This window comes from Planktotalea frisia, assembly GCF_001890925.1.
Lineage (GTDB): Bacteria > Pseudomonadota > Alphaproteobacteria > Rhodobacterales > Rhodobacteraceae > Planktotalea > Planktotalea frisia.
The window spans coordinates 1-47,196 of record NZ_MLCB01000101.1; the positions used below are offsets into that span (position 1 = coordinate 1).

Below are 47,196 nucleotides of genomic sequence, written 5' to 3' on the forward strand. Positions count from 1 at the left end.
TCAGACAATTTCCGCGTCATAACCCATGAAAAAATTCGGGTTTTGGGGTAGCAGCGGTATATTGAAAAATGATTTACTAAAAAACGCTTTGATACATCGGCAGGATTAAGCTGCCAGCACTCTGAAACACGGCACTTTGTACCTCGCTGCTATACTCCGACCTTCGGCCCAACACAATACAGCGGTTCACCAACTTGCTCGGCCTCATAGAGCTCTGTGCTTTGCGCATCGCCCATAAATGTTGCGCGCAGGCCCGTCGCAGTACGCTCAAACTCCCAGCATTGCGGGTCTGGGCGATCTTCATAGACAAAGCAAATTGCAGGCCCGTCGGCGTACCACTCACCGGACTTGCATTGACCATCCAAGAACGACCATTCCACACGGCGCCCCGGCATATACCGCTCTGCGCCATAGATTTCCCCATCCTCACTGAAATACAGTGTTTTGCCGGTTGTGTAGGCTTCAAACGCATCCGCTGACAAAGGGGCTGCATGGCTGGCCGAGCCGCCAAGCGCGAGCGCACAAAAAACAAGGGCACGTAACATAGGCATTTCTCCGAATGAGTAATGCCACCCTGCGAGCAAACGGGTGAGGTTTCAATCCACTTGCTCTTTCAAATTGCGCCAATCGTCTTTAGGTGAAGGGGACTAGCGGAGTTCTGCCCATGGCCTTTTTCAAAAAGCTCAAAGAAAAGTTGTTCAAATCGTCCTCTAAGATTGAGGAAGGGTTAGACGCGATTGTAAAAGATGGCGGCGAAGAAGAAACGACTGATGCGGTTGAAACTGCGCAAGAAGATGTGGTGATTGAAGTGCCACTTGAGAGTGTTCCAGAGCCAGAGCCAGAGCCAGAGCCAGAGCCAGAGCCAGAGCCAGAGCCAGCGGCGGTCATGCCGACGCCTGAGGTTGAGCCGGTTGTGGTGGAAGAAACGCCAGTAGCTGCTAAACAGGCTGCAACGCCAGAATCCAAAATCGAAGATATCCCAACCGAGCGCGCTCAAGACATCGCAGAAGCTCCTGCATCTGAGCCAAAAAAACCGGGACTGCTCGGTCGCCTTATGGTCCGTACGGCGCAAAAAACAGTTACGCGACGCGTGCTTGACGACGACATGCTGGAACAACTCGAGGAGTTGCTGATCAGCTCAGACATGGGCGTTGAAACAGCGCTCAGGGTCGCCGCAAACATGGCGGAAGGGCGTATGGGGCGCAAACTTTCTACCGATGAAATCAAGACCCTGCTCGCAGCAGAAATCGCGCGCATCATGGAGCCCGTTGCCAAACCGCTTCCGATTTATTCCAAAAAACCTCAAGTCGTTTTGGTTGTTGGTGTGAATGGTTCCGGAAAAACCACAACCATCGGCAAACTTGCCAGCCAGTTCAAAGGCGCGGGCAAGTCAGTGGTGATTGCCGCGGGCGATACATTCCGCGCGGCCGCGGTCGAGCAGCTCCAAGTTTGGGGGCAACGCGCAGGCGTGCCTGTTCTCACTGCACCCGAAGGCTCTGATCCTGCAAGCCTTGCCTTTGATGCCATGACACAGGCCGAAGCCGATGGCGCGGATCTGTTGATGATCGATACCGCAGGACGTTTGCAAAACCGTGCAGATTTGATGGAGGAACTCTCCAAGATCGTGCGGGTGATCCGTAAGAAAGATCCAAGTGCACCGCACAATACGCTCCTCGTACTTGATGCTACGACAGGTCAAAACGCGCTCAACCAAGTGGAAACCTTCCAAAAACTCGCAGATGTTTCCGGTCTTGTGATGACCAAGCTTGACGGCACAGCCAAAGGCGGGGTGCTGGTAGCACTTGCGGATAAATTCGGCCTTCCGATTCATGCTATTGGCGTGGGCGAACAAATCGACGATCTTGATGCGTTTGATCCCGAAGACTTTGCCAACGCCCTTACGGGCCGCACTCTTTGAGCTTCATCTTTCCAGATAAACTTCGGGGGGGACGCGCAAAGCGTGTCGGGGGCTGGCCCCCATCACGCTCTCCATGAGTATCTCGGACTGGCTTATTTCCCTCGAAGGCACGCCACAAGGGCATGACGTCGCCTTGATTCTTGCCATCATGGCTGCCTTTCTGCATGCCGTCTTTGGTGCTTTGCAAAAAGGGCGTCACGATCCATGGCTGTCTCGCGGTGCGATTGATGCAAGTTACGGTCTTATGGCGATGCCTTTTGCACTTTTTGTTGTCCCGTGGCCTGAGCCGCATATGTGGCCGATCTTCGCAGGTGCCTTTCTCATCCACCTTGGCTACAAACTGCTCCAAGCGTTTGCTTATACCAAAGGGGCCTATACGGTTGTCTACCCTGTGGTGCGCGGCACGGGGCCTTTGTTTACGGTGTTCGGTGCTTACCTCATTTTTGGTGAGACGTTTACCCTTGGCCAATGGTTCGGGGTTCTAGTTCTGCTCAGCGGCATCTTTGGCCTCGCGTTTTATAACTACATGTACCTCGTTCAAGATCGCGCAACGCTGATGCCTGCCCTTTGGCTCGCCTTTGCGACGGGCCTTTTCGTGGCGCTCTACACGACCTATGACGCATACGGCATTCGCGCGACGCAGGATCCATTTACGTTTCTCGCATGGTTCTTCTTTATCGATGGCATCGCAATCCCGCCGATTGCGTATATGCACTACAAACGGATGTCCAATCCTCCAGCCTTGCCGCCGCTCGCGCTACGCGGCATTGTCGGCGCTTTCATCGCATTTGCGTCATTTGGCTCGATTATGCTGGCAACGCGCCTTGACAAGGTGGGCGAAGCGGCCATTTTGCGTGAAACATCGACGGTCTTTGCGGCGCTCATCGGTTGGCTGGTTTTGAAAGAAACTGTTGGCCCAAGACGGATCGCTTTGATGTCATTGATTGCGCTCGGAGCTGTGATCGTGGAATTTGCAGGTTAAACGCCGAAAGGGGCCAGAATGGCACAGGAAAAAGACGTCAACCCAATCTTGAAGCAGGTTTTGGAGCTTGGCCCGACGCTGGTGTTTTTCCTGATGTACCTGCGCATGCGCGACAACAGTTATACTATTTTGGGCACGGAGTATTCCGGCTTCATCATGGCGACGGTCGCCTTTGTGCCCGTCTTGCTGATCGCGATGGGGATCCTTTGGTATCTCACGGGCAAGCTCAGCCGGATGCAGATTTTTACTGCGTTCATGGTGATTTTCTTCGGTGGTCTTACGGCCTATTTCAACGATGAGCGCTTCTTCAAGATGAAAACGACGCTGGTTTACGGCTTTTTCGCTGTGATACTGAGCATCGGCTTGGTGCTGGGTAAAAGCTATCTGGCGTTTGTGCTCTCTGACGCTTTGCCTATGGCGCAAGAAGGGTGGATGATCCTGACACGCCGTCTCACGATGATGTTCGCAGCCCTTGCGGTTGGTAATGAAATCATCTGGCGCACAATGTCCACGGATGCGTGGGTCAAGATCGAAACCTTCGGCTTCCCGATTCTTTTGTTCGGCTTTCTCTGGGCGCAATTCGCAGCCTTGCAGAAATACATGGACCTTGAGGACTAAGCGCGTTGACGCCACGTGGGCGCGCGCCTAAAAAGAGGCGTGGCGATTTGATACCGGATTGTGGGCCACGTTAAATATGCCGCTAAAAGGTCAATGCTCGGGACCCCCGTTTGCTTGACCGCATCGGGGTTTTTTCGTGGGGCACTGCCCCGCGCTAGGAGAGCGATATGAGCCAAGACTGGAACACGCGCACGAAATTGGTACACAGCGGAACCAAACGCAGCCAATGGAACGAAGTCAGTGAAGCGATATTCCTGACCCAAGGGTTCGTCTACGACACAGCCGAGCAAGCCGAAGCGCGATTTATCAAAGCTGAGCCGGACGAATATATCTACGCGCGCTATGGCAATCCAACAGTTGCGATGTTCGAAGAACGCATGGCCGCGATCGAAGGCTGCGAAGCCGGTTTTGCGACGGCCTCTGGCATGGCGGCTGTGAATGGGGCTTTAATGGCTTTTCTCAGTGCGGGCGATCACGTGGTCGGTTCGCGTGCTTTGTTTGGCTCGTGTCTCTATATCCTAGATGAAATCCTGCCGCGCTTGGGCGTTGAAGTGTCTTTGGTCGATGGGCGCGATTTAGGGGCTTGGAAAAACGCGATTCGCGAAGACACGAAATTGGTGTTCTTCGAAACGATTTCAAATCCCGCGCTTGAAGTTGTTGATATTAAATCGGTGAGTGCGATGGCCCATGCTGTCGGCGCCATTGTTGTCGCGGACAATGTTTTCGCAACACCCGTTTTTTCCAAAGCGGTTGAGCAGGGCGTTGATATTGTTGTGTATTCCGCGACCAAACATATCGACGGGCAAGGCCGCGCACTCGGTGGTATTATCCTTGGCCCGCAATATTTGATCCGAGGCAAAGTGGAAGCCTATATGAAACACACCGGCGGTGCGATGAGCCCGTTCACGGCGTGGATCATGCTCAAAGGTTTAGAGACCATGGATCTGCGCGTGCGCGCGCAAAGCGCGACGGCGGCGAAAATGGCAGAGGTGCTTGCGGGACATGAAAGGCTGGAACGCTTGATTTATCCGGGTCATTCAAGCCATCCGCAAAATGCCTTGGTGATGGAGCAGATGGGCAATGGCGGCACGATGCTGGCATTCGACGTGAAAGGTGGCAAAGAGGCTGCATTTCGCGTGCTAAATGCGCTGAAAATAGCAGTGATTTCAAACAATCTTGGCGATGCAAAAACTATTGCAACGCCGCCCGCTGCGACGACACATCAGCGTTTGCCGCAAGATCAAAAAGAGATGTTGGGTATTACGCCGGGGCTCGTGCGTTTGAGCCTTGGGATCGAAGACCCTGATGATTTGATTGCTGATGTTCTTCAGGCTCTGGATCACGCTTGACCCAGAGCGGGTTGCGATTTTTCTAGAAAAATCGGGCGCTTTGCATCATCCAGTGCGCCCGTAAAAGCCAAGTTGTTCCTCTTGGGTAAAGCGCGCGCCCGGGTTTTCGTAATACGTGAACACAGTGACAACACGTGGTCGCGGCCCTTGGGCAGGTGTCACGCAATGAGGTGTGTTCACACCGCGAAACACGTTAAGCGTACCCGCTTCTGCATCAAGCGATTGCACGGTGTCATCCTGCCCTAGAACCAGCTTTTCGACACCTTCGTAGTTTGGATCATCTGCGCTGCGTAAATCGGTGCGATACTGAAATGTGCTGCCCTTTTCGGGCGCTTGCAAAAGCAAGGTCGTCGTGAACTCAGAGCGATCAAAATGCCAGTTCAGACCTTGCCCCTCGAAATAAGCCATCACGTTCAAACGCGCCAAAGGATCGTCCATTGCATATAGCGCAGGGCGTTCCATCACTTGCGCAAGGAAATCGACAAAGGGCTGCCATTCATAGAGCTGCGTGACTGCGGTCGGCGCGACTTGATCGCCACAAAGCGTCAGGTTTGAAGTGGAAAACTCGTGATAAAGCGCCGAGTCGTCCGGCACATCTGGAATGCTCTTCTTGAAATAGATGTTGTGGTTGCGCTCATGACGAAAGGCTTCCGATTCAAATTTAGGAAGCGCGTAGTTTAACGTCTCGCGGATCGGCTCCTTGCGCATGAACCCGACAAGATTGAACATCCCGTTTTGCGCCAGTTCATCGCGGCAACGTTTGACCAGCACCGCGTATTCAGGCGTATCGGGCTGATCGAGCGGGTATGTTTCCAGATCAAGTATCGTCTTCATTACAGCTCTTTCCAAAAAGATTACTCGCCATGTTTAACAGTCTGTTTTTTCTTGGGAAGTCACTTTTGAGCACTTTTGCATCGCCTTTGCCCGCTGTTGTGTCTGAAAAAGCATGGAAACTTGCGATTACAATCCTTAATAGTGGGCGCACAGATTGCTTTCGGGGGAGGCGGGAATGAATATTCAGACGCCAGTCGCAGATGAAATTGCCACGCGTGAAGAAGCACAAGCTGCGCTTGTGGCTCTGATGAGCTGGGCACGCGGCGCGAGCACGCAGGAATTGAATGCAATTGATCCCAAATTGCGCGCGCTTATCGGTAGCAACGAATACCCCGATCTGATCAACGACTACCCCGAGAATTTCGTCGTTGATCCCGCTTACAAAGCGACCTTGCCGGATTTACAAAACGGACCAAGTTCGCTCATCCGTGGTTCGCAGCAACTTATCCAGCACGTAGGTATTTCAAATTTCCCCCTGCCGATCCGATTTCACACCAAACATGGCAATGATCTGACGCTTGAGACGTCCGTCACAGGGACCGTCAGCCTTGATGCGGATAAGAAGGGCATCAACATGTCCCGCATCATGCGCACGTTTTATCGTCGCGCTGAAGAAACATTTAGCTTTGATGTGATCGAAGCGGCGCTTGATGATTACAAGTCCGATTTAGAGAGCTTTGATGCGCGCCTACAGATGCGCTTTTCGTTCCCCGTGAAGATCGAAAGCCTGCGCTCTGGGCTGTCGGGCTATCAATACTATGATATTTCAATGGAGCTGGCTGAACAGAACGGCGTGCGGCAGAAGTTCATGCATGTGGATTATGTGTATTCATCAACGTGCCCTTGCTCTCTGGAACTCAGCGAACACGCGCGGCGAACCCGTGGACAGTTGGCGACGCCGCATTCGCAGCGCTCTGTCGCGCGGATTTCGGTGGAACTGATCGGAAAATCCATTCTTTGGTTCGAAGACTTGATTGATCATTGCCGCAAGGCTGTACCCACAGAGACGCAAGTCATGGTCAAACGCGAGGACGAGCAAGCCTTTGCAGAGCTTAACGCTGCCAACCCGATTTTTGTTGAAGACGCGGCGCGGCTGTTTTGCGAACAACTGCTCAAAGACGAGCGGATCGGAGATTTCCGCGTGGTCGCATCCCATCAAGAAAGCCTGCACAGTCACGACGCTGTGAGCATTTTGACCGAAGGCCCAAGCTTTGCGGCGACCAGCATTGATCCCAAATTGTTCAGCACACTTTTTCACGTGGGTTAACGTCAGGGCAGCAATGCGACCAGTGCAATGCTGCAATGCAGAATGAGCAAAGTTGTTGCCCTACCAATGACTTAGAGCGTGGCCTATATAATCCTCAACAGCAATTCAGCTAATGAGGTTTCACATGGCAGCTCTCGATTTTGGCGCAACAAGCGCATCTACATCTTCTTCCGCATCTTTCTTGAAGCGCGTTGGCGCTGGCATCTGGGACGTGCTTGTCCAAATGGGTCACGCTCGTGCGCGCACGGCTGAGATGCAGTACTACATGGACATGAGCGATGCCGAGTTGGCTGAAAAAGGCCTGCGTCGTGAAGACATCGTACGTCACGTTTTCCGCGGCATGCTCATTTAACGCACCCACATCACACAAAAGCAATCTGCGCCGCGAATGAGCGCGCGGATGCTTGACAGGGCAGGGGTGCTGAGACAAGCCTGCGAGCTATGTTGGACCTGCGCCCAGTTGGATATGTGATCGGCCTTTTGGTCATGATGCTTGGTATGGCGATGCTGTTACCTTTGCTCGTGGACTTGGCCGAAGCGCGTGGGCATTGGCCCGCATTTTTACAAAGCGCACTGATCACATCGCTTGTCGGTGGTTTGGTCGCCTTGGCTTGCTCCAACGGGGTTAAAGAGGGCCTCAGCATTCAGCAGACCTTTTTGCTGACCACTGGCGTCTGGCTTGCGCTGCCTTTGTTTGGCGCATTGCCCTTTATGTTTGGCGAGACAGAGCTGCGTTTTGTCGATGCGTTTTTTGAGGCAATGTCGGGCCTGACAACAACCGGCTCTACCGTGATCTCTGGCCTAGACGATCTGCCCAAAGGACTGCTGCTGTGGCGCGGCCTGATGCAATGGATCGGCGGCGTAGGTATCATTGTTGTGGCGATGGTATTTCTGCCTGAGTTGCGTGTAGGCGGTATGCAGATTTTCCGCGCGGAAGGCTTTGATACCATGGGTAAAATCCTGCCGCGCGCGACTGCGATTGCCTCGCAAATTTCTTATATCTATGTCGGAATTACGCTGGCTTGCGCGATGTCTTACATGCTGCTTGGCATGAATGCGTTCGATGCGAGCGTGCATTCGATGACCACAGTCGCCACAGGTGGTTTTGCAAATTACGACGCATCTTTCGGAGTTTTTTCCGGTCCGATAGAATATGCGGCATCTTTCTTCATGGTGCTCGCAGCCCTACCTTTTGTGCGCTACGTGCAGCTTTTGAACGGCAACCAGTTTGCGGTTTGGCGTGATGCGCAAGTGCGCGGGTTTTTGATGACAATTGCTGTGTTGGTTGTCATCTGTGCTGCTGTGCTTGCGCTGGCTCAGGACCGTGCGTTCGAACCTGCGTTTCGCCGCGCCCTATTCAACATTATCTCCATCGTTTCGGGCACGGGTTACGCGAGCGCGGATTACATGCTTTGGGGCTCTTTCCTCGTATCGCTCTTCTTCTTTGCGGGCCTTATCGGTGGGTGCGCTGGATCGACGGCGTGCTCTGTGAAAATTTTTCGCTACCAGTTGTTGTTCGCGTCGATCAAAACGCAGATTAAACGCATCCATTCTCCGAACGGCATCTTTTCGCCCCGCTATGAGGGCCGCGCAGTGGGTGAGGACGTTCTAAGCTCTGTGATGTCTTTCTTTGTTTTCTTCGTGGTCACTTTGGGCGTGCTGGCTGTGGCGTTGAGCCTGACAGGGCTTGATATGATCACAGCGCTTTCCGGCGCGTCCGCGGCTTTGGCGAACATCGGTCCGGGCCTGGGGCCAGAAATTGGCCCTGCTGGCAACTATGGCGGATTGAATGACCCTGCAAAATGGCTGCTCGCGATTGGTATGTTGATTGGCCGTCTCGAACTATTGGCGGTTTACGCCATTCTTACCGTCGGATTTTGGAGAGGCTGATATGACACAGCGCCCCCTTGGAGCACAGATTTCGCACATGCTGAAAGCACGTGGGGTCGACACCATTTTCGGAATTCCCGGCGTGCATAATGTCGAGATGTATCGCGGCATCGAAGAGGCGGGGATCACCCATGTGCTTGCGCGTCACGAACAAGGTGCGGGTTTTATGGCTGACGGCTATGCGCGCGCGACGGGTAAGCCGGGGGTCGCTTATGTGATCACGGGGCCGGGCCTGTGCAACACGATGACGCCGCTGGGGCAGGCTTATTCCGACAGTGTGCCGGTATTGGCGATTTCGTCGTGCTTGGATGAAACATCGGCAAAGCGTGGGCAGCTGCATCAAATGTTGGATCAAGAAGCGGCTGCAGCGACCGTCTGTGAATGGTCTTATGAGGCACGTTCAGCAAGTGCAGCCTATCAGTTGATTGATCGCGCATTCACTGAATTTGCCAGCGCGCGCCCCCGACCGAAACATATCCAAGTTCCGATCGCTTTGGCGGGTGAAATGGCGAAGGGTGCGGCAGCCGCCTTGCCGAAATCTGCAAAGCCGCAAGTCTCTCAGGCATTGCTCTATGAAGCGGTTGCAATGATCTTGCGCGCTGAAAAGCCGATCTTTGTATTTGGTGGTGGTGCCGTTGCTGGCGCGGACGTTGTTGGCGACCTTTTGCGTATGACCGGAGCGGCGAGTTTTACGACCTATGCAGGGCGCGGGATCGTACCATCTGAGGCACCATTGCACTTTGGTAGCACGCTTGCGCGCGCGGATACGGCTGATGTGTTTGCGCAGTCTGATTTGGTTGTTGTTGTTGCAAGTGAGCTCTCTGAGGTCGATCTGTGGCGCGATGATCTAGGGCATGATTGCCCGATGATCCGCGTTGATCTTGATGCGTCAATCTTGGCGCAAGGGCGTGCGGATGATCTATTGCTTCTTGGTGATGCTGAAAGCTTCTTGCGCGCGATGGCGATTGCGATACCTGCGCGTGTTGATGATCGCGACCCTTGTTGGGATGCGGGTTATGTTACGCAGTGCAAAGTACGTTGGCGCGCGGAAACAGATGCGGAGCGTCCGGGGATTGTGCCCATTTGCGATGCTTTGCGCGCTGCCCTGCCGAGCGATGCTCTGATCTATTCCGACATGACGCAATTTGCTTATGTGGCCAAAGAAATTTGGGACATGGATGCGCCGTCGCTTTGGCATCATCCATACGGGTTTGGCACGCTTGGATATGCTTTGCCCGCTGCGATTGGTGGCAAGATCGGGGCAGGGGATAAACCTGTTGTTGCGATCGCGGGGGACTACGGTTTTCAGTATACGCTGCAAGAACTCGGCGTCGCGGTTGAGTTGGAACTCAGCTTGCCGATTATCTTGTGGGACAATGGCAAGTTAAAAGAGATCGAGGATTCCATGGTGCGCAGTCAAATCGCACCCAATGCAGTCGTTGCGCGCAATCCTGACTTTTGTAAATTGGCTGAGGCCTACGGCGGCGTGAGTGCGCGTCCCCAATCGCTAGAAGCCTTGGCGCTGGACGTGAAAAAAGCGCTGGCCCATCGAGGACCAACGCTTATTCATCTCACACCGGATATTTTGGCAGGTTAGCCTATTCCCAGCAGCTGACCAATACGGTCATATCTGCTGCGAGTTTCGCGAGGTCTTCATTATCAAGAGCTGCGCTTTGCGTGGCTGTGTTAGCGGTGATCCCTGCACCCGAGAGGATCTTTGCAATCACATCGCTCGTGATCGAAAAGCCCACGCCAGCAGGCAAGGTGCGCCCCTTCATGTCCTTGGGGGCGAGCATGCCAATGATGCCGCCCGCGCTATCTAGAACGGGGCCACCAACGTCGCCAGACATCGCTTCCATTTCGAGGCGGTTTAGCGTCGCTTCGCCGCCTAGCCCTTTGAGATCAGCAAGTGTGCCATAGGTCAGCGTCGGCGCGTTCAAAGCGCCCTCAAACGGATAACCTGCGACCGCCACGTCCGTTTTCAAACGCGGTGCGCCACTGCGCAAGGCGGCGATGCCTTGAGGTGCGAGTGCTTCGTCAGGGCGTAGCAGAGCAAGGCCGCTGGCATCATCTGTAGCCACGACCTTCGCATCATAATCTCCGTCAATCGTGATACGGCTACAAGATTGCACAGCCTCAAGGCTGGTGACAGCTGCGCCGTTAGAGGCGACAAAAAAACCGCTGCGCGACAGTTTAGGTGTGCGAATTTTCAGACCGGACACGAGGTCAATTGCTTGCAACTCGTCCATGCCAGCAGTGGGGTCCAGCACCGCGTCAAGTCGTGTGAAATTGATCTGCATTTCGCCGAGCAAACGGGTGCGGCGTTCTTCGTCGTTTCTGGGCCAAATCAGCATAAAGCCTTTGACATGATCGTCCTCAAGGCTCGCTTCTGTGTGCGAAATGAACGTTTCATTCTCGCCCACAAGTGTGAAGCTACGCTTTTTGCGCTCACGCGGGCCATCTAGGGGCACGATCTCGAGCGTTTGCAAAATATCATAGAGGCCAAAGAGCGTGTTTTCATCACCCGCTTGGCTGATCAGGATGACTTTGGCACCCTCAACAAAACCCTTGCCCTCATAATGCGAAAAGGGTGATTCATAGCGATCAAACTCGACTGCGCCTATGGGCATAGCAATTTCGATTCCTGCTTCGCGATCCTCAACAAGGCGCAGATCAAGACCGTCCAGAACGGCGTTGTATTGTTTGAAAAGCTCAACGCGCTGAAGTGTCGTTAAAATGCCCGTTGCCTCAAAACCATTGGCGTCCTGCCATGCTGACATAGAATTACGTGTCCCCCGACCGAAGGATCCATCAATCGCGGCATCATAAAAGCCAGCCCAACGCAGTGCGATCTGGAGGTTCTTTTTCGCGTCACGGCTCAAAGCGTTCTCGCTCGCGCGTGCCTCGCGGGGTGTTTCGTCCGCTTCTTCCGGCTCAGGCTGTGGTTCTGGTGCGGGAGCAGGCGGCGCTTCAGCGACGACTGTGTCATTCTGCTCGGCAGGCAGGGCAGGCGCGAGCGGGGTTACATTCAGCAGATTTGCGCCCACGGGCCAGAACTGCTGACGAAAAGCTGCGGAGAAGGCGATGAAGCTATCGCGCGGAATGCGCCCTTCGCGGCGATATCCACGCAGCACAGTTTCTGCATCCTCGGCAGTGTAGGGCCCAAGCGCGACGGCATACCAACCGCCGCCGAGCGAAAAGCCGTTCACGTCAGGTAGATTGCCCGCATAGTCACGCGCACGGGCTTCAGCAGCGTTCAAGCTAGGTTGCGCTTCGATCTGAACCCAAGCGGCGTCTTGCGCGTATGCGGGGCGCAGCGCTGCAAAGAGGATTACGAAAATGGTCAGGAAAATGCGTTTCATGTAAAAAGCCTCGTAATCGAACTGCTGAATTTGGATGTAACTTAGCTGGATGTGTAATCCTGCATAGGGCGCAGATTGAGATCGGTTTTCGGCAATTTTTAGGCAATAGTCCACCTGATTTGGTAAGATTTACGTGAATTGATGAGTGGCATCAGTAAGAGGGTTGATTGATTGACCCTCATGGGCGCAACGGCTAATCAGACGCAACGGCGCGCGTGGCGTGCGAACAATCAGGTGGCGACTGTCATGACTTCGGAAAAACCTAAATCATTTCAAGAGATTATCTTGCGTTTGCAAGCCTATTGGGCTGCGCAGGGCTGTGCTGTGATGCAGCCCTATGACATGGAGGTGGGCGCAGGTACGTTTCACCCTGCGACAACTTTGCGCTCGCTTGGCTCCAAACCGTGGGCCGCCGCCTATGTGCAGCCCTCGCGTCGCCCAACGGATGGGCGCTATGGCGAGAACCCGAACCGCCTTCAGCACTACTATCAGTATCAAGTGGTGATCAAACCAAGCCCACCGGATCTCCAAGCGCTTTATCTTGGCTCACTTGAGGCGATTGGCGTGGATATGGAGATGCACGACATCCGTTTTGTCGAGGATGACTGGGAAAGCCCGACGCTTGGCGCGTGGGGTCTTGGCTGGGAAGTTTGGTGTGATGGTATGGAAGTCAGCCAATTTACCTACTTCCAACAAGTGGGTGGACATGATTGCGCCCCTGTTGCGGGCGAGTTGACTTACGGTCTTGAGCGTCTCGCGATGTATATTCTGGACTGTGATCACGTGATGGATATGCCCTACAATGACCCACAATCGCCCATTGCCCTAAGCTACGGTGATGTGTTCAAGCAAACCGAAGAAGAATACGCGCGCTGGAACTTCGATGTGGCCAACACCGAAGTGTTGCTGCGCCATTTTGAGGAAGCGGAAGCTGAATGCGCGCATATTCTTGCGCAAGAGCACGATGATCCCAAGACCGGAAAGCGCATCATCATGGCGCATCCTGCGTATGATCAATGCATCAAGGCGAGCCATATTTTCAACCTGCTCGACGCGCGCGGCGTGATTTCTGTGACTGAGCGTCAGGCTTATATCGGGCGCGTGCGCACCTTGGCCAAGGCCTGTGCCGATGCCTTTGTGCAGACGCGCGCGGGCGGACATGTCCAATGAGGTTAGGTCAGTTTTTAGCGGGGTTCACTGTGTTATCAGCAATCATAGCCGGCGGCGCGATGTATTACTTGCAAGTTTACGCGTTCTACGAAGAGATCTCCGCGAGCGGCGAGAATGATGTACAACTCGTGAGCCTCGTCTCAGGTGAACCAGAACCAATCCTGTTTGATCAATTCGAAGCAATCGACGCCTATACGTCACCCATCCGCTACCGCGCCTGCTTTACCACCGTAATGAGCCACTCGTTGCTCAGCGAAACCTACGTGGCTTTTGAAAATGCCGAGCCGCGCAACGCACCAGGTTGGTTCGAATGCTTCGATGCGGAAGCCATTGGCGCTGAGTTAGAGGCGGGAACGGCTCTTACATTCTTGGCGCAAAAGAACATCGCCTATGGCGTGGACCGCGTTGTCGCGATTACCGAAGACGGTCGCGGATACGTCTGGCACGAGCTCAACGATTGCGGCGCGAAAGCCTATGACGGCTCGCCCACCGGGGAAGCTTGCCCGCCCCGTGACGAATTTACCGGTGAAATGCTGGAAGGAAAGAACTGATGCCTGATCTGCTGATCGAATTGTTTTCCGAAGAAATCCCAGCACGCATGCAGGGCAAAGCGGCGGATGATCTTAAAAAGCTGATAACAGATGGCATGGTTGAGGCGGGTTTGACCTATGCTTCTGCTGCTGCGTTCTCGACCCCGCGCCGTTTGGCATTGACCATCGAGGGCGTGCTGAACGAAAGCCCGACCGTGCGGGAAGAACGCAAAGGGCCAAAAGTTGGCGCGCCTGACAAAGCGATTGAGGGGTTCTTGCGCGGCGCAGGTCTGACTCGCGATCAGTTAGAGGAACGCGACACGCCCAAAGGCGCGGTCTATTTCGCGAGCATCGAAAAGCAGGGTCGCCCCGCGGCTGAGATTATCGCAGAGGTATTGGAACACACGATCCGAACCTTCCCATGGCCTAAATCCATGCGTTGGGGCAGTGGTTCTTTGCGTTGGGTCCGCCCGCTGCATTCAATCATTTGCCTCTTGAGTGATGAGGCGGGTAGCGAAGTTGTGCCGCTTGATGTGGACGGGATTGTCTCTGGCAAGACCACGCACGGCCATCGTTTCATGGACCCTAAGCAGATCACTGTGAACGGTTTTGAGGACTACGAAGCGCAGCTTAAACGCGCGTTTGTTGTGCTGAATGCAGGTGAGCGCGCCGATGCGATCTGGGAAGACGCCAAGAACCAAGCCTTCGCCAATGGCCTTGAAGTGGTTGAAGACGCTGGCCTTTTGCGCGAGGTCGCGGGTCTTGTGGAATGGCCTGTCGTGCTGATGGGCGAGATTGCTGAGGACTTCCTTGGCCTGCCACCCGAGGTCTTGCAAACCTCTATGAAAGAACATCAAAAGTTTTTCTCTGTGAAGAATCCTAAAACGGGCCGGATCGAGCGGTTTATCACCGTGGCGAACCGCGAAACGGCGGACAATGGCGCGACGATCTTGGCAGGAAACCAAAAGGTTCTGTTCGCGCGTCTGTCGGATGCGAAGTTCTTCTGGGAAAATGATTTGCGCACGGCCAAAAACGATATGTCGTCATGGACCGAAGCGCTCTCGAATGTGACGTTCCACAACAAGCTTGGCACGCAAGCAGAGCGGATCGAACGGATCGCCGCTTTGGCGCGCGAGTTGGCTCCTGTGGTTGGCACGGATGCGGACGAGGCAGAGCGTGCTGCGCGTTTGGCAAAGGCGGATTTGTCGTCCGAGATGGTTTACGAATTCCCTGAATTACAGGGCTTGATGGGGCGTTACTACGCAGAAGCTGCGGGTGAAATGCCTGCTGTCGCTGCGGCTGCTGAGGAACACTACGCGCCTTTGGGTCCATCGGACGCTGTGCCAACTGCGCCTGTGTCTGTGGCGGTTTCTTTGGCGGATAAGATTGATACGCTGACAGGGTTTTGGGCGATTGATGAAAAGCCTACGGGGTCCAAGGATCCGTTTGCGCTGCGCCGTGCGGCTTTGGGCGTTATTCGTTTAGTTTTGGAAAATGACAAAACGCTTGTTTTGATGGCTGTATTCGCCTTTGCGAACGAAAAAGCAGACGCTGCGAACTTGCTATCCTTCTTCCACGACCGCCTCAAAGTTTACCTGCGCGAGCAAGGTGTGCGGCACGATGTAATTGATGCGTGTATTGCGATGGACGGCAATGACGATCTTGGGCTGTTGGTAAAGCGCGCGGTCGCACTCGAAGCGTTTATGAAGACAGACGATGGTGAAAATCTGTTGCAGGGTTTCAAACGCGCAAACAACATCTTGAGCAAAGAAGAAGAGAAGGACGGCGTTGAGTACTCTTACGGTGGCGATGTGAAATTCGCGCAAACCGAAGAAGAAAAGGCGCTGTTTGCAGCCTTGGAACGCGAGACACCTGTCATCGAGGCTGCTTTGAGTGCGGAAGATTTTGCGAGCGCGATGAGTGGTATGGCAGGATTGCGTGCGCCGATTGATGCGTTTTTTGAAGCGGTTCAGGTCAATAGTGACAATCAGACTGTGCGGCGCAATCGTTTGAACCTGCTCAGTGACATTCGCAAATTAGTGGGGTCAGTTGCTGATCTAACGCGCGTCGAGGGATAGCCTTATGTGCCGCAGCACGTAAGGCCACAGACTTCGCGCAAGTCAGCGTGCCTTGCGCGTTGAAAATTGACCTCTATGCTGCGCGCAAGCTTAGAGGATGCCGCAGTGCAGAATAACCCACACACGACCTTGATCACCGCCACAGCGCCTGTGTCGCCCGACACCCATGGCGGGCGCACGAAATGTTTGCAACGTTTGGTGCGACTTGATTTGCCTGTGCCACGCACGGTGGGTTTGTCATTTGATGCGGTTCACCGGATCGCGCGCGGCGAAATGCCGGATATGGCGCTGCTTTTGTCGCCGTTTGAGCAAGGTGAATTGCTCTGTGTGCGCCCGTCTTCTGGTGATCCTGATTGGGGCGGCCCGAGCGCGATTTTGAACATTGGAATGAACAATGCGCGTTTTGATGATTTCGCGCAGCGATTGGGCAACGAGACGGCGGCGTCCCTTTATGCACGATTTGTTCATTCTTATTCTCTAAGGGTGGCGCGTCTGGATCCAGATGTGTTCGATGAGATTGGTGTAGAGGGGGAAGCATCGCTGAACGCGGCGTTGCGTGCCTATGAAGAGGAAACTGATGAGCCGTTTCCGCAAGATCCGGCCGTGCAATTGGCCGAGGTTTTGCGCTCTATGGCGCGTGCTTGGGATGGCACGTCCGCGCGTTTGTTGCGTCAGGGAAAGGGCGCGCCTGCGGATGCCGGTCTTGGCTTGGTTGTGCAATCTATGGCGCTCGGATTTGGCGAGGGCGAATGTGGCTCTGGTGTTTTGCAACTGATTGACCGTGAAACAGGACTTGAACAGCTCACGGGGCGTTACCTGAGCCAAAGCCAAGGGCGTGATGCGCTAGAGGGCGGCTCTAAAGCGCTGTTTTTGGAACGCGATGCAAGAGGACCATCACTCGAAGAGCTTGCGCCAGACGCGTTTCGCAGCTTGATCGAGATTGCGCAGTTGATGCGGCTTAAGCTTCGCGAAGAAATGCAGGTCGAATTCGTGATCGAGAATGGGCGCGTGCATATTCTGGATGGTGTGCGTGTGTCGCGAACAAGCCGTGCTGCCGTGCGCAGTGTTGTGCGTTTGGCTGAAGACAAGATTATTACGCGGCAAGAGGCTCTTTTGCGCGTGCCACCCTCAGCGCTGAATGAATTGTTGCATAGGCAGGTGGATCGCAGCGTTTCGAATGATTTGATTGGCCGTGGTGTAGCCGCGAGCCCAGGTGCCGCGACAGGTAAAGTAGTGTTTACAGCGGCCGACGCCCAAGCGGCAGCGGCGCGCGGCGAATCCTGTGTCTTGGTGCGCCGCGAAACCTCGCCCGAAGACATTCGCGGCATGCACGCGGCAAAAGCGGTGCTCACCGAACGCGGCGGTATGACGTCCCACGCGGCGGTGATTGGGCGCGGTATCGGCCTGCCGTGTGTGGTTGGTGCTACGGAAATGCGGTTTCAAATGCGCAAAAAGCTATTGACCGTTTCGGATGGGCGAACCTTCAAAGAGGGGGATGTGATCACCGTTGATGGCACGCATGGTGAAGTGCTTTCGGGTTCTGTGCCGATGCTGGAAGCGACGTTGGATGATGCCTTTCAAACTCTGCTCAGTTGGGCTGATGACGAGCGTGATATTGGGATTCGCGCTAACGCAGATACGCCCGCAGATGCGCAAACTGCAAAGATGTTTCTCGCGCAGGGAATTGGGCTTTGCCGCACCGAGCATATGTTCTTCGAAGATGACCGGTTGACCGTCATGCGCGAGATGATTTTCGCCGAAAGCAGCGAAGATCGCAGCGCCGCGCTAAAGCGCTTGCTTCCTGTGCAACGTGCCGACTTTACAGAGCTTTTTCGCACTATGGCGGGTCTGCCAGTCTGTTTGCGCCTTCTGGATCCGCCCTTGCATGAATTTTTGCCCTCTGATCATGCGGGGCACCGCGCGCTGGCCGAAGCGCTGGATATTCCACTCTCCGATGTGACGCGGCGCGTAGAAGCCCTGAGTGAATACAATCCAATGCTGGGTATGCGCGGTGTGCGTTTGGGCATAAAGGTGCCCGAAATTTACGACATGCAGGTGCGTGCGATTTTTGAAGCCGCGATCAGTGTGACGACCCCTGAAATGCCGATCGTTCCAGAGATTATGATCCCGCTTGTGTCTGCAAAGCGCGAAGTTGAGTTGGTCAAGATGCGAGTTGATATCGTCGCGGCTGCAGTGCGCGCAGAAACCGGTGTGGATTTCGACTACAAACTTGGTGTTATGGTCGAAACCCCACGTGCTGCGTTGCGTGCAGAAGACATTGCAGAAAGCACGTCGTTCTTGAGTTTTGGAACCAACGATTTGACCCAAATGACCTATGGTTTGTCGCGCGATGATGCGGGTCGCTTTATGTCGGAATATGTGGCGCAGGGGGTCTTTGCGGAGGATCCGTTTCACACACTTGATGTTGATGGCGTGGGCGAATTGCTCATTTTAGGGGCCAAACGCGGCCGCATGGCGCGTCCTGGTTTAACGCTGTCGATGTGCGGCGAGCATGGCGGCAACCCCGAATCAATCGCGTTTTGTCGCGCAGCAGGTTTTGACTATGTTTCCTGCTCACCCTTTCGCGTGCCTGTTGCAAGATTGGCAGCCGCGCAATTGGCAATCCTCGACAAGCTAGGGTAGCACATAAGAAACGCGCCACAACATGTTGAAGTATTTGGCTGGGTCAGTGGTCCCGACAGGTCGTGAAAAACCTCTGGTTTTTGCGTAGGGTGGATTTTAACGATTTAGATGCTATCTAGCTGCGAACTGAAATAACGCTTGAGAGCTCGATGCGACGCATTTTTTTGTCCCTAATACTGTCCTTGATGGCTTTGCCCGTCTCTGCGGAGGCGGTTTCGCGTGAGTTATCCGCGATGATCGAGCGCGATGAGACCGCTATAAAGCGTTTGTCCAAGGCGCGGGTAGATGCACTTTTTCGTCGCGTGAGTACGGGTAGCGTAGGCTCTATCCAATACACGCGCAGTTTTCTCGATGCGTTGCCTGCGGCGCAGGGCGGAAAACACTTGAATTGTTTGTCAGAGGCGCTCTATTTCGAAGCGCGGGGCGAGACGATCAAAGGTCAATTTGCTGTTGCGGAAGTGATAATGAACCGCGTCGCGAGTTCGCGCTATCCTGACAGTGTGTGTGGCGTGATCAATCAGGGAACGGGTCGGAAATTCGCGTGTCAGTTCACCTATACATGCGATGGACGTGCTGAGGTAATCACCGAGAAGTCCAATTATGCACGCTTGCGCAAGATCGCAAAGCTCTCGATGTCTGATCTGCCAAAGACACTGACCAAAGGCGCGACGCATTACCATACGACCGCGGTAAAGCCGAAATGGAGCCGCGTTTTCCCGCGTACTGCAAAAATTGGGGTACATCTCTTCTACCGCGAACCACGCGCGTGAGCCGCAATTAATCGCTGAGCGACGCAGAAAGTATGACATGGCAGACGAAGTAAAACATGCTTTCGAGCATCCGCTCGAACGCTCTTTGGCGTCTGCGCAAGACCCCGCGTTGGATCGCATTTCACTGCGTGACCACATAGTCGCCGTCGAGATTGGAGCGTTCCAAGCAGAACGCGATATGACCCAGCGCATTAGCTTTAACGTCGTTGTCGAAGTACGTCACGCCGCCAAGGATTTGGGCGACGATGTTGACTTGATCCTCTCATACGACCGCGTGACCGAAGCGATAGACATCGAACTTGCCGCTGAACGTTTGAACCTGCTCGAAACTTTGGCCGAACGCGTCGCGGATCGCATTTTGAAAGAGCCGCAAGCCGAGCGTGTGTTTGTCCGGATCGAAAAACTAGATCGCGGGGGCGGTGCACTCGGTGTCGAAATTGTACGCGCTATGTCTGACGTCTCATCCGCGGCGTCTGCGAGTGACGCCGCTTTGAATGCACGGGTCGTTTTTTTGAGCGAAGCGGCGATGTCTTCACGAAATGTTTCGAATTGGATAGATCAGCTAACGAAAACGCAGGTGCCTTTGGTGCTTGTCGTTCCACCTGCGCGATCTGATTTGAGCGCGCGAACACGCCTTGCAAAGGCACAGGTAACGCTGCTTGCAATGGAGCAAAACGCGTGGATTTTCGCGGCGACAGAGCCGCGTTGCGCGGTCGTTGAAACCCGCACAGAGCTCGATTGGGCCTGTAAAAACAAGCAAATTAGCGTTTGGGCACCGCAGAAATTTGTGATGGACGCAGTCGAAAGTCCTTTGCACTTGGTGGACGATCCGGTCGCCCTTGCTGATTGGTTCTGCTCGCAAATCGGGGCGCTCGAGTTGGTCGTTGTGGGCGAAGAGTTGCCGACGTCGCCCATGTCCCTCTGCCGCGCCGTCGCGGTTGAGAGCGAAGCAATATAAACTGATCACGTACAGTTTAGAATGATAAGCCAATATAATGACTGACTATTTCAGACCACTTGCGCAGCTGTCTGCCGTGCGCCCAGAAGGGGCGATGACGCTTGCAGGAACGCAAAGTTGGTTTACGCACGTCGAACATTTTGTGCGCGGTCGGTCGTCTGCGATCCTTCCTGCGCATGATACTCCGCAAGAGTGGCGTGATGCTGTTCGCGCGCCGCGCGCCTCGATTGCTGGGCTGGATATGTCAAAGCCGGTCATCATGGGCATTCTGAATGTGACACCCGACAGCTTTTCCGATGGTGGCCGGCACAATTCACCAAAGCTGGCGTTAAGCCTCGCACAACAGATGGTCAAAGATGGCGCGCATTTGCTCGACATTGGTGGCGAAAGCACGCGTCCGGGGGCTGTCGAAGTGCCTTTTGAAGCAGAAATCGCGCGCACGGTTCCAGTGATCGAAGCGATCCGCACCACTATCGAGACACCCATTTCAATCGATACGCGCAAGGCGCGCGTGGCTCATGCCGCATTGGAAGCGGGTGCAAATATTGTAAATGACGTCTCTGGCTTCAAGTTTGACCCTGATCTCGCGCCCTTGTGTGCTACGACCTCTGCACCCGTGTGTTTAATGCACGCGCAGGGGCTGCCTGAAACGATGCAAAAAGCACCCCATTACGAGGATGTGCTTCTCGACGTATATGATTTCTTGGCCGAACAAATCGCGCTTGCGGTAAGCTATGGCGTGCGCCGTGGTCAGATCATTGTTGACCCCGGTCTTGGATTTGGCAAAACGCAGGCGCACAACCTTGCGCTGATCAAAGGTCTGTCACTGTTTCACGGTCTTGGATGCCCTGTTTTATTAGGGGCTTCGCGAAAAGGGTTTATCCGTGATATAGGGCAAGCACCAAACGCTGAAGAACGCGCGCCCGGCTCAATCGCAGTCGCATTGGCAGCAGTGGTGCAAGGCGTGCAGGTTTTACGAGTTCACGATGTTTCGCAGACACGACAAGCGCTCGCCTTATTTCAGGCGGCGACAATAGGAGTTGATTTATGACACGTAAATTATTTGGAACAGACGGCGTGCGTGGCACAGCCAACACATATCCAATGACCGCTGAAATGGCGCTGCGTATTGGCGCGGCGGCAGGCATTTATTTCCGACGCAATCAAGCAAATGTACACCGCGTGGTGATCGGCAAAGACACGCGCCGCTCCGGCTATATGCTGGAAAGTGCGCTGACCGCTGGTTTGACATCAACGGGGATGACGGTCTTTTTGATGGGCCCGATCCCGACACCCGCCGTGGGAATGTTGACACCATCCATGCGCGCAGATGTGGGGATTATGATCTCGGCGAGCCATAACCCCCATGAAGATAATGGTATCAAGTTCTTTGGCCCTGATGGTTTCAAGCTCTCGGACGAGGCGGAGATGGAGATCGAAGCACTCGTTGAATCGGGCGTCGATCTGGTTGAGCCGATGAAGATTGGCCGTACGCGCCACATCTATGATGGTCGCTCGCGCTACAATGAACGTGTGAAGGCGGCGTTCCCCAATGAGTTGTCGCTCGATGGTATGAAGGTTGTGATCGATTGCGCCAACGGTGCCGCGTACCGCGCGGCCCCCGAAGTTCTTTGGGAACTCGGCGCAGAGGTTATTCCAGTGGGCGTTGCGCCAAACGGTTATAATATCAATGAAAATTGCGGCTCTACCAAACCGATGACGGCGTCTGAAGCGGTGATCGCCCATGGCGCTGACGTGGGTATTTGTCTTGATGGCGATGCGGATCGTTGCTTGATCTTGGATGAGACAGGCAAGGTCGCTGATGGTGATCAATTCATGGGCCTTATTGCTGGCCGTTGGGCCGAAGAAGGGCGCTTGAACAAGAACACATTGGTCGCAACGGTTATGTCCAACCTTGGGCTTGAGCGCCATTTGGAAAGCAAAGGTCTCAAGCTTGCGCGCACAGGTGTCGGTGATCGCTATGTCGTTGAAGAGATGCGTAAAAACGGTTTCAACTTAGGCGGTGAACAGTCTGGGCATATCGTTATGACGGATTATGCGACGACAGGTGATGGTCTTATGGCTGGGCTTCAGTTCTTGGGCGAATTGGCGCGGACTGGGCGCAAAGCGTCTGAACTCACCAATGTGTTCGATCCCGTGCCACAGATGCTGAAAAACGTACGCTATACCAACGGACAAGTGCCGCTCGAAGATGGAAAAGTGCTGTCTGTTATCGGTGGTGCAGAGCAAGAATTGATTGGCAAAGGGCGATTGCTTATCCGGAAATCCGGTACAGAGCCGCTGATCCGCGTGATGGCGGAATGCGAGGATCCTGATTTGCTGAACGATGTTGTGGATCGCATCGTCGATGAGGTGGCGCGCGCAACGGCTGCTTAACCTTTGCGCAAAGCTGCCAAGATGGCGCGGCTTTGCGTGATAAAAATTCCCACAAGAATAAGGGCCAGCGCAGTGTATAACTGCGCTGGCAGATCTTCCCGCAGCAAGATCACACCGAATATGACAGACCAGACTGGCACCATATAGCTCGTGATGTTCATGAACAGTGACCCGGCGGTGGTGATCACACGGACACGGATCAGAGCACCGATCGCCGTAGGAAAAAGAGCTGCATAAAGAACTGCAAGACTTGCAGACATCGGGAAGTTGTCGGGCCAACCTTCGGTGAGCAAAGCCAAAGGAACGACTAAGATCGCCGCCACCGTCAAAGTCCCCGAGGCAAGCGCAATGGGCGGCATTTTGGGTGCGCGACGTGTCAGGATTGACCCGATTGCATAGCCGCAGGCACTACCGATGCAAGCTATCCGGCCCCAAAAAACCAAATCACTATCACTACTTTCAAACGCCCCCGGTCCAACGAGCATCGAAATGCCGATGAAGCCAATAATCATACCGATGACGCGACGCGGTCCGATGCCTTCTTCTGGCGAAAAGATGTAGACCAGTGGAAGCACAATCAACGGAACCGTAGTCATCGCGACCCCGGCAAAAGCGCTGGGTACGTGCTGTTGACCCCAAGTGAGCAAGAGCATGGGCATCGCAAATGCAATTGCGCCGATCGCGATGACAAACGGCCAGCCACGAGATTTATGAATAGTTGTAATGGGTTGACCCATAAGAAAGCCGAGGGCATTCAGAATGATTGCGCCAAGCGCAAGGCGTGCACCTGCGACAGTCTGTGGGCCAAACCCTTCAAGTGATAAGCTCATCGCCATAAAGGCGGATCCCCAAATTATCCCGAGAAAGATGATCAGGAGCCAGTTAATAAAGCCGGGATTGTCGGGGGTGGGGGCATTGCTCATGCGCAAAAGAAATGACCCCAGCCGAGGCCGGGGTCAATCTAAGAATTGTATCGAATTTAGAAGCGCTTAGTTCTTCGCTTTGTCGACCATCTTGCCTGCGGAAATCCAAGGCATCATGTCGCGCAGTTTGCCGCCAACGACTTCAATCTGGTGCTCGTCGTTTGCACGGCGCGAAGATTTGATTGTTGGCTGGCCAACAGCATTCTCAAGCATGAAATCACGCACGAACTTGCCGGATTGGATGTCTGAAAGAACCGCTTTCATGCGCGCCTTTGTCTCGTCGTATGGCAAAATGCGTGGACCGGAGACGTACTGACCGTACTCAGCTGTGTTAGAGATGGAGTAATCCATGTTGGCGATGCCGCCTTCATAGATCAGGTCCACGATCAGCTTTGTTTCGTGCAAGCACTCGAAATATGCCATTTCAGGCTCGTAACCCGCTTCAACAAGCGTCTCGAAACCCATGCGGATCAATTCAACGATACCGCCGCAAAGAACGGCCTGCTCACCAAAGAGGTCTGTTTCGCACTCTTCACGGAAATCGGTCTCGATAATGCCGGAACGACCGCCACCGATTGCGGAGCAATAGGACAGACCGATTTCAAGCGCTTTGCCGGATGCGTTCTTGTCGACCGCAACCAAGCAAGGCACGCCGCCGCCTTTGGTATATTCGCCGCGCACCGTGTGGCCCGGACCCTTTGGCGCCATCATGATGACGTCGATGCCTTCTTTCGGCTCGATCAGGCCGAAGTGTACGTTCAGGCCGTGTGCAAATGCGATTGCAGCGCCTTCACGGATATTGTCGTGCACGTATTTCTTGTATGTTTCTGCCTGAAGCTCGTCGGGCATTGTGAACATGATCACGTCCGCCCAAGCCGCTGCCGCTGCGATTTCCATAACTTTCAGGCCTTCGCCTTCAGCCTTTGCTTTGGAAGGGGAGCCGTCGCGCAGAGCCACAACAACGTTCTTTGCGCCAGAGTCGCGCAGGTTCAACGCGTGCGCGTGACCTTGCGAGCCGTAGCCGAGAATAGCTACTTTGGCTTCTTTAATGAGGTTAACGTCGCAATCACGATCATAATAAACGCGCATGGGTGTAGTCCTTTGAGTTGGGAATCAAGTATTGGCGCTAATCTACGCTGAATGTGGCGTTGAACTTTCCGAAAAGCATAGGTAAGCACCAATAATCGAATTTTTCATTCACCAATTCAACAAATATGAGATATTTCATGCTTGATGATGTCGATCGACGCATATTGCGACAAATGCAGGCTGCGCCCGAGTTGGCAAATGCAGAGCTCGCCGCGCGCTGTGATCTCACCAGCGCGACCTGCTATCGTCGGATCGAGAAAATGCAGGCGAGTGGTGTTTTGGGTGGTCAGCAAGCTGTCATTGACTGGCAAGCGCTTGGGTACGCGGTTGAAGTGAGTTTGCGCATTACTCTCGATAAAACGCAAACCCGTGCATTTGATGACTTCATAGAAGCTGCACGCGAGGTACGACACGTCATCGAAATCCAAACGTTCTTAGGCCGCGTAGATGTGCGCCTTTCCGTAATCGCACGCGATATGAGCCATTATCAGCAGATCTACCGCGAACAAATCCTAAGCCTGCCGCATATCGCAGACATTGAAGCGTTGATGCATGTGGCGCGCATCAAGCAGAGCGAAGGCTTACCCCTGTGATCGAACCCGTGATTGATCTCGATGACATTGACCGCAAGATTTTGCGTGCTTTGGCGGAGGACGCCACGCTTGGGGCGGGGGCTCTGGGGCGCCGTTTTGATATGTCGCAACCCGCGATGTGGCGACGGGTGAAACGTTTGCAAGATGCGGGTGCATTTCGGGCAAGGCGGTTGGTTTTGGACCATGAAAAGCTGGGCTTTGGGGTTACCGTTTTCCTCGGGGTGAAGCTTGCGACCAAAGGTCGTGTCAGCCTTGAGGATTTCGAGCGCGCCGTCAGTGCCATTCCCGAAGTGCAAACGATTGAGCATGTGCTTGGCATGTATGACTACCGTTTGCGCGTTGTGGCGCGTGATATCCCCGATTTTGAACGTGTTCTGCGTCGCCGTATTATGACATTGCCCGGTGCTGGGGATGTGGAAGCGAATGTATTATTGAGCGAAGAACGCAGGCCTGGCCCGCTGGGGTAGGGCTGTATGCAAAGGTAGACTTTGCCAATTGCGCGCAGAGACGTTAGCAAAGCCGTAACAGTTTCGGAGATAGAATATGCCTGCATTGCTCGACACAATTGATCCCAACGGCCTTGAAGAATTCTCGGTCGTGTTCACAGACCGCTCGCTCAATTCCATGAGCGGTGCGTTTCAAGGCGTGATGAATGACATCTCGTCCATGTTGAAAGACGTCTACAAGGCCGACGCTGTTGCGTTGATCCCAGGTGGCGGATCTTACGGCATGGAGGCGGTTGCGCGTCAATTCGCTCGCGGTACGGATGTACTGGTCGTACGCAACGGGTGGTTTTCATATCGTTGGAGCCAGATCATTGAAACTGGCGGATTAACCCAGAGCTGCACAGTGATGAAAGCGCGCCAGACTGGCAATGACACACGCGCACCCTTCGCGCCGGCACCGATAGACGAGGTCGTCGCGACGATCCGTTCTGAAAAGCCAGCGATTGTATTCGCGCCACACGTTGAAACATCCGCGGGTGTGATCCTGCCGGATGAGTATGTCACGGCTTTGGCCGCCGCTGCGCATGAAGTGGGCGCGTTGATGGTGCTCGATTGTATCGCATCGGGGTGTGCCTGGATCGACATGAAGGCGACGGGGGTGGACGTGTTGATTTCCGCACCGCAAAAGGGATGGTCAGCATCACCGTCTGCGGGACTTGTGATGATGTCTGCGCGTGCAGTGGCGCGTTTGGATGAAACAACATCCGACAGTTTCGCGATTGATCTCAAGAAATGGTATCAGATCATGCAGGCCTATGAGAACGGTGGTCATGCGTATCATGCGACCATGCCAACCGATGCGCTGCGTGCGTTCCGCGATACGATGTTGGAAACCAAAGAGTACGGTTTTGACAAATTGCAGGCCGCGCAATGGCAGCTTGGCAACGAGGTTCGTGCGTATCTCAAGGGCAAAGGAATAACATCTGTTGCCGCAGATGGCTTCGGTGCGCCAGGCGTTGTCGTCAGCTACACGGATGATCCCGCAATTCAAAACGGCAGTAAGTTTTCTGCGCTTGGAATGCAGATCGCGGCGGGTGTTCCGCTGCAATGCGATGAGCCGGATGATTTTCGTACGTTCCGTTTAGGGCTGTTTGGTTTGGACAAGCTTTATGATGTGGATGGGACGATGACGCGTTTGACCAAAGTGTTAGATCAGGTTTTGTGAAGGTGATCGTAGGGTGCGTGAAACCATGCACCTTACTTACCCATTTGCACCAAGACCCATCTGCATGATTGATTTTCGCAAAGGCGCGAAGCTGTAGAGTGCATTTAACCCTGCTGCGCGGGCATCGCGCAGAGGGGCGGCGCTGAGCATAGAGGTCTGATTAAGCAAAGTTATTCCAGCTTCACGTAGGCGAATATCGTTGAACCGCGCTTTGTGAAACGCATCCAACATCGCGGCATCGCCCAGACCTTCAGGGCGCGCGATGGCCAAGTCTCGCAAGGCGCGAATGTCGCTGAGCGACATGTTCAAACCCTGAGCACCGATAGGGGGCAGTACATGCGCTGCCTCAGCAATAAGGGCCAAACGCTCACTGCTGAGACGGTCAGCATGTTGACTGATAATCGGCCAAATCGTGCGCTGGGAGGCCAGTTTGAGCAACCCCAAAACCCCACAAGAACGCGTGTTCATTGCTACTTCAAACGAATCCTCGCTCATTTCGTAGAGCGCTTTTGCTTTTGGCCCTTCCTCCATCCAGACAATTGCTGAACTTGGACGGCCCTCATGATCAGGCAGCGGCACCAGTGTGAAAGGACCACCCGTTCGATGTATTTCGGTTGATACGTTTTCATGAGGCGTCTCGTGTGTAACCGCAAAAGCGAGTGCTTTCTGACCAAAACGCGTGGTGCTTACGTTAATGCCAGCCGCCTCCCGCATGGGGGATCCACGTCCGTCGGCAGCGATCACCAGGCGCGCTGAAACGCGTGTACTATCGCTGAGACCAACGCGTGCTTCGGCGGTGCGGGTGAACAATGTGCGTGCGCCAACGCCTGTCTTATAGGTCACATTGGGTAAGGTTTCTAAATGCGCAGCCATTTCTCGGCGCAGCAACCAATTGGGCAGATTCCACCCAAACGGATGGTCAGAGATATCTGCGGCGTCAAATTCTTTCGACATACGCGCTTCGGGTTCAGGACCGCCTGCGTCGATAATGCGCATAATTTGCAAAGGCTGCGCATGCGGAGCAAGGCGGGTCCAAAGTCCAACCTCTTCAAGCAACGCGCGCGCGGGCTGCAAAAACGCAGTGCTGCGCAGATCTGCGCCTTGGGCATCACGGACGGTGATAGGTTTTGCCGGATCAACACAAATCACATTAAACCCTGCTTGAGCAAAGGCCGCTGTTGCTGTTAGCCCCGCGATTCCGCCACCTGAAACGAGTATATCGTGATCCATAAGCACCCTCTTTCGTTACTCATACAGATAGGGGATCAAAACAAATCTGCCATAGGCAAAACGCCGCAAGTTACGTTTGAACGCTTCGCAAAAACGCAGATAGGTCGTCTGTATGATGCTCGATATGTGGTTGGGGCAGTGGTTCTGGCGCGACATGTACGGTGCGCATGCCTAAGGAATGGGGCACCGATAGATTGCGTGGATCATCCTCAAACATCGCGGCAGTTTTGGGTGTCACACCACCGAGCGCAAAAACTTTGTCGAAGGCCGTAGCGTCTGGTTTGGGGTGAAAATCTGCATGCTCGACACCGTATACGGCATCAAATAGCCCCGACAGCCCGCGCGCTTCGAGCACATTTTGCGCGTAGGGTTCACAGCCGTTTGTGTAAACGATCTTACGGCCTGGCAATGTGCTAATAGCGTGGCGCAAATCGGGATCTGGTGAAAGTACCGTAAAATCAATGTCATGTACGTCAGTCAGATAAGGTGCCGGATCAACGTTGTGTTCGCGCATGAGCCCCGCCAATGTGGTGCCGTGCGTGCGCCAATAATGGCCCCTCAAATAGTCAGCCCGCTCTTGATCGACCCCAAGCGCGTCCATCACATAAGCGGTCATGCGCACTTCGATTTGATCGAAAAGCGTCATGTGCGGGGGATAGAGCGTGTGATCGAGGTCGAACACCCAAGTGTCCACGTGAGAGAAATGTGCTTTGATCATGGGTGTGATGCTAGTGGGAATAGTCAAGCGTCACAACAGGTTGATCAAAAATGCTGCTGCGCATAGGATTTATTCAAACCAGAACAAGGAAGTGACAATGAGCCAGACACGGGCAGGGCAGACAGATGCTTACGCGCTGATCCTTCAAGCGATTGATGTGGGTGTGTTCAAGCCCGGCGATCGCTTGGTCGAAAGTGATCTTGCGGATCGTTTCGGTGTGTCACGCACCCCCATTCGCGAAGCGCTGCAACGGCTTGAAACGCAAAACCTGCTCACGCGCGATGGGCGCAGTCTGATCGTCGCGTCGCTGAGCCACAATGAAATGGCAGAACTCTATGCAGTGCGTTCCGAACTTGAAGGGCTCGCCGCGCGTTTGGCGGCCCAACATGCAAGCGCGGAAGAGGTGCTCGTGCTGCGCGAAATGGTCCAAGAGGATCGCAAATTGACCGATGATCCGTCGGCTTTGTCGCGCGCAAACAGACGCTTTCACAAGCAAATCCACCTTGCCTCTCATAACCGTTTTCTTGTGCGCCAGCTTGATCTTGTGCACCGATCAATGGCCTTGATGGCGACGACATCGTTGGCAGCAGAGGGGCGCGGTGAAGTCGCGATGGAAGAGCACAATGCGATTGTTGAAGCGATCGCTGCGGGGGATCAAGACGCTGCGCAACAAGCGTTGCGTGATCATATTTCAGTGGCGTTCGTAACGCGGCTCAAGCTTGATTCACTCTCATCCGATGGGGCTTGAGCCAGATCATGTTCGCTATGACCATGGGCAGTTTTTTCCCAATAAAACGGACGCGTTAAAAGTTCCCACATGCCTTTGTAAATCGCGAGCGTCCCGAGCCCCATGTAGAGCGTCATCAGCAGTGTCCACGGCATCAGATGTCGGTGTAGCTTGCGCGTGACCGCGATCATGTAGGTGACCAAGCTTGTGAGCCACATGAATATGAAAGCGATGATGATCGTACTTAACAGATGCGCCGGTATGGCAGCCTCGAGCCACTCGCGTGCGGTGAAATAGAGCAGCATATGTGACCAAATCAGCGGCGCGAGCATGTACTGGCTGATTGAGGATAAGAAAAACGCCTGAAAGCCAAAGAACTTCCAAGGCCCAAGCTCAAACAACAGCCTTAAGGGGCGGCGCATATGGGTGAAGTAAGTGATCAAATACCCTTTGAGCCAACGCGAGCGTTGTTTGATCCACGGCCAAGCTTTGTTGTTGGCTTCCTCCAGCGTGACAGAAGAAATCAGCCGCGTGCGATATCCTGCGCGCGCTAGACGAATGCCAAGATCCGCGTCTTCGGTGACATTATGCGCGTCCCAACCATGCAATTTTTCAAGGATATTTCGGCGAAAGAACACGCTGGTGCCACCAAGCGGGATCGCAAACCCGAGCTTGGAGATGCCTGGAAGGATCAAGCGAAACCACGTTGCATATTCAATCGCGAAAAAGCGCGCGAGCGCGTTGGAGCGTGCGTTATAGAAATCGAGGATCGCTTGCAAACAGGCGGTTTGTTCTGGTTCAGCAGCAAAGCGTGCAACAACTTCATTGAGCTGTTCCGGGTGCGGCGCGTCTTCGGCGTCATAAATGCCAACAATGTCGCCTATGCAAAACGGCAGCGCATAATTCATCGTGCGGGGTTTTGTCGTGATATTCCCGGGCGGGACAATCAACGTGCGCATCCAATTTGGTAGATCTGCGTTCTCCAAATTCGTGCGAGTCGCAAAGTCATCAGCTTCAATGACCAAAATCACATCCAGCAATGACTTGGGATAATTCAACAACCCAATGCGTTGCAAAAGGGCATCCAGGATTTCACTTTCGTCATGCAAAGGAATCAAAATGCTTATGCACGGGAGCTTTTTAGGAAGGGAGAGGCGTTTTTGATCGGTTATCTTTCGTGTGAACATTTCTACGGCGACTGCACTGCTTTTCAGCGCCATTCCCAAACAAACCATAGCAACCGAAAATCCAAAAAACGCCTGATACAACCCAACCAATGTGACCCACTTCAAAAGGACGGCTGTTAGAAAAAGCGGAATAGTAATTGCCAAAATGGTCTTAAGCTGTGCAGGTAGCGCGCGGCAGCTCAAAGCATCTGGCACAAGCGTTTCTGCTCGAATGGCTAGAAGGTGATCGCCACTCGCGCGAATAGTTTTGTTTATGTCTTGTGGACTTGCGATGGCACCGGAAATGGGATGCAGCTGGGACGGCATTTCTTGGATTGCGATTGCCAGCTGTTCTGGACTGCTTGCGGCAAGGACCGTGCCGTTTTTGTCTTTCATCCATGGTACGCAGTGGAGGCGCAAGCATTCTTGAGGCGGCAAAAAAAGCTGAAGATCAAGATCAGGGCTTGAGGTTTGCAACGTCAAGAAGGGCAAGTTGTGTTGCAGCGCTAGGGTTTCAAATAGTTCATATTCGCTGATCAAGTCTTGTGCGATCAGTAGATGGCCCAGCTGAGCATCGCTGATTCTTTGATGCCCAAGTGAGACTAAAACGTCAGACGTCTTAATAAAACCACGTTCAACAAGCATCTTTCCCAAAGGTCGCCGCTTCAACCGAGGCTGTATGGGCTCAATTGGTTTGAGCGCGCGAATCTGGACACTGCTCATATCTATCCCTTGAGTTGTGATAGACACGAAATGGCATTGCTATGGTTAAGAGACCGTTAATATGAGGAATTTAATAGTATTTAGCCTGCTTTGCGTTCATCCATAAACTGAGCAAAACGCTCAAATAGATAATAGCTGTCTTGCGGGCCCGGGCTCGCTTCTGGGTGATGTTGCACGGAATAAACTGGGCGACCCTCCAAGCGAATGCCACAGTTAGAGCCATCGAAAAGCGAGACATGGCTTTCGATAACGCCCTCGGGCAAAGTCTGGCTATCAACCGCAAAACCGTGGTTCATCGAGGTGATCTCAACCTTGCCAGTGTCTTGATCTTTCACCGGATGGTTCGCACCGTGATGGCCGTGGCTCATCTTGATGGTTTTCGCACCCACGGCGAGCGCGAGCATCTGGTGACCAAGGCAAATGCCGAAAACAGGTAAATTCTCTTTCGCCAGAACCCCTTGAATCATCGCAACAGCATATTCGCCCGTCGCGGCCGGATCGCCCGGACCGTTGGACAAAAAGACGCCATCAGGATTATGGGCAAGGACCTCTTCAGCCGTTGCGCTGGCGGGCAGCACGACAACATCGCAGCCCGCTGATGCAAGGCAGCGCAGGATGTTGCGCTTGGCGCCAAAGTCGATGGCAACAACTTTGTGCTTAGGCGCATCTTGTGTCGTGTAGCCGTCGGGCCAAGCCCACCGCATTTCATTCCAACGATAGCTCTGAGCACATGTGACTTCTTTCGCCAGATCAAGGCCCTCGAGACCAGCGAATGCACGGGCCTGCGCGACCAAGTCATCTGTATCAAAGTTGCCGTCCGGATCGTGGCAAAGTGCTGCATGCGGTGCACCTTGCTGACGGATTGTTCGGGTCAAGCGGCGCGTGTCGATCCCGCCAATCGCGATACGCCCACGCGCGGCAAGCCAATCGCCCAGCTCTTGGGTGTTGCGCCAGCTTGACGCTTCTGTCGGATCCCATTTGACCACCATGCCCGCCGCGACAGGATCGGCGGTCTCATCGTCTTCGGGGTTGGTGCCGGTATTGCCGATATGCGGGAAGGTGAAGGTCACGATTTGCCCAGCATAGGAAGGGTCGGTCATGATTTCTTGGTAGCCGGTCATCGCAGTGTTGAAGCAAAGTTCGGCCACCGTCGTGCCCGTTGCGCCGAAACCGCGACCGTAAAAAATGGTCCCATCGGCAAGAGCGATGCAAGCGGTAGGCGTCTTTAATGTGAGTGCAGGCGTGGGCATGTGGCAATTCCCCGTAGTCTGAATGCGCGCGTTTCCGAATGGAAGGCAGCAGATAAATCTGCGCGAAACTATGGGCAGGGCCGCGTGAGGTCAAGGGAAACAGTAAAAAGAAAAGTATTTAAAAATAGATGGTTAGCTAAAAAACGCTCTATTGCGCTGAACGTAGGCATTGGTTAGTGTCCAAGGCTCGATTTAGCCAGGGGATGGGTTTGGAGCGCACTATGCGAGATAAAATCAATGCGGCACTAAAGCAGGCAATGCGTGACAAAGCGGCCATCCGGCTCTCTACGTTACGACTTGTGAATGCAGCGATCAAAGATCGCGATATCGCAGCGCGGTCTAACGGCGGTGACGAGGGGGCGAGCGACGCTGAAGTGCTTGCGATCCTTGGCAAAATGTCCAAGCAACGTATGGAAAGTGCGCGCGCTTATGAAGAGGGCGGACGCCTTGATCTGGCAGAACGTGAGCGCGAAGAAATCGGCGTGATCGAAGAGTTCCTTCCGCGACAACTAAACGAAGATGAAGTCGCCAATGCAGTGACTGCTGCGATCAAAGCAAGTGGCGCAGAATCAATCCGCGACATGGGCAAGGTCATGGGGATTCTTAAAGAGCAATATACAGGGCAAATGGATTTCGGTGCTGTTGGCCCTGTCGTTAAAGACAAGCTTTGCGCGAATTAAGCGCTTAGGTGGCGATCTAATCCGAGATCCGCCCATATGCGGCGGGTCTTACGCGTATCTTCAATTTTTGCGCGGTTGGTTTTGACGATCTCTGGGTCGACATACCCGCGCGGATGGTCAATGTGCAACAAAGGTGCGCTGTAGCGCAAGAATTGTCCTTGGACCCCAGCGTTCAGTAAACGCGATCCTAGCTCTTTGTCCTCACCACCATACCGCATGCTTTCGTCAAAGCCGTTCACTTTGATCAATTGCGCGCGCGATGTGGACGCGTTGCCGCCTGACCATGTGATCCGCACGGGCGAAATTTTATCTAGGAATTTTGCCAAGGGTCTTGGTGCGCTGCCCGCTTTCAAGCGATCGCTCAGACCTTTGATATTGCCGTTTCGACTAAGCCATTGAGGATCGAACACGCGTTTGGATGTGATGTCTTCTTCGTTTAGCCGTTCTGACGTCTCAGCGTTCAATCGAACCACGGAGCCTGTACTAAAACTGTTAGGTCGCGCGAGTTCGATATGACGTGCGATAAATCCGGCACTCGCCAAGCAATCACCATCGATGAAGATCAGCAGGTCAGCGGCAGAGCTGGCAATCGCTTTGTTCAGAATTTCATTTTTGCCAAATCCGGTGTCGGGATGCCAAACATGTCGCAACGGCAACCGAGGCTGATGTTTCTCTAAGACGGCTTTGGTTTCGGGGCCAGATCCATCATCCGCGACTGCGATGCGATCAGGCAGACGCGTTTGAGCCTGCAAAGCGCAAAGCACAAGGTTCAACGCCCTCGGGCTGTTGTAAGTCGTAATGATAAGTTCTGTTTTCATTGAGGTCTAATGACGTCTCTATCTAGCCGCGCGGGCAGAGGAAAAAGCGGAAGTGAGCTCTGCGAAAAGCTGTTGGCGTTCCTCTTCGCTCAAAAACGCACCGATTTCAACTTCTCGTCCGTTGCCTTTGAGCGTGACATAGTTGGGAACGGGACCGTCTTTTTGATGAAGCTCTACAGTGACCCAGTAAGTGTTGCTGTCCCAATGCTGATCTTTTGCGCGCGGGTTTGTGCGATGAAGGACGGTTTGATCGGAACCAATGGTCAAGGTTTCAAGCGTGCTGCGATCTTGGTGGGAGCGGTGCAAAGCAAACCAAATGCCGCCAACCGCGATCAACAAGAAGGGAAGCAGTGCCCAAAGGAGTGCGGTGCCCAGCAATCCGAAAAGCGGAATTGTAATGAGCGTAAACGTTGCTAGCACAAAGGCGGCCATACCCCGCGGAGGGAGCGACTGGTGAGGCCAAAGTTCTAGCGTTTGCTCAGAAGCGTTTTGTGGTGAGGACCACGAGTAGGGCATAAAGATCGTCCATAAAGCTTGGTCTTTACCCAGAGATAGCAGGCAGTTCCAAAAAAGAAAGCCCCGGTGCGAAACACCGGGGCTTGTCAATTTTTGAGCAAAACGCTTGCCCTAGTGAGCTGGCGTTTTGTCCCAGTCTTCCTGCTTTGGAAGCTGCTCAAACGTGTGCTCAGGGGGTGGGCACGGAAGTGTCCACTCTAGCGTGTCTGCATACTCGTTCCATGGGTTGTTCTGTGTGACGCGTGCGCCCCAGCGGATTGCGTAGGACATAACGCCAAAGAAGAAGATGAACGATGCGAACGATAGGAACGCGCCCCATGAGGAGACATAGTTCCAATACGCAAACGCCTCTGGATAGTCGATGTAGCGACGTGGCATGCCCTGACGACCCAAGAAGTGCTGTGGGAAGAAGGTTACGTTCGCGCCGATAAACATCGCCCAGAAGTGCAACTTGCCCGCCCATTCAGGGTACATACGGCCTGTCATCTTCGGGAAGTAGAAGTAGATACCCGCGAAGATCGCAAAGACCGCGCCCAAGCTCATCACATAGTGGAAGTGCGCAACGACATAGTATGTGTCGTGATATGCACGGTCCACAGCCGCTTGGGACAGCACGATTCCTGTAACGCCACCAACGGTGAAGAGGAACAAGAAGCCAAAGGCCCAAAGCATAGGTGTTTTGAACTCGATCGAGCCGCCCCACATTGTGGCGATCCAACTAAAGACCTTCACACCAGTTGGAACCGCAATGACCATTGTCGCCAGCATGAAGTAGGACTGCTGTGTCAAGGACATACCAACCGTGTACATGTGGTGCGCCCAAACGACGAACCCAAGTGCACCAATCGCGATGATCGCCCAAACCATTGGCAAGTAACCAAACACAGGCTTGCGAGAGAACGTCGCAATCACGTGACTGATAATACCGAAGCCGGGCAGGATGATGATGTAGACTTCAGGGTGACCGAAGAACCACAAAATGTGCTGATACAAGATCGGATCACCACCGCCGGCTGGGTCAAAGAAGGTCGTTCCAAAGTTACGATCTGTCAAAAGCATCGTGATCGCGCCAGCCAAAACAGGCAAGGCCAAAAGGATCAACCAAGCGGTCACAAAGATCGACCAAGAGAACAAAGGCACTTTGAAGAGTGTCATTCCCGGTGCGCGCATGTTCAAGAAAGTGGTAATCATGTTGATCGCACCAAGGATCGAGCTGGCACCAGAGACGTGAACCGCAAAGATTGCGAGATCCATCGACATACCGCCTTCGTTCACGGAAAGCGGTGGATACAGAACCCAACCTACGCCTGAACCAAGCTGGTCATTGCCACCCGGCGCAAGAACGGAACAAACCGCCAAAACCGTACCAGCAACATACATCCAATAGGACAGGTTGTTGAGACGCGGGAACGCCATGTCAGGCGCGCCAAGTTGCAAAGGCATGAAGTAGTTACCAAAGCCGCCAAAGAGCGCGGGAATCACTACGAAGAACATCATCAAGATGCCGTGACCCGTGATAAGCACGTTCCAGAGGTGACCGTTTGGGGTACATTCACTTGCAGCGTCTGCAAACATACGTGCGCCCTCAAGGCACATGTATTGAACGCCAGGCTCCATGAGCTCAAGGCGCATGTAGACAGTGAAAGCTACGGAAATAAAGCCAACAAGCGCTGACGTTATGAGGTATAAAATACCGATATCTTTGTGGTTCGTAGACATGAACCAGCGGGTGAAGAAACCGCGCTGATCTTCGTGTTCATGGCCTTGAATGGCTGCGTCTGCCATGCGTGCCTCCTGCTGATGTGTAAATTAAGCGCGTAAAAGTCCCTTCAAGCGCTTGGTATTCCCGTCTGGTTTTAGTTCGCTTCAGCCTCGCATTCAATGTCTGAGTGCACGTTTGACAAACAATATTGTCGCACGTGTTTGTCGCAATTGGCCGTCAAAGTCGCCATTGGCGTACCAATACGCATTCAGAAACACGCAAATAACGAATTTCTGGTTAAGATTCGCAGCTTAGGCAAAATATTTTGCGAATCTCGCAAAGCTTAAGCTTCAAAGGTCCGCTTAAAGTTGCGTTGCAACGCAACATCCAAATCATCCATGCTGACGGGCAGGCCAAGATCGACCAAACTGGTGACGCCGTGATCGGATATGCCGCAAGGCACGATGCCTGTGAAATGCTCCAAATCAGGCTCAACATTGATGGAAATGCCATGAAAGCTGACCCATTTGCGCAAACGGATCCCAATGGCCGCAATCTTGTCTTCAGCAACTGCACCATTCGCTTGCAGTGGCTTGTCAGGCCGTTGCACCCAGACCCCCACACGTCCACAGCGGATTTCGCCAACAACATTGAACTCCGCCAAGGTCGCAATCACCCAAGCCTCTAGTTGTTGCACAAATGCGCGGACATCACGGCCGCGTTTCGCCACATCGAGCATCACATAAGCCACGCGTTGACCGGGGCCGTGGTACGTATACTGCCCGCCGCGTTTGGAGGTGTGTACGAGAAACCGGTCAGGATCGGTCAAATCGCGCGGGTCAGCTGAAGTGCCAGCAGTATAGAGCGGGGGATGTTCCAGCAGCCAGATCATCTCCTCTGCGGTGCCGCCTGCAATATCAGCTGCGCGCGCTTCCATAAGCGCGACCGCGTCTTCGTATGCGACTAAACTGTTCGATATTTTCCACTCTACCATGTGGGCCAATTACTATGAGCAGGCAATGCGCACCACCCTTAAAGCGGGAGGATACCCGCCTCTTTCAAGTCTTTGATGCGACTGCGGCTTGCGGGCAGGGTGCGTCCATCAGAAAGGGTAAGAATCGCTTTGTCGCCGTCACGCTTTGCTTTGGTGATATGAGCAAGGGCTGCCCAGTGTGAGCGATGCACCTGTAGCCCCGCAACATCCCCCGTCTCACGGATTGCATCGCTGAGCCGCATCAAAAGCAGTGAGGTGCCGTTGCTTGTTGTGACTTCGACATAATGGTCCTGCACTGACATCGAGATCAGCGCGCCACGTTTTTCCAGATCCAGTCGTTGCAGCAGAGCTGGCGGTTTTGGCGCGCTAGAGCTGTCGGCCTGGGGCTGTTCTGAAATCAACTGAAATACAAAAGAAATCACACCAGCGGTTAAGGCGACAGAGCCCATCTGAGTGAAATGTGGAGCGCTTCCAAAAGCGAGCGCGTTGATCAAAGTGACTGTAGTACCAACAGTGAACGCAGTTGCGATCGCACCACAAATGCGCGCAGGCCAAGGGGATTTTTGAGCACGCATCGCATCTATGATGAAGGCAGATGTCAGCACGCCCACCGCAAAGGTCACCGGCACGATCACAGCCCAATAGGCAAGGCGTGGACCGAAGGAGATGTTTTCCAGCGTGCCAAATGGCCCGGATAGACCAAGCAAAACAATCACCGCAATAAGGATGATCTGCGCGATGGGTTTGCTAACCGTCTGTCGCATTTCACGAAGCGCGTGTTGCGTCGGGCTGGTGCTCACGAAAATCCTCCGCAGTTGAGCGCAATGAGTGGTGACGCATGCACAAGGTGCGTCCATGACGGGGTCATACCGCGATTTTACCTGTTTGGAAAAGGACTTATACTATGGATTTCGCTCCGCTACTAAATGCCCCCCTTCTTGTTCAATGCCACGTTGTCTTTGCCATGACGGCCCTTGTTTTGGTGCCGGTCATGTTGTTTCGGCGCAAAGGTGATCGTCTGCACAAGATCATCGGACGGGTTTGGGTCCTTGCCATGGGGTTCACGGCGCTCAGCTCGTTCGGGATTATGGATATTCGCTTGATTGGCCCATTCAGTCCTATCCATGGCCTGTCGCTGCTTACACTTTATTCACTTGCTGGGGCTGTGATCAATGCGCGCGCGGGCAAGATTGAAGCTCACAAAGGCAACATCCTTGGCGCTATGGGGGGCTTGGTTGGGGCAGGGGTATTTACTGTGTTGCCGGGCCGCTTGATGTCGCAGATTCTATTTCCTAGTGCTGAAGTGATCGGATTTGTTGCGATTTTGGCTTTGGGCGTTTTGGGGTTTGTCCTGTGGCGCAATAAATTGAAGCATGCGATTTGAGTGGCTACTCCCGCTTTCGTTCGAGTTTTGCAACATTCGCATCGATTTGCTCTTGGCATGGGAAAAAGGCTCCACTATACGCCGACGAACTTGCTGGTTTTGCGGTCGTGGCGGAATTGGTAGACGCGCAGCGTTGAGGTCGCTGTGAGGTAACACTCGTGGGGGTTCGAGTCCCCCCGACCGCACCAGCAAGTATATTACCCCTCTTAGCATTTGACTTGAACGGCCCCTTTGAGCGCTGCGTCATTTGCATTTGTGATTGCATTCCGGGCGGTTCGCCGAGGAAGATTGCACAAATTCACAAGAGGGATCCTTCATATGACAAATTGGGCAGGCCAAGTGGCCATCGTTTCCGGCGGCGCTTCTGGGTTAGGGGCGGCGACTGCGAGCCAACTGGCAGCATCAGGTCTTAAACTCGCGCTCTTTGATCTGAACGAAGAGAAAGGCACTGCGCATGCGGCCGCGCTTGGCGGGATCTTTTGCAAAGTGGACGTCTCTGACCCTGAAAGTGTGAAAGCTGGTATGGCCGCTGTGGTGGCGCAACTGGGCGCGCCGCGGGTTATGGTGAACTGCGCAGGCATTGGCCTTGCGGGTAAAACCGTGAGTCGCGGTGAGCCGCATGATTTCGGCCTTTTCGACAAAACCATCCGTATCAATTTGATCGGGTCTTTCAACTGTGCCAGCCAAGCCGCGGCGCTGATGGCTTCACTTGACCCGATGGAACCTGATGGCGCGCGCGGGGTGATCATCAATACTGCGTCTGTTGCCGCGTATGACGGACAAGTGGGGCAGGTGGCCTATTCTGCATCCAAGGGCGGGATTGTGGGAATGACCCTGCCGATGGCACGGGACTTGGCTGATAAGGGCATTCGTGTGTGTTCTGTCGCACCGGGATTGTTTTTGACGCCGCTTTTGGAAAGCTTGCCGCAGGATGTGCAGGACTCGCTCGGGGCGCAAGTGCCGTTTCCGTCCAGACTTGGCGCACCGGATGAGTTTGCCAAACTCGTCGGGCATATTATTGATAATCCAATGCTCAATGGTGAAGTCATCCGCCTTGATGGAGCCATTCGAATGGCACCGCGCTAAACACCAATCCATACGCAGGCCCCCTCAAACAGGGGGGAGACTGTGCGCATGGGATTTGATTTTTGAAGCATGAGCTTTTGGTTCTGCCGATGCTCGCTGCGTAAAAGAAGGATAAGACAAGAGATAAGGCTGCGGGGAACGGGTTACGGCGTATTTACAAGAGCGAAATTTCGGCGCTCTTGCGTTTAGACTGTCCTGATTTGAGTGAGTGGAGGCGTCTGGCTCCGCAGTCTTTGCAAAGCAGATGTTGCGATGCAGAAAGGTCGCGGTTCCAAATGCCCCAACTATTTGGGCTGCGACCATCCTGCTCGGATAGGGCGCACTTTGCTTGACGATCCCATTGGTAGAAAGACACAAAGTCATTATGAGCATCCGCCAAACTGCATCATTTCAAATCGGCGCTGCGCTTTTGGTGGGGCTTTTATCTACGGTATTCGTGACGTGGCTCGCTATGTCACAACCGTGGAGCGGACTGACTTTGAGCGTGCCCTCTGACGGCATTGGATTGCTGGTGCAAGTGGATGAAACGGGGCCGAGTGCGGCGTTGCCTAAGGGCGCTCGCTTGATTGCCATTTCCGCTCAAAACGAACCGCAGAGCGTGACGCTGGAAGCGCTGGACCTAACCGAAGAGCCTGACACGCTGAGCACACCGCAAATCCTTGCGCGCTTTCTGAAACGTCAACAAACTCTCTTTCATATTTTGAGCCGACCGACTGTTTCGCTGTCATACCAAACTGTACAGGGCACACTGGAAACGATCACAATCCAACCTTTGCCCCTGCGTCCGCTTGCTGAGCTACCGATTCTATTCTGGCTTCATTTGTGCGCTGGCGTGGTTTCCTTGGTATTGGCTGCTTGGGTTGCGCTTCAACGAAGCTCTGATCCCGCTGGGCGCATTGCTTTTGCGATGGCTTGCGCCGGACTATGGCTCGTGACGCATGGTGCAGCACTTTATGCAACGCGTGAATTGGCGCTGAACGTCGCACAATTCAAAACGGCGTCTGCGATCAACTATATTGGCAGTTTTGTCGGTGGCATCGGACTTGTGAACCTGTTTCTAGTATGCCCCACGCGTATCGCGCGCCCTTGGCAGCTTTGGATTGCGCCGCTGCTCATAGTTCCCATCGCCTTGCTCAGCCTCGCAAATCTCGACGGGTTTGAAGTGTCACGACAAGTGACCGTTATGATCGTGGTCTTGGCATTCGTCGCTTTGGTGATCGTTCAAACGATCAAGTGTTGGCGCGATCCGGTCGCGCGTGCGGTGATGACATGGCTTGGCATCGCTGTGATCATTTGCTCAGTGGTTTATGTCGTCGCGATCATCATTCCAGCGCTCACAGGCCAAGACCAAAAGATCACTCAAGGCCCTGCACTTGTCATTATTTTGGTGTTCTACATCGCACTCGGCGTCGCGGTTGCACGGTATCGGCTCTACGCACTGCCGGATCTGTCGATGCGCCTGCTGTTTTATGTGGGTGGGTTGGTGCCTTTGCTGCTGTTGGATGCGGGTTTGATTTATCTGTTGTCCTTTGAGGCAGCCCCTGCGCTGGGCCTATCGCTTGCGCTAGTTGGGTTGTTCTATTTGCCACTGCGCGCGCGCATGTTCACTTGGTTTGGTCGCAACAAGACGCCGCCACCAGAAGAGGTGTTCAAACGCATCAATGAGGTGGTTTTGGCGACAGATCACATCGCGCGGCGCGGCGCGTTTGAAGCATTATTTCAATGGTTGTTCGCACCGATGCAAATCAGAGCAGCACCTGCACCTGTCGCCAATGCGCAGCTGATCGGCAATGGTGAAGCACTACGCGGATTTGCAATCCGGAAAGTTTCTCTGATTTAATAGGGAAAAATTGTAAACGGACTTGTTTCGTTCACGGCCACTTTTCAATGGGTTACGAGGCCGAGGTAAACGGTTTTTCGCAGGTCAAAAGGCAAAGAAAAACCGCTGAGGGGGCGGCCACCCACCTCAACGGCATAGAAGAATTTTTCTACCCTCATCATTACGCGAATTTCGGCCTGACCTCAAGCCAATTGGCGGTGCAATTATGAGTTGGCGTATCGCAAATGAATGCGCAGAACGTCGCTTTGGCAGCGCCGCGCGCAAACAGATCATCATGTTCCTGGCTGATAAGGCCAGCGATGACGGCTCTGGCATCTGGTGCTCCAAAGGAACGATCCAGCGCCACACAGAGCTTAGCGAGAGCACAGTGAAACGCACGATCATTGACTTCCTGCAGGAAGGCATTTTGATCGAGACAGGGCGGCGGCATTGCAAGAACGGCTACACCGTCATTTACCGCATTGTTCTCGAACGTGTGGCTTCGATGGAAACCACTGCGGAACCCGATATCGTGACGGGGGTCACTGTGAACCCCGTCCAGCCTGAACCCGGTACGGGGTCCACGGTGGCCGGGGTACGGGGTTCACGGTGGACCCCAAACCATCCTAAAACCATCCATAAACCACCTACGCGCAGGCGCGAGGCGGCGGCGGAGGTTGAAGATCTTAAATCTGAGAAGATCCTAGCCGCCTATCCTCAGGACAGGATCCGAGACAGACGGACCTGCCTGTGCCAGATTGCAGTTGCTGTGAACGCAGGCGTTGCGCCCGATGACCTGCTGAAAGCAGTCAAAACCTATGCTGCTGAGACCGAAGGTTACACGCGCAGTAAGATCTGTTTCTCGGACAATTGGTTCAAGATGCGCCGTTGGGAGAAGGGGCTTGCCCAGATACAAGCCGATCGCGAAAAGGCGCGAGAGGCCGAAGTCAACGGCCGTACCCGGCTCGCCAGCTGGATCCATGAGCGTCATCCCATGTGCCGCCATATCACCAACCGGCAGATTGAGGATTTGATCTCTGTAAAGCTCGTGACGCCTGAGAAGGTCCGCGCGGCGGGGCTGCGGGCGTGAGAGTTGTGGCTCAATTTAAGATAAGGCTGTTGTTATCTCAGAAACTGCATTGTTTTCTGAGATACGGCTCATGTTGGAGTTGCCGTCTATGGTCTTCGGGTCATATATCTAATCTATGACTTGTGGATCATATTGACACGTTATGATCTAAAGGTCATATTGAGTGACAGGAGAACAGTCATGAAGCATCTCGTTCGCACGTCAAAAAATTTGGGCCACGCAATTCGCGAGGCTCGGAAGGCCAAGAACCTGACCCAGAAGGAGCTCGCCTCGATGAGCGGTGTCTGGCAGGAGACGATCTCTAAGATCGAGAACGGCAGCGGTGGCACCAAGCTAGAAACGCTATTTGATTTGGTCGCGGCCCTGGACCTAGAGATCACGGTGACCGAGCGCAGCAAGGGTGCATCAGACGGGCTTGAGGATATATTCTGACATGGGTCGCAAGCGCAGCTATACGCCACTGAACGTCTTTCTTAACTCGCGGCTCGTGGGTCAATTGGTGCGCGAGTCCTCAGGCGGAGTCAGTTTCGCCTATGCACGAGATTGGCTCAACTGGGAGCACCGGATGCCAGTCTCGTTGTCGTTGCCGTTACAGGAAAACCGCTACAGCGGCGCACCTGTGATGGCCGTCTTTGACAACCTGTTGCCCGATAGTGATGTCATCCGCCGAAGGGTCGCGGAACGAGTTGGGGCCGAGGGCGTAGATGCCTTCAGTTTGCTGTCACAAATTGGACGCGACTGTGTTGGAGCGCTTCAGTTTCTACCCGATGGGCAAGAGCCTCAACCGATGTCTGAGTTGACTGGGGAACCTGTTGACGAGGCTCAGATCAGAGCAATCTTGAGCGACCTCGATCTCGCGCCTCTTGGTATTCGCCGCGAGAATGACTTCCGAATTTCTGTAGCTGGCGCACAGGAAAAAACGGCACTTCTTCGCAAAGACGGCCAGTGGATTGAGCCAACCGGCACAACGCCAACCACCCACATCATCAAGCCACAAATCGGCAGACTGCCCAACGGAATGGACCTGTCCGACAGTGTTGAAAATGAGTACTTGTGCCTCAAGATAATGGAGGCGTTTGGGCTTCGAGTTGCGAATGTCGAGATGGCGAAATTTGGCGAAAAGAAAGCCTTGGTTGTTGAACGTTTTGATCGGCGCTGGACGTCAGATGGCCGCTTGATCCGTCTGCCGCAGGAAGATTGCTGCCAAGCGCTATCTGTTGTGCCCACGCAAAAGTACCAGAACGAAGGCGGCCCAGGTATCTCGGACATCATGGAACTCGTGTTGGGGAGCGACGATCCCAACAAAGACCGGTACGATTTTTTCAAAGCCAACGTCCTGTTCTGGCTGCTTGGCGCGACGGACGGGCATGGCAAGAATTTTAGCGTCAGTCTGTTGCCCGGAGGGCGTTTTCACATGACGCCGCTTTACGACGTTTTGACGGTCCAGCCGACAGTCGACGCGCGGCAGATAGAGCGAAAATATTTCAAGCTCGCTATGAATTTCGGCAACTCGAACCATTACAAGGTGGCGAATATCGTGGGCCGCCACATCGTGGAGACCGGAGTTCAATCAGGCTTATCCCGCGCAGTCGTACAGGGCCTGTTCGAAGAACTGCAGGAGACCTCGCACGCGATCGTTGAGGCCACGTTCAACCAGCTTCCAGAGGGTTTCCCAGAGGCGTTGTTGGGCTCGATCGACGGCGCGTTGAAAGCAAGATTGCACCTGTTGATTTGAAGCTGGGCGCGCTTGTCTGATGCGAAAATGCGTCTTTTCCGGATCAAACGAAATCACGTCAGGTCGCATAGCCATAGCTGGATCCTCAAAGTCGTGTTTCTGACTGCTGAACATAAGCGGGCAGCCGTGAAAGACGCGGTGTGAGCACCGCTTCAACAAGAAAATCCCCCTGCGCCAGCGCATTCCTCGCGAGGCAATTTTCCCGCTGACATCCTCTTGGTGCCCGCTTTGGGCATGTTCATCGAAACACTCAAAGTGAGGATCAAAAAATGGCTACTCAAACACTGAAACTGAACGTCAAATCCGGTGAAAAAGACGGCAAGAACTTCTGGGACCGCTGCGGTGTCCTCTTCGTCAACACAGATGACACCGGCAACATCACGTCGATCAACGTCAAACATTGCATGTTCCCGGACGTAGAAATGGTCGCCTTCCCACGCCGCGACAACGATCCGGTCACCGAGTGATCAGTAAGCCGGGGCGGGTTTCCCGCCCTGGTCCGCAAGCAGTTCAGAGGCTGGTCTCTGTCTTTTGGATCTGATCTCAGAACCGTCCCCTATTCCACTCATGCTCTTCTGCACGAGAAAGGGGCTGAGATGATCCTTCCTTACGGACAAAGAACTCTTCCTTACCTTCCGAAGTTACATAAACGGGTTTGTTCGCCCGTGCGACCTGAACATTACAGATCTGCTTGTCGTCATAGCTGGGCCAATCGAGCTTCCAGAGCTTCATCACATCCTTGCCAAGATACTTGTCGAAGATATTGGCCAGATGGAGCTGAAAACCGTCCCGATCTTTTTTTGAAAAGGTGCCGTAGTCGAGTTCGAGACCAATGGCATTGCCATGGTCATCCACGCCGATAAAGAGGCTTCCGCCGTCAGAATTCATGAATGCTGCAACTGTCTTGGCGACCACATGTTCAAGTTTCTTGTTCACTTCGCCTGTGCGCATGTCGTATCTCAGGGTGGATTTGAACTCAATCCAGCCGCCGCGAAGGAGTACGAAGACCTGATCCGTCAAGATTTTGAAACTGCGATAAATACTTTTTTGATTGTCATGGCGTTGTTGTCCCTTGGGTACGAAAGTTGGATACAACAATAACGACAAGAGCTAACGGGGGTAAAGACTGGAGCGATCAGGGAGGAGCAAACCAAAGTAAATCATGACCTTGGGTGTAAACACGCAAACCAACCCAAGCGGGTTCATCCCTGTGTGATCTGGAGGGTCCCAAAGTTATGAACCCGCCAGTGTCACCATCAACTAACCCTTACACTTGTTGCTCGGGCAGTTTTGTTTCATCATCTGATGACAGTCATTTCGGCTTTCACACTTGAGGGCTTCAGTCCTCGCTACATTTGAAACATTCCTAATCATCTTCAAGGAAGGAACATGAATATGCCCAAGGGGTATTTAGTTGCTAATATACGGGTCACCGATGCAGATAAGTTCGCTGCATTTTCTGGCATGGCTGGTCCTGTCATTAAAGCTCATGGAGGGAAAGTATTGGCGAAAGGTCCTGATGCTGAGCGGCATGAAGGTAATGTAACAGGAACAGTGATGATGATTGAATTTGATAGTCTTAGTGCTGCTAGAAAATTCTATTTAAGCGATGAATACCAAGCTGCAAAAGCGATTAGGGACGCCTGCTCTGAAACTGATCTGATGCTTATTGAAGGTACTACCTAGAACAAACTACAACTAGGTTGAGACCGCATGAGTTGTCGATATCAATGCGACTGGCCACCTCTCATTGGCAAAATCGGAAGTTAAACTCACGATGGACAACACCCTGCACCCAGCCAATGCCCATAAGCAACGATGCCCCAGATGTCAGTCGCCCTTGAACACGGTTGTCGTTCACGGGCATGAGCAGTGTGTGGTCTGTAAGTCCAACATCTTTGAGTGCTGCTCAGGGGATACGTGTCAGACAGACTACAATCTAAGTGTTGGGTACAAGAGAGGCTAATGCAGGCATAATGAACTTCCGAATGAGAATGTTCCACGACGCCAATGCCCCTCTTGCTGATGGCCTGCGCAGGAAAGAACTCCTGTCGATCAGTAATGAGGACTTTGAGAGCAAGCACGGCTTCATACAATGGGCTTTCCCAACACCAGAAAGCAGCAATCAAGTTTCAAATGCTCCTGTTCTAGATTTAGAAACAGCCGTGTGGTTGGCAGAAAAACCAGAGGTTTCCACTTTCTTAGAGGCTATGACGCCGTCTTGACCCAGCCAAAGGCGGGTTTGGTCTGGTACTCCGGGTGGACAGCATCGGCGAAATACACCGCTTCATCCACGCCAAGCTCGGTCATCAATCGCTCGTAAAGCGCGATGAATTCGGCTTGCTTCTCTGCAGATGAAACCCGTGGCAGGGCCTTGGGCTTGCGATACTCAAAACCCAAGCGAGCCAAAAGCTTGATGCCGCCGGAATGCGAATATTCAAAGCCAAATTGGGATGCGATGTAGGATCTGATCGGGGCCGTCGAGTGACAGAAGCGTCCGTCCAGCCAAGTGCATA

47 protein-coding genes, 1 tRNA gene and 1 riboswitch are annotated in these 47,196 nt (G+C 53.7%); of the genes, 32 read left to right on the forward strand and 16 right to left on the reverse strand.

Features of this window, described 5'->3' with window-relative positions; all coding sequences use genetic code 11:
* Window positions 1-149: 149 nt before the first annotated feature.
* Window positions 150-545: a hypothetical protein gene (locus tag PFRI_RS06895; protein WP_072629971.1), complete on the reverse strand. Its 396-nt coding sequence runs from the start codon at window positions 543-545 to the stop codon at window positions 150-152.
* Window positions 546-664: 119 nt separating this feature from the next.
* Between PFRI_RS06895 and ftsY the strand changes: the two genes are divergently transcribed.
* The 4 genes from ftsY to metZ all read left to right on the forward strand — a co-directional run bounded on the left by ftsY (window position 665) and on the right by metZ (window position 4,867).
* Window positions 665-1,918 carry a signal recognition particle-docking protein FtsY gene (gene ftsY / locus PFRI_RS06900; protein ID WP_072629972.1) on the forward strand — a complete coding sequence of 418 codons (1,254 nt, stop codon included), beginning with the start codon at window positions 665-667 and terminating at the stop codon, window positions 1,916-1,918.
* A gap of 79 nt (window positions 1,919-1,997) precedes the next feature.
* Window positions 1,998-2,900, forward strand: coding sequence for an EamA family transporter (locus PFRI_RS06905; protein WP_072630011.1), 903 nt, complete (start codon window positions 1,998-2,000; stop codon window positions 2,898-2,900).
* Between the two features lie 18 nt (window positions 2,901-2,918).
* Window positions 2,919-3,518 carry an inner membrane-spanning protein YciB gene (locus PFRI_RS06910; RefSeq protein ID WP_072629973.1) on the forward strand — a complete coding sequence of 200 codons (600 nt, stop codon included), beginning with the start codon at window positions 2,919-2,921 and terminating at the stop codon, window positions 3,516-3,518.
* A gap of 29 nt (window positions 3,519-3,547) precedes the next feature.
* A riboswitch (SAM riboswitch) is annotated at window positions 3,548-3,624 on the forward strand.
* A gap of 61 nt (window positions 3,625-3,685) precedes the next feature.
* On the forward strand, window positions 3,686-4,867 hold the full coding sequence (metZ, locus tag PFRI_RS06915) for an O-succinylhomoserine sulfhydrylase (protein WP_072629974.1): 1,182 nt from the start codon (window positions 3,686-3,688) through the stop codon (window positions 4,865-4,867).
* Window positions 4,868-4,912: 45 nt separating this feature from the next.
* On the opposite strand, the gene PFRI_RS06920 is transcribed toward metZ, so the two are convergent.
* Window positions 4,913-5,701, reverse strand: a complete 789-nt coding sequence (locus PFRI_RS06920) for a HalD/BesD family halogenase (RefSeq protein WP_072629975.1) — start codon at window positions 5,699-5,701, stop codon at window positions 4,913-4,915.
* A gap of 175 nt (window positions 5,702-5,876) precedes the next feature.
* Here PFRI_RS06920 and folE2 point away from each other — a divergent pair, with 175 nt between their 5' ends.
* The 4 genes from folE2 to PFRI_RS06940 all read left to right on the forward strand — a co-directional run bounded on the left by folE2 (window position 5,877) and on the right by PFRI_RS06940 (window position 10,455).
* Window positions 5,877-6,968, forward strand: a complete 1,092-nt coding sequence (gene folE2, locus PFRI_RS06925) for a GTP cyclohydrolase FolE2 (RefSeq protein WP_072629976.1) — start codon at window positions 5,877-5,879, stop codon at window positions 6,966-6,968.
* 124 nt (window positions 6,969-7,092) lie between these two features.
* Window positions 7,093-7,320 carry a hypothetical protein gene (locus PFRI_RS06930; RefSeq protein ID WP_072629977.1) on the forward strand — a complete coding sequence of 76 codons (228 nt, stop codon included), beginning with the start codon at window positions 7,093-7,095 and terminating at the stop codon, window positions 7,318-7,320.
* An 89-nt stretch (window positions 7,321-7,409) separates the two neighbouring features.
* Window positions 7,410-8,858, forward strand: coding sequence for a TrkH family potassium uptake protein (locus PFRI_RS06935; RefSeq protein WP_072629978.1), 1,449 nt, complete (start codon window positions 7,410-7,412; stop codon window positions 8,856-8,858).
* Window position 8,859: 1 nt separating this feature from the next.
* Window positions 8,860-10,455 carry a thiamine pyrophosphate-binding protein gene (locus PFRI_RS06940; protein ID WP_072629979.1) on the forward strand — a complete coding sequence of 532 codons (1,596 nt, stop codon included), beginning with the start codon at window positions 8,860-8,862 and terminating at the stop codon, window positions 10,453-10,455.
* Between the two features lies 1 nt (window position 10,456).
* Here PFRI_RS06940 and PFRI_RS06945 read toward each other — a convergent pair whose 3' ends face one another.
* Entirely contained in the window at window positions 10,457-12,220 is a 1,764-nt protein-coding gene (locus PFRI_RS06945; RefSeq protein WP_072629980.1) for a serine protease, read from the reverse strand.
* A 246-nt stretch (window positions 12,221-12,466) separates the two neighbouring features.
* Between PFRI_RS06945 and PFRI_RS06950 the strand changes: the two genes are divergently transcribed.
* From PFRI_RS06950 to glmM, 8 genes are all read left to right on the forward strand, one after another.
* Window positions 12,467-13,390 carry a glycine--tRNA ligase subunit alpha gene (locus tag PFRI_RS06950; RefSeq protein WP_072630012.1) on the forward strand — a complete coding sequence of 308 codons (924 nt, stop codon included), beginning with the start codon at window positions 12,467-12,469 and terminating at the stop codon, window positions 13,388-13,390.
* Window positions 13,387-13,941 (forward strand): DUF6446 family protein, encoded by a 555-nt coding sequence (locus PFRI_RS06955; protein WP_072629981.1) that lies wholly within the window; start codon window positions 13,387-13,389, stop codon window positions 13,939-13,941. The genes PFRI_RS06950 and PFRI_RS06955 overlap by 4 nt, the downstream gene beginning before the upstream one ends.
* Window positions 13,941-15,998, forward strand: a complete 2,058-nt coding sequence (gene glyS, locus PFRI_RS06960; protein WP_072629982.1) for a glycine--tRNA ligase subunit beta — start codon at window positions 13,941-13,943, stop codon at window positions 15,996-15,998. Before PFRI_RS06955 ends, glyS begins: the two co-directional genes overlap by 1 nt.
* 75 nt (window positions 15,999-16,073) lie before the next feature.
* Window positions 16,074-18,641, forward strand: coding sequence for a putative PEP-binding protein (locus tag PFRI_RS06965; protein WP_072629983.1), 2,568 nt, complete (start codon window positions 16,074-16,076; stop codon window positions 18,639-18,641).
* Between the two features lie 149 nt (window positions 18,642-18,790).
* Entirely contained in the window at window positions 18,791-19,411 is a 621-nt protein-coding gene (locus PFRI_RS06970; protein WP_072629984.1) for a cell wall hydrolase, read from the forward strand.
* Window positions 19,412-19,448: 37 nt separating this feature from the next.
* Window positions 19,449-20,369, forward strand: coding sequence for a dihydroneopterin aldolase (locus tag PFRI_RS06975; protein ID WP_072629985.1), 921 nt, complete (start codon window positions 19,449-19,451; stop codon window positions 20,367-20,369).
* 37 nt (window positions 20,370-20,406) lie between these two features.
* A complete protein-coding gene (gene folP, locus PFRI_RS06980) occupies window positions 20,407-21,420 on the forward strand; it encodes a dihydropteroate synthase (RefSeq protein WP_072629986.1) in 1,014 nt (337 codons plus the stop codon).
* A complete protein-coding gene (gene glmM / locus PFRI_RS06985; RefSeq protein ID WP_072629987.1) occupies window positions 21,417-22,766 on the forward strand; it encodes a phosphoglucosamine mutase in 1,350 nt (449 codons plus the stop codon). Before folP ends, glmM begins: the two co-directional genes overlap by 4 nt.
* Here glmM and PFRI_RS06990 read toward each other — a convergent pair.
* Both PFRI_RS06990 and ilvC read right to left on the reverse strand, forming a co-directional pair.
* Window positions 22,763-23,689, reverse strand: coding sequence for a DMT family transporter (locus PFRI_RS06990; RefSeq protein ID WP_072629988.1), 927 nt, complete (start codon window positions 23,687-23,689; stop codon window positions 22,763-22,765). The two genes, glmM and PFRI_RS06990, sit on opposite strands and share 4 nt — an antisense overlap.
* Before the next feature lie 66 nt (window positions 23,690-23,755).
* Complete coding sequence (ilvC, locus tag PFRI_RS06995) at window positions 23,756-24,778, reverse strand: ketol-acid reductoisomerase (protein WP_072629989.1); 1,023 nt, start codon at window positions 24,776-24,778, stop codon at window positions 23,756-23,758.
* A 137-nt stretch (window positions 24,779-24,915) separates the two neighbouring features.
* On the opposite strand from ilvC, the gene PFRI_RS07000 reads away from it, so the two are divergent.
* The 3 genes from PFRI_RS07000 to PFRI_RS07010 all read left to right on the forward strand — a co-directional run bounded on the left by PFRI_RS07000 (window position 24,916) and on the right by PFRI_RS07010 (window position 27,042).
* Window positions 24,916-25,371, forward strand: coding sequence for an Lrp/AsnC family transcriptional regulator (locus PFRI_RS07000; RefSeq protein WP_072629990.1), 456 nt, complete (start codon window positions 24,916-24,918; stop codon window positions 25,369-25,371).
* An 8-nt stretch (window positions 25,372-25,379) separates the two neighbouring features.
* Window positions 25,380-25,838 (forward strand): Lrp/AsnC family transcriptional regulator, encoded by a 459-nt coding sequence (locus PFRI_RS07005; protein ID WP_072630013.1) that lies wholly within the window; start codon window positions 25,380-25,382, stop codon window positions 25,836-25,838.
* Window positions 25,839-25,914: 76 nt separating this feature from the next.
* Complete coding sequence (locus tag PFRI_RS07010) at window positions 25,915-27,042, forward strand: aminotransferase class V-fold PLP-dependent enzyme (protein WP_072629991.1); 1,128 nt, start codon at window positions 25,915-25,917, stop codon at window positions 27,040-27,042.
* A 36-nt stretch (window positions 27,043-27,078) separates the two neighbouring features.
* Here the strand turns inward: PFRI_RS07010 and PFRI_RS07015 are convergent, their stop codons facing one another.
* Together PFRI_RS07015 and PFRI_RS07020 are read right to left on the reverse strand one after the other, a co-directional pair.
* Window positions 27,079-28,272, reverse strand: a complete 1,194-nt coding sequence (locus PFRI_RS07015) for a UbiH/UbiF family hydroxylase (RefSeq protein ID WP_072629992.1) — start codon at window positions 28,270-28,272, stop codon at window positions 27,079-27,081.
* A 70-nt stretch (window positions 28,273-28,342) separates the two neighbouring features.
* The gene (locus PFRI_RS07020) at window positions 28,343-28,990 is read right to left on the reverse strand and encodes a pyrimidine 5'-nucleotidase (protein WP_072629993.1); all 648 of its coding nucleotides are present in this window, start codon (window positions 28,988-28,990) and stop codon (window positions 28,343-28,345) included.
* A gap of 97 nt (window positions 28,991-29,087) precedes the next feature.
* On the opposite strand from PFRI_RS07020, the gene PFRI_RS07025 reads away from it, so the two are divergent.
* A complete protein-coding gene (locus tag PFRI_RS07025) occupies window positions 29,088-29,738 on the forward strand; it encodes a GntR family transcriptional regulator (RefSeq protein WP_072630014.1) in 651 nt (216 codons plus the stop codon).
* Here PFRI_RS07025 and PFRI_RS07030 read toward each other — a convergent pair.
* The gene (locus PFRI_RS07030; RefSeq protein WP_072629994.1) at window positions 29,675-31,606 is read right to left on the reverse strand and encodes a glycosyltransferase family 2 protein; all 1,932 of its coding nucleotides are present in this window, start codon (window positions 31,604-31,606) and stop codon (window positions 29,675-29,677) included. The genes PFRI_RS07025 and PFRI_RS07030 overlap by 64 nt on opposite strands.
* 80 nt (window positions 31,607-31,686) lie before the next feature.
* On the reverse strand, window positions 31,687-32,856 hold the full coding sequence (gene carA / locus PFRI_RS07035; protein WP_072629995.1) for a glutamine-hydrolyzing carbamoyl-phosphate synthase small subunit: 1,170 nt from the start codon (window positions 32,854-32,856) through the stop codon (window positions 31,687-31,689).
* 221 nt (window positions 32,857-33,077) lie between these two features.
* On the opposite strand from carA, the gene PFRI_RS07040 reads away from it, so the two are divergent.
* Window positions 33,078-33,536 (forward strand): GatB/YqeY domain-containing protein, encoded by a 459-nt coding sequence (locus tag PFRI_RS07040; RefSeq protein WP_072630015.1) that lies wholly within the window; start codon window positions 33,078-33,080, stop codon window positions 33,534-33,536.
* Here the strand turns inward: PFRI_RS07040 and PFRI_RS07045 are convergent.
* From PFRI_RS07045 to PFRI_RS07065, 5 genes are all read right to left on the reverse strand, one after another.
* Window positions 33,533-34,354, reverse strand: a complete 822-nt coding sequence (locus tag PFRI_RS07045; protein ID WP_072629996.1) for a glycosyltransferase — start codon at window positions 34,352-34,354, stop codon at window positions 33,533-33,535. The two genes, PFRI_RS07040 and PFRI_RS07045, sit on opposite strands and share 4 nt — an antisense overlap.
* Window positions 34,355-34,372: 18 nt before the next feature.
* Window positions 34,373-34,870: a DUF2244 domain-containing protein gene (locus PFRI_RS07050; RefSeq protein ID WP_072629997.1), complete on the reverse strand. Its 498-nt coding sequence runs from the start codon at window positions 34,868-34,870 to the stop codon at window positions 34,373-34,375.
* 111 nt (window positions 34,871-34,981) lie between these two features.
* Window positions 34,982-36,655, reverse strand: coding sequence for a cytochrome c oxidase subunit I (gene ctaD / locus PFRI_RS07055; protein ID WP_072629998.1), 1,674 nt, complete (start codon window positions 36,653-36,655; stop codon window positions 34,982-34,984).
* A gap of 260 nt (window positions 36,656-36,915) precedes the next feature.
* Window positions 36,916-37,566 (reverse strand): lipoyl(octanoyl) transferase LipB, encoded by a 651-nt coding sequence (gene lipB / locus PFRI_RS07060; protein WP_072629999.1) that lies wholly within the window; start codon window positions 37,564-37,566, stop codon window positions 36,916-36,918.
* 38 nt (window positions 37,567-37,604) lie between these two features.
* The gene (locus tag PFRI_RS07065) at window positions 37,605-38,366 is read right to left on the reverse strand and encodes a LytTR family DNA-binding domain-containing protein (protein WP_072630000.1); all 762 of its coding nucleotides are present in this window, start codon (window positions 38,364-38,366) and stop codon (window positions 37,605-37,607) included.
* A gap of 104 nt (window positions 38,367-38,470) precedes the next feature.
* Between PFRI_RS07065 and PFRI_RS07070 the strand changes: the two genes are divergently transcribed.
* The 9 genes from PFRI_RS07070 to PFRI_RS07105 all read left to right on the forward strand — a co-directional run bounded on the left by PFRI_RS07070 (window position 38,471) and on the right by PFRI_RS07105 (window position 45,147).
* Window positions 38,471-38,950, forward strand: a complete 480-nt coding sequence (locus tag PFRI_RS07070; RefSeq protein ID WP_072630001.1) for a DUF2306 domain-containing protein — start codon at window positions 38,471-38,473, stop codon at window positions 38,948-38,950.
* Window positions 38,951-39,051: 101 nt separating this feature from the next.
* Window positions 39,052-39,138 (forward strand) — tRNA-Leu (locus PFRI_RS07075).
* A gap of 130 nt (window positions 39,139-39,268) precedes the next feature.
* The gene (locus PFRI_RS07080) at window positions 39,269-40,036 is read left to right on the forward strand and encodes an SDR family NAD(P)-dependent oxidoreductase (RefSeq protein WP_072630002.1); all 768 of its coding nucleotides are present in this window, start codon (window positions 39,269-39,271) and stop codon (window positions 40,034-40,036) included.
* A gap of 364 nt (window positions 40,037-40,400) precedes the next feature.
* Window positions 40,401-41,876 (forward strand): hypothetical protein, encoded by a 1,476-nt coding sequence (locus PFRI_RS07085; RefSeq protein WP_072630003.1) that lies wholly within the window; start codon window positions 40,401-40,403, stop codon window positions 41,874-41,876.
* A 47-nt stretch (window positions 41,877-41,923) separates the two neighbouring features.
* Window positions 41,924-42,085, forward strand: a complete 162-nt coding sequence (locus PFRI_RS21330) for a hypothetical protein (protein ID WP_170124854.1) — start codon at window positions 41,924-41,926, stop codon at window positions 42,083-42,085.
* Window positions 42,082-42,945, forward strand: coding sequence for a hypothetical protein (locus PFRI_RS07090; RefSeq protein WP_072630004.1), 864 nt, complete (start codon window positions 42,082-42,084; stop codon window positions 42,943-42,945). Before PFRI_RS21330 ends, PFRI_RS07090 begins: the two co-directional genes overlap by 4 nt.
* A gap of 180 nt (window positions 42,946-43,125) precedes the next feature.
* A complete protein-coding gene (locus PFRI_RS07095; RefSeq protein ID WP_072630005.1) occupies window positions 43,126-43,377 on the forward strand; it encodes a type II toxin-antitoxin system RelB family anti-toxin in 252 nt (83 codons plus the stop codon).
* Window position 43,378: 1 nt separating this feature from the next.
* Window positions 43,379-44,680 carry a type II toxin-antitoxin system HipA family toxin gene (locus PFRI_RS07100; protein ID WP_072630006.1) on the forward strand — a complete coding sequence of 434 codons (1,302 nt, stop codon included), beginning with the start codon at window positions 43,379-43,381 and terminating at the stop codon, window positions 44,678-44,680.
* Between the two features lie 269 nt (window positions 44,681-44,949).
* Window positions 44,950-45,147: a hypothetical protein gene (locus PFRI_RS07105; RefSeq protein WP_072630007.1), complete on the forward strand. Its 198-nt coding sequence runs from the start codon at window positions 44,950-44,952 to the stop codon at window positions 45,145-45,147.
* Between the two features lie 76 nt (window positions 45,148-45,223).
* Here the strand turns inward: PFRI_RS07105 and PFRI_RS07110 are convergent, their stop codons facing one another.
* Window positions 45,224-45,700: an AlbA family DNA-binding domain-containing protein gene (locus PFRI_RS07110; RefSeq protein ID WP_245812310.1), complete on the reverse strand. Its 477-nt coding sequence runs from the start codon at window positions 45,698-45,700 to the stop codon at window positions 45,224-45,226.
* 369 nt (window positions 45,701-46,069) lie between these two features.
* Here PFRI_RS07110 and PFRI_RS07115 point away from each other — a divergent pair, with 369 nt between their 5' ends.
* Both PFRI_RS07115 and PFRI_RS07125 read left to right on the forward strand, forming a co-directional pair.
* Complete coding sequence (locus tag PFRI_RS07115) at window positions 46,070-46,366, forward strand: DUF1330 domain-containing protein (RefSeq protein WP_425439452.1); 297 nt, start codon at window positions 46,070-46,072, stop codon at window positions 46,364-46,366.
* 308 nt (window positions 46,367-46,674) lie between these two features.
* Window positions 46,675-46,905 carry a hypothetical protein gene (locus PFRI_RS07125; RefSeq protein WP_139292103.1) on the forward strand — a complete coding sequence of 77 codons (231 nt, stop codon included), beginning with the start codon at window positions 46,675-46,677 and terminating at the stop codon, window positions 46,903-46,905.
* Here the strand turns inward: PFRI_RS07125 and PFRI_RS07130 are convergent.
* Window positions 46,889-47,196: helix-turn-helix domain-containing protein (locus tag PFRI_RS07130; protein WP_245812312.1), on the reverse strand; the 308-nt coding region annotated here is incomplete at its 5' end. The two genes, PFRI_RS07125 and PFRI_RS07130, sit on opposite strands and share 17 nt — an antisense overlap.

Excerpts from the sequence above, each read along its gene's own strand:
- PFRI_RS06945 (WP_072629980.1), bottom strand. The coding sequence starts at position 12,220 with ATGAAACGCATTTTCCTGACCATTTTCGTAATCCTCTTTGCAGCGCTG.
- PFRI_RS07115 (WP_425439452.1), top strand. The coding sequence starts at position 46,070 with ATGAATATGCCCAAGGGGTATTTAGTTGCTAATATACGGGTCACCGAT.
- folP (WP_072629986.1), top strand. The coding sequence starts at position 20,407 with ATGACTGACTATTTCAGACCACTTGCGCAGCTGTCTGCCGTGCGCCCA.
- PFRI_RS06930 (WP_072629977.1), top strand. The coding sequence starts at position 7,093 with ATGGCAGCTCTCGATTTTGGCGCAACAAGCGCATCTACATCTTCTTCC.
- PFRI_RS07100 (WP_072630006.1), top strand. The coding sequence starts at position 43,379 with ATGGGTCGCAAGCGCAGCTATACGCCACTGAACGTCTTTCTTAACTCG.
- PFRI_RS06910 (WP_072629973.1), top strand. The coding sequence starts at position 2,919 with ATGGCACAGGAAAAAGACGTCAACCCAATCTTGAAGCAGGTTTTGGAG.
- PFRI_RS06935 (WP_072629978.1), top strand. The coding sequence starts at position 7,410 with ATGTTGGACCTGCGCCCAGTTGGATATGTGATCGGCCTTTTGGTCATG.
- PFRI_RS07030 (WP_072629994.1), bottom strand. The coding sequence starts at position 31,606 with ATGAGCAGTGTCCAGATTCGCGCGCTCAAACCAATTGAGCCCATACAG.
- carA (WP_072629995.1), bottom strand. The coding sequence starts at position 32,856 with ATGCCCACGCCTGCACTCACATTAAAGACGCCTACCGCTTGCATCGCT.
- PFRI_RS07085 (WP_072630003.1), top strand. The coding sequence starts at position 40,401 with ATGAGCATCCGCCAAACTGCATCATTTCAAATCGGCGCTGCGCTTTTG.
- PFRI_RS06965 (WP_072629983.1), top strand. The coding sequence starts at position 16,074 with ATGCTGCGCGCAAGCTTAGAGGATGCCGCAGTGCAGAATAACCCACAC.
- lipB (WP_072629999.1), bottom strand. The coding sequence starts at position 37,566 with ATGGTAGAGTGGAAAATATCGAACAGTTTAGTCGCATACGAAGACGCG.
- PFRI_RS07095 (WP_072630005.1), top strand. The coding sequence starts at position 43,126 with ATGAAGCATCTCGTTCGCACGTCAAAAAATTTGGGCCACGCAATTCGC.
- PFRI_RS06970 (WP_072629984.1), top strand. The coding sequence starts at position 18,791 with ATGCGACGCATTTTTTTGTCCCTAATACTGTCCTTGATGGCTTTGCCC.
- folE2 (WP_072629976.1), top strand. The coding sequence starts at position 5,877 with ATGAATATTCAGACGCCAGTCGCAGATGAAATTGCCACGCGTGAAGAA.
- PFRI_RS07090 (WP_072630004.1), top strand. The coding sequence starts at position 42,082 with ATGAGTTGGCGTATCGCAAATGAATGCGCAGAACGTCGCTTTGGCAGC.
- PFRI_RS07010 (WP_072629991.1), top strand. The coding sequence starts at position 25,915 with ATGCCTGCATTGCTCGACACAATTGATCCCAACGGCCTTGAAGAATTC.
- PFRI_RS06950 (WP_072630012.1), top strand. The coding sequence starts at position 12,467 with ATGACTTCGGAAAAACCTAAATCATTTCAAGAGATTATCTTGCGTTTG.
- PFRI_RS07080 (WP_072630002.1), top strand. The coding sequence starts at position 39,269 with ATGACAAATTGGGCAGGCCAAGTGGCCATCGTTTCCGGCGGCGCTTCT.
- ilvC (WP_072629989.1), bottom strand. The coding sequence starts at position 24,778 with ATGCGCGTTTATTATGATCGTGATTGCGACGTTAACCTCATTAAAGAA.
- glyS (WP_072629982.1), top strand. The coding sequence starts at position 13,941 with ATGCCTGATCTGCTGATCGAATTGTTTTCCGAAGAAATCCCAGCACGC.
- PFRI_RS06990 (WP_072629988.1), bottom strand. The coding sequence starts at position 23,689 with ATGAGCAATGCCCCCACCCCCGACAATCCCGGCTTTATTAACTGGCTC.
- PFRI_RS07015 (WP_072629992.1), bottom strand. The coding sequence starts at position 28,272 with ATGGATCACGATATACTCGTTTCAGGTGGCGGAATCGCGGGGCTAACA.
- PFRI_RS07125 (WP_139292103.1), top strand. The coding sequence starts at position 46,675 with ATGTTCCACGACGCCAATGCCCCTCTTGCTGATGGCCTGCGCAGGAAA.
- PFRI_RS07020 (WP_072629993.1), bottom strand. The coding sequence starts at position 28,990 with ATGATCAAAGCACATTTCTCTCACGTGGACACTTGGGTGTTCGACCTC.
- PFRI_RS06955 (WP_072629981.1), top strand. The coding sequence starts at position 13,387 with ATGAGGTTAGGTCAGTTTTTAGCGGGGTTCACTGTGTTATCAGCAATC.
- PFRI_RS06940 (WP_072629979.1), top strand. The coding sequence starts at position 8,860 with ATGACACAGCGCCCCCTTGGAGCACAGATTTCGCACATGCTGAAAGCA.
- PFRI_RS07000 (WP_072629990.1), top strand. The coding sequence starts at position 24,916 with ATGCTTGATGATGTCGATCGACGCATATTGCGACAAATGCAGGCTGCG.
- PFRI_RS07105 (WP_072630007.1), top strand. The coding sequence starts at position 44,950 with ATGGCTACTCAAACACTGAAACTGAACGTCAAATCCGGTGAAAAAGAC.
- metZ (WP_072629974.1), top strand. The coding sequence starts at position 3,686 with ATGAGCCAAGACTGGAACACGCGCACGAAATTGGTACACAGCGGAACC.
- ftsY (WP_072629972.1), top strand. The coding sequence starts at position 665 with ATGGCCTTTTTCAAAAAGCTCAAAGAAAAGTTGTTCAAATCGTCCTCT.
- PFRI_RS06895 (WP_072629971.1), bottom strand. The coding sequence starts at position 545 with ATGTTACGTGCCCTTGTTTTTTGTGCGCTCGCGCTTGGCGGCTCGGCC.
- glmM (WP_072629987.1), top strand. The coding sequence starts at position 21,417 with ATGACACGTAAATTATTTGGAACAGACGGCGTGCGTGGCACAGCCAAC.
- PFRI_RS07050 (WP_072629997.1), bottom strand. The coding sequence starts at position 34,870 with ATGCCCTACTCGTGGTCCTCACCACAAAACGCTTCTGAGCAAACGCTA.
- PFRI_RS06975 (WP_072629985.1), top strand. The coding sequence starts at position 19,449 with ATGGCAGACGAAGTAAAACATGCTTTCGAGCATCCGCTCGAACGCTCT.
- PFRI_RS07025 (WP_072630014.1), top strand. The coding sequence starts at position 29,088 with ATGAGCCAGACACGGGCAGGGCAGACAGATGCTTACGCGCTGATCCTT.
- PFRI_RS07045 (WP_072629996.1), bottom strand. The coding sequence starts at position 34,354 with ATGAAAACAGAACTTATCATTACGACTTACAACAGCCCGAGGGCGTTG.
- PFRI_RS07070 (WP_072630001.1), top strand. The coding sequence starts at position 38,471 with ATGGATTTCGCTCCGCTACTAAATGCCCCCCTTCTTGTTCAATGCCAC.
- PFRI_RS06920 (WP_072629975.1), bottom strand. The coding sequence starts at position 5,701 with ATGAAGACGATACTTGATCTGGAAACATACCCGCTCGATCAGCCCGAT.
- PFRI_RS21330 (WP_170124854.1), top strand. The coding sequence starts at position 41,924 with ATGGGTTACGAGGCCGAGGTAAACGGTTTTTCGCAGGTCAAAAGGCAA.
- ctaD (WP_072629998.1), bottom strand. The coding sequence starts at position 36,655 with ATGGCAGACGCAGCCATTCAAGGCCATGAACACGAAGATCAGCGCGGT.
- PFRI_RS07040 (WP_072630015.1), top strand. The coding sequence starts at position 33,078 with ATGCGAGATAAAATCAATGCGGCACTAAAGCAGGCAATGCGTGACAAA.